A 57,671-nucleotide genomic window follows, 5' to 3' on the forward strand; every position below is an offset into this window, starting at 1 on the left:
AGGATGATATTTTATAGCTAGCCTTTTGTAAGCTTGCTTTATTTCGCGTTCACTGGCAGTGTTAGAAACTTTTAAAATTGTATAGTAATCTTGTTCTGTCATGATTGATTATGATTCCGAATAAAATTTATATAATATGGGTGCAGAGAAAATTTTCTACACCCTTAACATAAAATTAGATATATTTTTAGTATATTTAATATAAATGTAATCAAATTTTGTTAATAAAAATATTTTGTTTTTTTATTTTTTTTCTTTGTCTTTAATTTCTTCAAATTCAGCGTCAACTACATTTTCATTTTTTTGTATATTGTCACTTTTCTCGGAAGGATTATTTGGAGTTGATTCTTTTTTTAACAACTCTGTTAATTTTAAACTTTGTTGTAAAACTGTCTGTATATTTTTATTAATCTCTTCTTTATTTTCTCCTTTTAGAGATAATTCTAATTCTTGAAGAGATTTTTCAATATTCGATTTTGTTTCGGGATTAATTTTTTCTTGACATTCAGATAGTTGTTTTCTTGTGCTATGAGAAATTTGATCACCTTGATTTCTAACTTTTATTAGTTCTTCAAATTGTAAGTCTTTTTCAGAATTTTCTTGTGCATCATTGATCATTTTTTTGATTTCATCTTGATTTAATCCAGATGAAGATTGTATAGTGATTTTTTGTTCTTTTCCTGTTTTTTTATCTTGCGCGGAAACATGTAAAATACCATCTGCATCAATATCAAAAGTTACTTCAATCTGAGGGATTCCTCTAGGAGCCGCTTGAATACCATCTAAGTTAAATTGTCCTAAAGATTTGTTATCCAAAGCACGTTTTCTTTCACCTTGTAATACGTGTATGGTTACTGCAGATTGGTTATCTTCAGCTGTTGAAAAAGTTTGGCTATGTTTAGTTGGTATAGTTGTATTTTTGTTAATTAATGGAGTCATAATACCACCCATTGTTTCAATTCCTAACGATAATGGGGTTACATCAAGTAATAATACATCTTTTACTGCTCCGGATAAAACGCCACCTTGAACAGCAGCACCAATAGCTACAGCTTCATCTGGATTTACATCTTTTCTTGGTTTTTTTCCAAAAAATTCCGCTACTTTTTGTTGTACTAACGGCATACGAGTTTGACCACCAACTAAAATAATGTCATGAATATCTGATATTTTTAATTTAGCATCTTTTAATGCTACTTTTAATGGTTCTATAGATCTAATAATTAAGTCTTCTACTAATGATTCTAATTTTGCTCTAGTAACTTTAATATTTAGGTGTTTAGGTCCAGTAGAATTTGCTGTGATGTATGGTAAATTTACATCTGTTTGTTTAGCAGAAGATAGTTCTATTTTTGCTTTTTCAGCTGCTTCTTTTAATCTCTGCATAGCTAAAGGATCATTACTTAAATCCATTCCATTTTCTTTTTGGAATTCTGATACTAAAAAATGAATTAGTCGATTATCAAAATCTTCTCCACCTAAATGCGTATCTCCGTTAGTTGATAGAACTTCAAATGTTTTTTCTTTGTCAACTTCATCAATTTCAATAATCGAAATATCGAAAGTTCCTCCACCTAAATCATATACCGCAATTGTTTTGTTACCCTTACTTTTATCTAGACCATATGCTAAAGCAGCTGCTGTAGGTTCATTGATTATTCTTCTCACCTCTAATCCAGCTATTTTTCCTGCATCTTTGGTTGCTTGTCTCTGAGCATCATTAAAATATGCTGGCACAGTAATAACTGCTTCAGTAACTGTTCCTCCTAAGTAATCTTCAGCAGTTTTTTTCATTTTTTTTAAAATTTCAGCAGAAATTTGAGGAGGAGCTATGTTTTCTTCTTTTATTTTTATCCATGCATCACCATTTTTTGATTGAACAATATTATATGGCATAATTTTAATATCACGTTGTACTTCTTCATCCTTAAACTTTCTTCCCATTAATCTTTTTATTGCAAATAGTGTATTTTTAGGGTTAGTAATTGATTGTCTTTTCGCAGGTTGACCAACCAAAATTTCTTTTTCGTTAGTATACGCAATTACAGATGGAGTAGTACGTTCTCCCTCAGCATTTTCTAATACTTTCGCTTTGTTGTTATCCATAATAGCTACACAAGAATTAGTAGTACCTAAATCTATTCCGATAATATGTCCCATTATAGTGATCCTTTTAATGTAAATTTTGTTATTTTTCTAAAAATAATTTTACTAATTATAAACTAATAATATTTTTTTAATTATTAAAAATCTTATAAAATAGATAATATTAATTAAATGGGGTCAGTTTGTTCTTCATCAAGGGTAAAAAAAAAATATAATTATATTTATTGTAATAAACGTATAAATAATCGTTATAATTATCTGATTAAGTGTTTTTTAATTAAATTTAATATTATAAAATTATAACTTTTTTTATTTATAAAATGATACAATTGTTTTATTAACTCCTAAATATTAAATATAGAATATAAAATAATGTATGTGTTCTATATTTATAGATAGGTAATTATTATTAATTGAAATTTTTGAGTTTGTAAATATTTATGAATATTAATGATCAATATGTAAGTTTTATATATTTTATAGTATTTGGACTTTTGATGTGTATATCAATGTTATTATTTGGATATATATTAGGAGGTAGATCGTATTTTTATAAAATTCCACATCCATTTGAATCAGGTATTATTTCAGTTGGTAGTGCTCGATTAAGGGTACCTATTAAGTTTTCTTTGCTTGCTATTTTGTTTGTTTTATTTGATGCAGAAATATTATATTTATATACTTGGTCGATTTGTGTACGAGAGTTAGGGTGGATTGGTTTATTGAAGATTTGTTTTTTTATTAATACTTTGTTTATAGCTTTGTTTTATTTAGTAACAAATAATATATTTGAATGGATAGTTTCAAAATAAAGTATATACATTTTTATAGATACACTAAAATTATAAAAATAATATGTTATATAAATATAAATAATTTTTTAACATAAAAATATTAATTAAATATAATATTTTTAATAATTATAAAGGATTTCAATATATGAAATATACTTTAACGCGTGTTAATACAACTAATGATGCATCTAAAAAATATCCATTGAATACAGTAAATACTGTATTTGATCCAATGATACAACAAATAAAGAATAATGTTTTTTTTGGAAAAATTTCTAATTTTTTTCATAATATTGTAAACTGGGGTCGAAAAAATTCTTTATGGCCATATAACTTTGGTTTGTCATGTTGTTATGTGGAAATGGTTACTTCATTTACTTCTATTCACGATGTTTCTCGATTTGGTGCAGAGGTATTACGTACATCACCAAGACAGGCTGATTTTATGGTAATTGCAGGAACGCCGTTTATTAAAATGGCTCCTGTAATACAACGATTGTATGATCAGATGTTAGAACCTAAATGGGTAATTTCTATGGGATCATGTGCAAATTCTGGAGGAATGTATGATGTATATTCTGTAGTACAAGGTGTTGATAAATTTCTTCCGGTAGATATTTATATACCTGGATGTCCTCCTAGACCAGAAGCATATATGCACGCATTAACTTTGCTACAAAAATCTATTTCTAAAGAACGTCGTCCTTTATCATGGATGATTGGCGATCAAGGAATTTATAAGCCTAAAATGGTATCTGAAAAAGAAAGAAAAAACAAAAATAGAATTGCAGTTACTAATATTAAATGCGAAGATGTTGTATAGTAGATTCCAAAATTATGTACATTATTAATTATTTATTGAGCTAAATATATATGTATGTGATTTTATAAACATACTATACAAAAATTAAATGTTTTTATAGAGATTAAATTATGTCTGATGTCTATTTTCAAAAAAATTTTTTTTTTGAATGTCAAAAATAAACAGATCTGTGATACAAATCCTGTCCTTATTTCATTAATTAGCATGTTTGGAGATAAAAATTTTTTCATGCAACATACATGTTTTCCGTGTCCAGTTGTGTGGGTGAATAGTTCAATTTTAATTCAGGTTATTAATTTTTTAAAAAAAAATACTATTTGTTCATATAACATGTTATTTGATTTACACGGTATTGATGAACGTTTAAGAAATAATGTCGATAATATGCCTAATTCTGATTTTACAGTTTTTTATCATTTTTTATCAATTGATGATAATTGTGATATTGTTTTAAAAGTAGCTGTATTAAAAAAAAAATTGCGATTACCTTCTATTACTTCTATTTTTTTAAATGCAAATTGGTATGAACGTGAAACATGGGAAATGTTTGGCATAGAATTCTCAGGGCATCCTTTTCTTACTCGTATTTTAATGCCTCAGAACTGGGTTGGACATCCACTACGAAAAGATTATCCATCACATGCAACAGAATTAGATAGTTTTTTTTTCACGAAACAAAAAGAAGATGTAGCAATGGATGCGTTACTTTTTCGTCCTGAATCATGGGGATTACAATCTAATAAACTAGATGGTTCAGAATATATGTTTTTGAATTTTGGGCCAAATCATCCTTCATCGCATGGTGCTTTTCGTATTATACTTCAATTAAGTGGAGAAAAAATAGTAAATTGTGTTCCGGACATTGGTTATCACCATCGTGGTGCCGAAAAAATTGCTGAAAGACAATCCTGGCATAGTTATATCCCGTACACTGACCGCATAGAATATTTAGGTGGATGTATTAATGAAATGCCATATATCTTAGCTATAGAAAAATTAGCAGGTATTAAAGTATCAGATCGTGTTCAAGTAATTAGAATTTTATTGTCTGAATTATTTAGAATTAATAGTCATTTACTATTTATTTCTACATTTATTCAAGATGTAGGTAGTATGAGTTCTGTTTTTTTAGCTTTTACTGATCGTCAAAAAATTTATGATATAATTGAATCTATAACAGGTGCTCGCATGCATCCTGCTTGGTTTCGTATTGGGGGAGTAGCTAAAGATTTGCCAACTAATTGGCATTATTTATTAAAAGAATTTTTAGAATGGATGCCGAAAAGATTAAATTTTTATATCAAAGTAGCTTTGAAAAATAGCATTTTAATTTCTCGATCTAGTGGTGTAGCATCGTATGGAAAAAAAGAGGCTTTATTATGGGGAATAACGGGTTCTGGTTTAAGAGCGACAGGCGTTGACTTTGATGTTAGAAAAAAAAGACCTTATTCCGGTTATCAAAATTTTGATTTTGAAGTCCCTGTAGGAAATAAAATTAGTGATGCTTATACACGAGTATTACTGAAAGTGGAAGAAATTCGACAAAGTTTAAAAATATTACATCAATGTTTATCTAACATGCCACATGGTTCGTATAAATCTGAACATCCACTTACTACTCCGCCTATTAAAAATAAATCTTTATTTCATATTGAAAGTATGATCACACATTTTTTGCAAATGTCTTGGGGACCTGTATTACCTGTTAATGAAAGTTTTCAGATGGTTGAAGCAACTAAAGGAATTAATAGTTATTACATAATTAGTGATGGTAGTTCAACAAGTTATCGAACTCGTATTCGTACTCCTAGCTTTGCTCACTTACAGCAAATTCCATCAGTTATACGTGGACATTTAATATCTGATTTAATTGTTTATCTTGGAAGCATTGATTTTGTTATGTCTGATGTAGATCGTTAAAATATGTTTAATATATGAAAAACAGGAAAAAAAATGTGTTTTATTTAAGTAAAGTTGAAATTTCTGAGATTTTATCAAAGAAAAAATGTTATATGGATTCACAAGCAGTATGTATTGAGGCTTTAAAAATTGTTCAGAAATATAGAAAATGGATATGTATAGATGCAATTGTAGATATTGCTAAAATTTTATCTATTCCAGTATGTGATGTAGAAGGCGTAGCAACTTTTTATTGCCATATTTTTCGAAAACCAGTAGGTCGTAATGTAATTAGATACTGTGATAGTGTAGTTTGTTTTATTAACGGTTATAGCAATATTGAAAATCAATTAATACGTAGTTTGGGTATTCAACCAGGAGAAACTACTAGTGATTATCAATTTACGGTATTACCTACTTGTTGTTTAGGAGCCTGTGATAAAGGCCCTGTTATGTTGATAAATGAAAATTTATATACTAATCTTACTTCTAAAGTAGTATTGGATTTATTGGATAAATATAAATGAAACATATATTAAAAATACCGGAAACTCATCCGTTAACGTGGCGTTTAAAAGAACCATTTAAAACTATCTATATGGCTGAATATTGTAGTACCGAGGGATACAAATCTTTAAAAATATCTTTAAAAAATTTTAGTTCTGAACAAATAACTATGTTAGTTAAAAAATCTGGATTACAAGGGAGAGGAGGCGCTGGTTTTCCTACTGGTAATAAATGGAGTTTAATGCCAAAAAGTTTAATTGGGGAAAATAGATATTTAATTTGTAATGCTGATGAAATGGAACCTGGAACTTATAAAGACAGATTTTTAATAGAATATTTTCCGCATCAATTAATAGAGGGAATTATCATAAGTGCTTTTGCCTTGCAAGCTACTTGTGGGTATATTTTTTTACGAGGCGATTATTATTTATCAGAGAAAATTTTAAATCAAGCAATTTTAGAAGCATATGAGATGGGATTTTTAGGGAACAATATTTTAAGTAGCGAATTTACGTTTGATTTATTTTTACATACAGGAGCTGGACGTTATATTTGCGGAGAAGAGACTGCTTTAATTAATTCATTAGAAGGTAAGAGAGCTAATCCTAGATATAAGCCACCTTTTCCTTCTGTTCATGGTCTTTGGGGTAAACCTACATGTATAAATAATGTTGAAACATTATCTAATATTCCAGCAATTATTTTACATGGACCAGATTGGTATTCAAATTTATCTCAAGGTATGGATCCTGGTACTAAAATGCTTGGTTTTTCAGGAAGGGTAAAAAAACCTGGTTTGTGGGAGTTGCCTCTTGGTATTTCAGCTAGAGAAGTTTTAGAAAAGTATGCAGGTGGTATGCAAGAAAATTTAATGTTAAAAGCATGGCAACCAGGTGGAGCAGGAACTAGCCTTCTATCTTCTCAAGATATTGATATAAATATGGATTTTACTAGTTTACAAAAAATTGGTAGTCGATTGGGAACGGGTATTTCTATGGCAATAGATCATAAAATAAATATCGTATCTTTGTTAAAGAATATTGAAACATTTTTTTCTAGAGAATCATGTGGATTTTGTACACCATGCAGAGAAGGATTGCCTTGGATAGTTAAAATATTACAAAATTTAGATAAAAAAAAAGGACATAAAGAAGATATTCCTCTTTTAGAGGAATTATGCGGATATTTGGAACCAGGAAAAACCTTTTGTGCTCATGCTCCCGGAGCAATTTCACCACTTAAAAGTGCAATAAAGTTGTTTCGTAATGAATTTGAACAAGGTATTAAAAAAAATAAGATTACTACAAAAGAAAAAAATATAAATATTATATCGTTAATTTAATAAAATATAAAATTAACTATATATTCGTGTATATGTGGTATTTTATTAATTTTATTTAAAATTCAATTATTGTATATAATATTATAGATAATATTTTAAAGTGAGTGTTTATAATGATTAAAATTTATATTGACGAAAAAGTTTTTTTTGTTAAATCATTGGACAATATGCTACAAACATGTTTATCAGTAGGTATTAATCTTCCCTTTTTTTGTTGGCACCCTGCTTTAGGTAGTATTGGTTCTTGTCGACAATGTGCTATAAAAATATACAATAACGATAATGATCAAACAGGATCTATTGTTATGGCATGTATGTTAGAAGTTAAAGATGGTATGAGAATATCAACTATACATCCTGATGTAAAAAAATTTCAAAAAAGTATTACTGAATTTATGATGTTGAATCATCCCCATGATTGTCCAGTTTGTGCAGAAGGAGGTAACTGTCATTTACAAGATATGACCGTATTAAATCAACATCATATTCGACGTTATAAATTTAAAAAACGTATTTTTAAGAATCAGTATTTAGGACCTTTTGTATCTCATTCTATGAATAGATGTATTACATGCTATCGATGTGTTCGCTATTACAAAGATTATTCTGGTGGTAAGGATTTTGGAGTATACGGTGCAAATAATAAAATTTATTTTGGTCGTTTTATAGAGGGTATGTTAGAAAGTGAATATTCTGGAAACTTGATTGATGTATGTCCAACGGGTGTCTTTACAGATAAAAGTAATATTTATAATTTTCATCGTAAATGGGATTTACAATATTCTCCTAGTATATGTCATAATTGTAGTATTGGATGTAATACTAGTGTAGGAGAACGTTTAGGTAAATTATGTCGTATTGATAATCGATATAATATACATATTAATAAATATTTTTTGTGTGATTTAGGTAGATTTGGTTGTAATTATGTAAATTTTAATGCTGTCACGAAACCTTACAGAATTAAAAATGGTAATACTAAATTTTTAAATTATTCTACTGTAATTCAATTAATCAATAATATTTTTAAAAAAAAACCAAATCGAATTTTGGGTATTGGTTCTGCAAGAGCTAGTATTGAAAGTAATATGGCTTTATTTAATTTAGTGGGATATGAAAATTTTTCTAATGGTATGTTACCTGAATTAGATCAATGTGTTAGCTTAATTACAGATATTGTTAAGAAAGGTAACATACATATTCCTTCTATTTCAGAAATTGAAACATATGATACAATTTTAATAATAAGTGAAGATATCACACAAACTGCATCTTTAGCGGCATTGTCAGTAAGACAAGCAATTCAAGGTGTATATTCTTCTATTGCGAAAAATTATAAAATTCCAATATGGCATATTAATGCCATAAAAAATATTGCTCAACGTCAGAAGAATTCATTGTTTATTATTAACGGTAGTGAAACGAAATTAGATGACATTAGTGATATTTGTTATTATGGTTCTGTACAAAAACAGTTACAATTTAGTGCGTTGATATTACAGTATATTAATACTGATATAAATTCTGTAGATATTAATAATGAAAATATAAATATAAAGGCTAGTACAATTGCTAAAGCATTATGTAATTCAAAAAAACCATTGATTATTTCAGGCGCTTCGTACAATAATGTAGATTTTATTAAAATATCATTTAATATTGCTCAAGCATTACAAAAAAAAAGTTTATCGGTTGGTTTAGCTTTATTTCCTCCATCGGCTAATAGTATTGGAGTATCTTTAATTCCAAGCATTTCTTTACAAAAAATATTAAATCAAGTTTATATAGAAAAAATTGATGTTTTAATTGTTTTGGAAAATAATTTATATCGATTATATGAATCAAAATATATTAATAATTTTTTAAAAAAAATTAATACAATTATTGTTATTGATCATCAGCGTACTAAGATGGTGAAAAAATCTAATATTTTTCTTCCATGTACTAATTTTTTTGAAAGTTCAGGAAATATTGTTAATTATGAAGCTCGTGTACAACGATTTTTTCGTACACACGATCCTAATTTTTATAATAATAAAATATGTAAATTAGACAGCTGGAGATGGATATATGCTATTCAAAACAATATCTGTTCATTCTCTTCAATAAATTTATTTACAATTGATAAAATGATACGATTATGTGCTACATGGAATACTATTTTTAAAAGATTATCGCATTCTTCTTTACCTTCCTCATTCAGGTTGCATGGTCAAAAAATTGCGAGATCACCTATACGGTTTAGTGGTCGATCTTCTATTACAGTTGATAAAAATATACATGAACTAAAATCTCCAGAGGATGTAGATAGTATGTTTTCTTTTTCTATGGAAGGAATTCAAAAAACAGAAAATAATTTTTCTCACATTCCTTTTGCATGGTCTCCGAATTGGAATTCTAATCAATCATTATATAAATCATCTGTAGAGTTAAATAGTCAATCTAATTATTCATACGATGGTGTATTATTGTTTAAAAAATATAAAAAAAATTTTTTTTTAAATTTTTTTATTAAAAAATATTCTAAATTAGAACAAGTAAATCCATTACGTTTTAAAATTATTCCATATTATAAATTACTAGGTAGTGAAGAAATGAGTCATAATTATTTTTTAAAAATAATGAAAACAAACTTTACTTATGTTCTTCTTTGTCACAAAGATGCTGATAGAATACAAGTTGATAACGGCGATATATTACAATTTCAAGTCAATGATCTTGTTTTTAAATTTCCTGTACAGTTATCTAAAAAAATTAGCTTATTTCATATAGGTTTACCATTAGGATATAAAAAATTACCAACTATTTTTTTTAAAAAATTTGCTATAAATTTAATAAAATATAATTAATAAAATATTTTTTTTAAATTAGACAGGATATTATGAAAAATAAAATTTTTTTTGTTATTAGCTTTCTTTTATTTAGTGTTTTTGGCGCTAGTTTTTTAAGTTTAATTGAAAGAAAAGTGTTGGGTTTATTGCAAAATCGATACGGTCCTAATCGAGTTGGTTGGGGAGGATGTATGCAAATATGTGCTGATGGTATTAAATTATTGTTTAAAGAAGACTGGGTTCCTCCTTTTAGTGACAAAATATTATTTGTTGTTGCTCCTGTTATTTCTTTTATGTCTTTTTTATGTGTGTTATCGAGTATTCCTATTACTTCGGAGTGTATGATTATTAATTTGGATATTGGTTTATTATTTTTTTTTATGATGTCATCATTATCGGTATATGGTGTTTTATTAGCTGGATGGTCTAGTAATAATAAATATGCTTTATTAGGAGCTATTAGGTCTGTGGCACAAATGTTGAGTTATGAAATATTTCTAGGTATATCTTCTTTAGGAACAGTTATGCAATGTGGATCTTTTAATTTAGTTGATATTGTATATTCACAAAAAAGAATATGGAATATCATTCCTCAATTTTTTGGTTTTATTATGTTTTTTATAGCTTGTGTTGCTGTTTGTCACAGGCATCCTTTTGATCAACCGGAATCTGAACAAGAATTAGCTGATGGATATCATATTGAATATTCAGGAATGAAATTTGGAATGTTTTTTATTGGGGAATATATTTCTATTATGACTGCATCTGCTTTATTGGTATGTTTATTTTTTGGTGGTTGGCTAGGGCCTTTTTTTTCTCCAATAATTTGGTTTTTATTGAAATTTTTGTTTTTTATTTTTTTGTTTATTTTACTGAGAGCATCTTTGCCAAGACCACGATATGATCGTGTTATGATATTTGCATGGAAAATTTGTTTTCCTCTTTCTTTGCTCAACTTAATATACACATCTTTTAAAATTTTATTATAATTATAAGGTTGTCATATTTATGAATGTAAAAAATATTTTTTTTAGTTTTTTTAGCCATATTCGTAGCATGTTTTTAGTTTTTAAGAATATTTTTTCATTGCGTGAAACACGATTATATCCAGAACAACCATTAAATTTATCTTTACGATATCGTGGTCGTATTGTTTTAACTCGTAATCCAGATGGTTCAGAACGATGTGTTGCATGTAATTTATGTTCTGCAGTTTGTCCTGTTAATTGTATTTCTTTAAAAAAATCAGAAAATATAGATGGTCGATGGTATTCTAAATTTTTTCGAATTAATTTATCACGTTGTATTTTTTGTGGGTTATGTGAAGAAGCATGTCCTACAACAGCTATTCAATTGATTCCCGATATAGAATTAAGTGATTTTCAACGAAAAAAATTAATTTATGAAAAAAAAGATTTATTAATTTCAGGTACTGGAAAATTTTCTAAATATAATTTTTATTCTGTTTCAGGTGTTATGAATGAAAAAAAATCACATAATGTTGATTCAAAAAAAATATCAAATTGTGTAGATATAACTTCTTTATTACCGTAGGAATTTTTTATGTCTTTAGTATTTTATTTTTTAAGTTTTTTGTCTGTTTTTTTTTCTTTTTTGATTATGATTAGCATTCATCCGATTTATTCATTATTATATTTAATTCTTTTAATATGTTCTATTGCAGGTATTTTTTTTACTTTGGGGGCTAATTTTATAGGATCTTTGTCAGTGGTGATGTATGCTGGAGCTATAATGGTATTATTTGTTTTTGTAATAATGATGATAAAAGATCATATTCAAAATATATATATAAAATTAAATTGGTCAATGTATTTTTATGAAATTTTATCTTTTTTATGTACTATGATAATTTTTTTTATTTTATGGGTTCAAATTATTAAAGAAAAAAATAAGATTTTATCTTTTAATACAGTATTTATGAAAAATATAGGTATTTGTTTATTCAATAAATATTTTTTTTTAGTAGAATTTGTATCTTTATTTTTGTTGGCTTCACTGTTAGTGATATGTTTGTGTTTAAAATAATTAAATTTGTGATATTTTTATGGTAAAGGAAATATATAAAACTATGTTTTTATTACATCACGGAATAATTGTTTCTATATTAATTTTTGTACTTGGAATTATATCTTTATTAAAAAACAAGAATTTAATATTTATATTAATTGGTTTAGAATTACTTACTAATTCTACATCGCTAGCAATAATGTTAGCAGGACATTATTGGAACCAAATAGATGGTCAAATTATGTATATATTTATTATCACTGCGGCAGCTGCTGAGGTGAGCATTATATTAGCATGTTATTTAACAATATACAAAAAATATAATACATTAGATATACTCAAGTTAAGTGAGATCAATAAATGAATTTAATTTATTACGTACTCTTATTTCCTCTGATTAATTGTTTGATTTTAATATTTCTACAAAAATTTTTTTTAAAAAATTATGTTTCGATAATTAGTTTAGTTTCAATTTTTTTATCTTTATTATTTTTGGTATATATAGTATATAGTTACTGTAATTTATTTAATCAATCAAGAATTTTTTTTATTCCTTTAATACGATGGATGACAATAAATCAATATAATATTGATTTAAATCTTTTGATAGATGTATTTTCTTTGTCTATGTTAGCTGTTGTATTAATTGTTGGTTTATGTGTGTGTAGTTTTTCCTGCTGGTATATGCAGAATTCTTCTATGTATGTAAAATATTTTATATATATGAATTTATTTATTTTATTTATGTTGGTATTTTCGTTAACTACTAACTTAGTAACTATGTTTTGTGCTTGGGAATTAGTTAGTGTATGTTCATATTTATTGATTGGTTTTTATTCTCATCATAAAAAAAATCGATATTTTGCTATTAAATCTTTTTTAATGACTCGTTTCAGCGATATATTTTTTTTGATTTCTATTTTTTTGATTTTTTTAAAGTTCAAAACGTTAGATTTCATAGTATTAAAATACTATATTGATGAAATTATTTTTTTGAATAACCATACAAATTATTTATTTTTAATCACATTTTTTTTAACTATTGCAGCAATAGGAAAGTCTGCTCAAGTACCACTGCATACGTGGTTAATAGGAGCTATGGTTGGTCCTACTCCAGCTTCTGCTTTAATTCACGCAGCTACTATGATTGTTATGGGTGTTTATTTAATTATACGTGTGTATATTTTATTTATATGTAATTCTCATATAATGTTTTTTTTGTCTTTAATTGGTTGTTTAACTATTATAATGTCTAGTATTTCTGCTATTTTTGAAAATAATATCAAACGTATTTTAGCGTATTCTACTATGAGTCAAATTGGTTATATGTTTATAGCTTTGGGATCTAATAATATACATGGAGCTTTTATTCACTTGATTTGTCACGCATTCTTTAAATCTCTTTTGTTTTTGTCTGCAGGCTCTATTATTAAATGTATCAATGGTGAGCAAAATATTATTAAAATGGGTGGTTTATATCAAAAACTACCTTTAACATATATAACTTTTTTGATAGGAATTTCATCATTAATATCGTTACCATTTATAACTTCTAGCTCTTATAGTAAGAGTAGTATTTTATTACATTTAATTTTTCGTAAAAATCATTTTTTATTTTTATGTAGTTTAATGGGAATATTTTTGACTGCCGTTTATTCATGTAGAATGGTTTTTTTTATTTTTCATGGTATTGAAAAATCTAAATTTAAATATTTAAAAAAAAATTTTTTGCATAATTTTTCATTGTTATTATTAAGTATAGGATGTACTTCTTTAACATGGTATATAATTTCGCATTTTTTCAATAAGACATACAATTTATCATGTATTGAGGGTTTAAATTTTTTTTATATAGAGTTTATATCTTTTATTTTTTCTGGACTGGGTTTATTAGTATCGTATATATTTTGTATACGAAAAAATTTTTATTTTACAAATTATTACTTATGTAAGATATTTTATCCTTTCTATATATTAATTGTTAATTATTGGTTTTTTGATATTTTTTATTTTTATATATTTATACAGTCGTACTGCAATGTTTCAAATTATTTAAATAAAGTAGACTTACTATGTGTAGAAAAATTGTTTTTTAATTATATTTTTTTAATAAAAAAAAGAGTATTTAATATTCCTTTTATGAATATTATTTACCATATTAGATGGTATATTTTTTGTTTAACTATAGTTCTATCTATGATTTTTATAATTAATAATAATTATATATAATTTAAATATTTTTTTATTTTTTATGTGTTTATTGTATCAATTATAGTAAAGGTAATATCATTTTATGATACTTTTGATTTTTTTATTAGTGCCACTTTTAGGCGCCGCGCTCACTTTGGTAACAAGTTTTATAGATAATCGAATTCCTCGTTATGTAGCTATTTCTTCTGCATTTATTTGTTTATTAACGTCTTTGTTTTGTTACTATAATTACAATGTATTTCAAGGAAATTTTTCTACAAATACATTTATGGTTATATTTTATAGATCTTGGTTTCAACAATATGGAATTTCTATTTATTTAGCTTTAGATAAGTTATCATTATTGATGGTTTTTTTAACTTCTCTGATGGGTGTATGTTCTATATACTGTGAATGGAATACTTTTGAAAAAAAAGGAGTATGTTATTTTTTCTTATTATTAATTTTGTTAGGAATGTTCGGTGTTTTTTTATCTGTAGATATGTTTTTGTTTTTTATATTTTGGGAAATTATGTTAATTCCCATGTATTTTTTGATTATTTCTAGAAATGATTCAGTAGTTAAGCATCATGATGTCATTCGAGCTGCTCGAAAATTTTTTATATATTCGCAAATTTCGGGTATGTGTTTTTTATGGTTTATTTTAAATATAGTTTGCATATATCACAGTCATTATGGTATTTGGACGTTTAATTATTTTATTTTAAAAAAATTACATATGTCTTTTTACATTGAATTTTTTTTAGTATGTAGTTTGTTGTTATCTTTGATTATAAAAATACCACTTTTTCCTTTTCATAGTTGGTTACCTGATACTCAGGAATTTATTTCTACTTCAGGATCTGTAGATTTAGTAGGAATTTTATTGAAACCAGCTATATATGGATTATTGCGATTTTATTTAGTTTTTTTTCCACATACATCTTGTGTTTTTTCTTTTTTTTGTGTAGTTGTTGGTTTGTTTTCTATGTTTTATGGTGCTATTATGGCTTTTTCTCAAACGAATATAAAGCGATTGCTAGCGTATTCTTCTATTTCTAGTATGGGAGTTATTTTTGCAGCTTTAAATAGTAATACTGCTTTTTTACAGAATGGTGTTATTTTATATTTGTTTTCTTATGTGATTTCAATGGCTGCCTTGTTAATTATTACTGGAAAAATATTTGCCCATATTAAGACTCAAAATATTTTAAATATGCAAAGAATATGTTCGTGTATGAATTTTATACCTGCATTTTTTTTATTTTTTTCTTTTTCTGTATTAAATATACCTCTTACAGGAAATTTTAGCGGTGAATTTTTAATGTTATTGAGTATCTTTACATTCAATCCTTTTTTAGGCTGTTTTTTTATTTTTGGTTTGTTTTTTTCATCTGTTTATTCGCTAAGGATGATGCAGTATATATGTTATGGTTCTAAAAAATTCTTTATAGTACCAAATGAATTAAATATTTTTGATTTTATCATATTAATATTGTATACATTTTTGGTGATCTTTACAGGTTTGTTTCCTACACTTTTTTTAAAATTTGTATATTTTATTTCATAGTATAGTGATTTTGATAGTGCACATTATATTAATAATTAGGTAATAAAATTATGATTAAATTATTTGATACCATTATTCCAATAATACCAATTTTATTATTAATTTTTTCTACTATAGTAGTATTTTATGTTTCTTTTTATAGAAAAAGTATATATTTAGGATGTATAATTTCTGTAATTAGTATTTTTTGTAGTATGTTGATCATTTTATATTCAAGAATATTTATGATAGAATATGTTTCTGAATTAATTAAAATTGATAAATATTCGTATTTTTTTATTTTTATGATATTGTTATCAAGTTTATATACTTGTATTTTTGTATATCCTTGGTTATTAAATAAAAATTTTTATAAGATAGAATTTTATTTATTTATTTTATTATCTTCTTTAGGAGGTATTTTAGTATCTATTTCATGTCATTTTGCTACTTTGTTTGTAGGAATAGAATTGTTGTTTTTTCCTATTCTTGGTATTTTGATGTTTTTTTCAAAAAATAAAAATAATTTTTTCTCTATTTTAGTATACTTAATTTTGTCAATTTTTTCGTCTACAATATTATTATTAGGATGTTCGTTTATATACTTAATTTCAGGTAGATTATGTTTTTCTTTTTTTAAATATATGTTTATGTATTATCCTTCTATTATGTATAGTAGTATGATGTTGTATGGAATTAGTATGATTATGTTATCTATTTTTTTTAAATTATCTTTATTTCCTTTACATACTTGGTCTCCTGATATATATCAATATACTAATTCATGTTCATTACTGTATTTTTCTACTGTCACTAAGATTTCTATTCTGTCTTGTTTATTGCGTCTTTTTTATTATATTCCTTATATAGTAAAGATACAGTCACTATATTTAGCTTTATATTGTATAGCTATTTTTTCTATTCTATTAGGAAATATAGCATCTATTTTTCAAAAACAAGTACAGAGATTAATTGGATATTTGTCTATTTCTAATTTTGGTTTAATGTTAATGTTAATGTTGACTTATCCTTATCCTGAATATACATATATGATAAAACATATTTGTATATATATTTTTGGTTATTTGTTAGGACTGATTGGTTTCTTTAGTATTAAAAGTATTATAGATTTTAATATTGTTAGTAATGATATTAATAATATTAAAAATATTTCTTTAACAGGATTATCTTTACATAATCCTCTTTTAGGAAGTGTAATGACAGTAATTTTTTTATCTTTATCCGGATTTCCTTTAACTCTAGGATTTTGGGGAAAATTTTTTGTTTTAAAACATTTATTATATAAACGTTTCTTTATAACAACTATTTTAATAATGTTAAGTAGTATAATGGGGATATATAGTTATTTAACTATAATTCATAGTTTATATTGCCAACCTGTTTTTGTATCTAAAAAAGTTTTTTTGGTTCATATAAATATGACTATAATTCAAAAATTTTTAATTATATTGATTGGAATAACTTTAATAGTTTTCGGATTGTTTCCACAGATATTTTTTAAAATATTTTAATATTATATATAGAAAAATTTTCTATTATTTTTTATTAAAAATTTTTTAAATAAATTGAAAAACATATGAAATATTTCCATGCAGATAAATTTTTATTTCAAAAAAAATACTTATATAAAATTGATTTATTTTATTAATAGAGTTTATGTATAAATTTGTTTTCTAAAATAATATAATGTTGGAATTTTTCCAACATTTTATTATCATAAATAATGTAATTTACTTTAAATTTTTAAAAAAAATGTTGATATTAATAGTTAGGTACGTTTTATAAAATACTAAAAAATCATTTTTTAATGAATAAACATTTCTGAAATTGATTCTTCTTTATTAATTCGCTGAATAGCTTCTGCTAGTATTGCAGATACTGTTATTATTTTTGTTTTTCTTAAATTTTTAATTTTTTTAGATATTGGAATAGTATCACATATTATAATTTTATCTATATATGAATCTATTATATTTTGAGTAGCTAATCCCGAAAAAATAGGATGCGTAGCGTATGCATAAATATTACGCGCGCCATTTTTTTTAAGTGCTTGCGCAGCTTTACATAAAGTAACACCTGTATCTATTATATCATCAATTAAGATGCAATCTCTATTTTTTATCTGTCCAATGATATTCATTACTTGAGAAACATTTGCGTTCGGTCGACGTTTGTCGATAATTGCCATGTCAGAATCATTCAATAATTTTGCAATAGTACGTGTTCTAATAATTCCACCAATATCTGGAGATACAAATACTGGATTTAAAAAATTAATTTTTGATAATTCTTTTAATAACAACATACTGCTTAAAATATTATCTATTGGAATATCAAAAAATCCTTGAATTTGTTCAGAATGTAAATCAATAGTAAGAATGCGATCTACTCCGACATTTGATAAAAAATCAGCAATTACTTTAGCTGTAATAGGTACTCTAGATGATCGAATTCTTCTGTCTTGTCGAGCATATCCAAAGTATGGAATTACGGCAGTTATACGTCCAGCAGATGCTCGTCTTAATGCATCTATCATGATAATTAATTCCATTACATTATCATTTGTAGGTGAACATGTTGATTGTATTAAAAAAACATCAGATCCTCTAATATTTTCGTGAATTTGTATACTTATTTCTCCATCACTAAATTTACTTACTGTAGCTTTTCCTATTGTAGTATTTAAATTATTAGCAATTTTTTTTGCTAAATATGGAACTGAATTTCCAGAAAATAATTTAATTTTTTCCATGTAATCCTCTAGCATATTATATAATGAATTTTTCTTTAATATGTACAGTACATATATACATTGTATATTACAGAACATTTTAAATATTAATTTAAAAATAATTTGTTCTATTGAATGAATTGTTCTTACAATATATCTTTAGTCATATTATAATATAATATATACATATGTTTTATATTATTTCTATATTTTTATTATGGCGTATAAAATAGGTTTATTATCATGAAAAAATCAATAATTTTAAAATTAAAAAACGTAATAAAAAGATATTCTGAATTAGAATCTTTGTTATCTTCTAATTACTCAGTATTTGATAAACAAAAATTTTCTATTTTATCAAAAGAACGAGCAGAATTATTTGAATTACGTGAATCATTTTTGTCATGGTTAAATATAAAATCGGATATAAAAAGTAATAAAGCATTATTACAAGATTCTGTTATTGGTAAATTAGCAGAAGAGGAATTATATGTTTTATTAAAAAAAAAAAAGGAAATTGAAAAAAAAATAAAAAAATTATTAATTCCTGCTGATCCATTTGATCAAAATAGTTGTTTTATTGAAATTAGAGCTGCTACAGGAGGATCAGAAGCTGCTATTTTTTCTGGAGAATTATGTAAAATGTATATGAGATATGCTGATTTAAAAGCTTGGAAGGTAAGTATTATTAACATGCATGCAGGAGAACAAGGTGGTTATAAAGTAATTATTTTAAAAGTTATAGGAAATAGTGCTTGTAAATATTTAAAATTTGAATCTGGAGGTCATAGAGTGCAGAGAGTTCCACAAACAGAATCACAAGGTCGTATACATACTTCAACATGCACAGTAGCAATTATGCCTGAAGTTCCTAAATCAAAAGAAATTATATTAAATATTGCTGATTTAAAAATTGATACATTTCGTTCTTCAGGAGCAGGAGGGCAACATGTTAACACAACAGATTCTGCGGTTCGTATTACACATATTCCAACTGGTAATGTAGTTGAATGTCAAGATGAACGTTCTCAACATAAAAATAAAGAAAAGGCATTGTCAGTTTTATCTGCTAAAATTTATTCCGAAAGTAATGCAAAAAAAGCATTAGAAAATTCATTAATGAGAAAAAATTTATTAGGTACTGGCTCTAGATCGGACAGAAATAGAACATATAATTTTCCTCAAAATCGAGTAACTGATCATCGTATTAATTTAACATTATATCGTTTGAGTGAAATTTTATTAGGTAAATTAGATTTATTAATAGAACCTTTATTACAAGAATATCAAGCAGATTTATTATTAATGATGGAAGAGAATTAAATTGGTATATATTATAATGAATATTAAAACGTGGTTATGTAGTTCTAAGAAAAAATTAATTAATAGTTTAACGCCTCAATTAGATTCAGAAATATTAATATGTTATGTATTAAAATATTCAAAAAAAACACTATTTTTAAATTATAGTGCAATTATTAATTGCAATGATTTGTTAATATTAAACCGTTTATTATATAGAAGAATATTAGGAGAACCTATTGCGTATATCATTAATAAAAAAGAATTTTGGTCATTATCTTTATTCGTGTCTCCTGCAGTATTAATTCCTAGACCTGATACAGAATTGTTAATTGAATTAGTTATGTCACATACTCACTTAAGAAACGAATTTATTTTAGATTTAGGAACAGGTAGTGGATCTATTGCTTTATCTTTAGCTTATGAATATCCTTTGTGTAAAATTATAGGTATTGATAATAACTTAAGCGCCTTATCTATAGCAAAATATAACGCGCGAAAATTAAATATTAAGAACGTTTTTTTTATGTATAGTAACTGGTTTTCATGTATTCCCCTTAGAAAGTTTTATATAATTGTTTGTAATCCTCCTTATTTATCTAGACAAGATTTTTGTAAATCTACAGAAAATTTGGTATTTGAACCGTACAATTCTTTAGTTTCTGGAAAATATGGAATAGAATGTATACATCATATCATAACTAATGCATATCGACATCTTACTTCTATGGGTTGGTTGTATATCGAACATTGTTATAGACAAACTAATATAGTCAAAAAAATTTTTAAAAATAATTTTTTTATAAAAATATCTTCTGTAAAAGATTATTCTAATCGTAATAGAGTTACCTTCGGTTGTTTACTTAAATAGTAGTAGTTTTTATAAAAATTTTATATGTGTATTTTAATTTTAGTGATAATTATTTAGGATAATATATGATAGATTTGTATGATATTGATTTTTCTCAAATGTCTTTATGTGAACTTATGATTAAAATTATGGCAGATATTCGCGATGATTTTTCCGAAGAAGAAACTATGAATGTTTGTAAAAAAAAAATTCAAGAAGCTATATTATTTGTTTCTAATAAATTGACAGAAAAAAAAAAGATAGAAAAATTACTATTTTTATTTTATAAAATTTGGAAATTTGGTAGTTCTGTTGCAGCATATAAATTATCTGATATGATATGGTTAGATAAAGTAATATTATCCAATCAAGGTAGTTCTTTTTCTTTAGGAATAATATTGATATATCTTGCTAGTCATTTGAATATATTAATAACTCCTGTAATTTTTCCAACACAGTTAATTTTAAAATTTAAAAATCCAGAAAAAAATTTTTTTTATATTGATCCTATTAATGGAGAAATAATAAATAAACATACTTTGAAAATATGGTTAAAAGGTAATATTAGTCCTTCTGCAGAATTAACAAATAATCATTTACAAGATTCTCAGCCATTAGTAGTAACTCAAAAAATTTTAGATATTTTAAAAGTTGCTTTACTAGAAGAAAAAAGTATTGAATTAGCTCTAAATGTAAGTAATATTTTATTAAAATTAAAACCTAAGGATCCATATGAAATTCGAGATAGAGGATTGATTTTTTCTCAACTAAATTGTTATCATATAGCTATTTCAGATTTATTATATTTTATTGAAAAATGTCCCGAGGATCCGATTAGTGATATAATAAAAATGCAAATTCATTCTATTGAACAAAAAAAAATTACTTTTCATTAGATATAATTTTATTGTGTCATTGAAATGTATTGTACATTGTATTTTTTAAAGAAAAATGTATTAAAGAAAGAGATATGGCATGAAAAAAAAATTAATTTTAGTATTAAATTGCGGCAGTTCTTCTATCAAATTTTCAGTTATTGATCCGATTCTAGAAATAACTTATCTAGATGGAATAGTAGATATTATAAATTCTAAAATATCTTTAATGATTAAAAATTTAATTAAAAAAACGATATTACGTAAAGAATTTGAAAAAATGGATTCATATAAAAAATTAATTAAATTAATTTTTACTACATTATTATGTAAATATAAAAATTATTTAGATGATATAGTAGGCATTGGACATCGAGTGGTACATGGGGGACCTTGTTTAAAAAAATCTATGATTATTAACCCTAATGTTTTATTAAAAATTAAACAATCATCTATTTTTGCTCCTTTACACAATCCTTTTCATGTAGTTGCTATTAAAGTAGCTCTAAAGATGATGTCAGCATTACAACACAATAATGTAGTAGTATTTGATACTGCTTTTCATCATACTATACCAAAGAAAGCATTTTTATACGCTATTCCTTATAAATTTTACAAAAATTATTCTATTCGTCGATATGGTGCGCATGGAATTAATCATTTTTATGTATTAAAAAAAAGTTCTTTTGTATTAAAAAAACCTATAAATTGTTTAAATATTATTAGTTGTCATTTAGGAAGTGGATCTTCAATTACAGCTATAGTTGATGGTCAGTCAGTAGATACTTCCATGGGCTTGACTCCTTTAGAAGGAGTAGCTATGGGAACTCGTTGTGGAGATATTGATCCATACATAATTTTTTATATGGTTAATGAATTAAATATTCCTATTAACGAAGTACAAAAAATACTAACTAAAGAATCTGGAGTGCTAGGAATTAGTTCTATAACTAGTGATTTTAGACAATTAGAAGAAAAATATTCTACACATAAATCAGCAAAATTATCTATTGATATTTTTTGCTATCGCGTTTCTAAATATATTAGCGGATATTCTTCTTTAATGCAAGGAAGGCTGGATGCAATTATTTTTACTGGAGGTATTGGAGAAAATTCTAGTTTTATTCGTCAAAAAATTATACACAAACTATCTTTATTAAGTTTATTTATTGATGTAAGGAAAAATGAAAGAAATTATAAAAAAAATATATTTATAAATTCTACAAATAGTATACCTATACTGGTTATACCAGCAAACGAGAATCAAATTATTGCTCAAGAAACGTATAATTTAGTTGTATAGATATTACATATGTATTTTTGACATTACATATAATGTATTAATTTAAAAAATATATATATGTTATTTAAAATAGTATTTTTTATATAGATTATTTAGAATACTACTAAATTATTTTTTTAATTTTATTTATTATGTTGATTAATATATTTATGAAAAATTATATAGAGAAATTTAAATTATTTTTACAAAAAAAAGCTAGTTCTAAGGTTAAAAAAATTGTTTTTCCTGAAGGAAATGATATAAAAATTATTGAAGCAGCTTCTATGTGCAGTCAATTAAATATTTCAAAATGTATTTTATTAGGAAATTATGACTATATTAATGATTGTGCTATAAAAAGCAATTTTTTTTTAAATAAAAATATTACAATTATTGATCCTGATAAAATTCGGAAAGATTATGTACAAAATTTATTTCTATTAAGAAAAAACAAAGATATATGTAATATAGAACAAGCTTCAAATTTATTATGTAACAATATAATATTATCATTAATGATGTTACATAATAACGATGTAGATGGTGTTGTCGCAGGAATAACACATTCTACGGCTGATATTGTACGACCAACATTTCAGTTAATACAAAATAATCATAAAAATTCATTTGTATCATCAGTTTTTTTGATGCTTTTTCCAAATAAAGTTTTAGTATATGGAGATTGTGCTATTAATAAATATCCAGATGAAAATATATTAGCAAAAATAGCGATTCAATCTGCTAATACAGCACAATCTATTGGAATATTTCCAAAAATAGCAATGTTATCATATTCTACTGATACTTCAGGATCAGGGAAATCTGTAGATAGGATTAGACAAGCAATCAGTATAGTAAAGAACATTCAACCAGATTTATTAATTGATGGACCTATGCAATATGACACTGCTGTTTCATCTGAAATAGCACAGAAAAAATTTCCTAGTTCTTCAGTAGCAGGTCAAGCTACCGTTTTAATATTTCCTGATTTAAATTCTGGAAATATTACATATAAAGCTGTTCAACAATCTTCTGGAATTATATCAATTGGACCAATTTTACAAGGTTTACGAAAACCAGTAAATGATTTATCGCGAGGAGCAACTGTTCAGGATATTATATATACTACTGCTATGACTGTTATTCAGTCTTTTGATATTGTCAAAACATAAAAGTATATTTATATACTTAATTCGTAAAATTACTATAATTATTTTTCTTTTAAGTAGTAATTTTATGATATTAAAGGAGTATAGGATAGTTTTTGTAATCCTACTACTTTTTCTTTTTTTGTAGTTCTGATCAAAATAACTCCCTGGGTGTTTCTTTGTAAAGTTGCAATTTCAGATACTCTAGTTCTGACAAGAGTTCCAGCATTTGTAATCATCATGATTTGATTGTAATTATCAACTTGTATAGCTCCTATAACAACTCCGTTTTTTGGGGTTACACGAATAGAAATAACACCTTTAGTAGCCCTTGATTTAACAGGAAAGTGATTAATTTTAGTTCTTTTTCCATATCCATTTTCCGTTACAATTAGGATATCATCTTTTGTTTTAGGAACTAGTAACGATACAACTCGATCGTTATTAACAATTTTTATACCTTTGATACCTGCAGCAGTACGGCCCATTTTTCTAATTTTTGTTTCAGAAAAACGCACGACTTTTCCTTTAGAAGTGAATAGTAGTATGTTATTTTTACCATTCGTTAAAGAAACACCAATTAATTCATCATTTTTTCGTAAATTAATTGCTATAATTCCAGAGTTTCTGGGTTTTTTAAATTGATCTAATGATGTTTTTTTTACAAAACCTAGAGCAGTAGCCATAAAAATATTTATTGATGATTTATATTCTGAAATAGGTAAAATTGTTGTTATTCTTTCTTTTTGTGTTAATGGTAGTAAATTAATAATAGGTCTTCCTCGTGCATGTCTACTGGTTTCAGGTAATTGATATACTTTCATCCAATATAGTAGTCCTCGACTAGAAAAGCACAAGATAGTATCGTGAGAATTAGCTACTAATAAATTCTCTATATAGTCTTCATCGGTAGTTTTTGCAGCAGATTTTCCTTTTCCTCCTCTTTTTTGGGCATTGTAATCTGAAATTGGTTGATATTTTACATATCCAGAATGTGATAATGTCACTACAACACTTTCTTGTATTATCATATCTTCCATGTTTATTTCAGATGTTTTTTTTATAATTTTTGTTCTACGTACATCAGAAAACTGATTTTTTATTGCTAACAGTTCTTGTGTGATTATTTTTTTTAATTGATTAGAACTAGATAGGATTTTTTTTAATACTGATTTTTTTTTTAATAGACTTTTATATTTTTGATAAATATTATTTATTTCCAATGTAGTAAGCTTGTTTAACTTAATATTTAAAATAGCTTGTGTTTGTTTTTTGCTAAAATTAAAAGTTATTGCTTTATTGCATATATTACGATGTATATGTATAGTAGTATTTTTTTTCCATTTTATTTTTTCTAGATTTTTGCTAGCAGCTTTACTATTACTAGCTAGTTTTATTACTTCAATAATTTTATCGATATTATTCAAAGCAATGTAAAATCCTTCTAATACATGGATTTTTTTTGTGTATTTATTTAATTTAAACAAGCATTTTCTAGTAATAATTTTTTTTCTATGTTTTATAAACTCTTTCAGTATTTTTTTTAGTCCCATTGTTTTAGGTTGACCAGAAGATAAAGCAACCATATTTATTCCAAAAGATGTTTGTAATGATGTCAATGTATATAATTGATGTAGAACTACTTTAGTAATAAAATCTTTTTTAATTTCTATTACAATTCTCATTCCATCTTTGTCCGATTCATCCCGAATAGCAGAAATTCCAAGAATTTTTTTTTCTTTTACTAATAAAGCAATTTTTTCAATTAATTTAGATTTATTAACTTGATATGGTAATTCGTAAATTATTAAAGACTCTTTTTTGTTTTTTTCACTATATTCTATAGAATATTTTGATCGAATAGATATTTTTCCTTTTCCTGTACGATAAGCTTCTTGAATACCATTTTTTCCGTAAATAATTCCAGCTGTTGGAAAATCGGGACCAGGAATGTATTTCATTAATTTTTTTAAAGAAATTAATGGATTTTTGAGATATGCAATGCAACCATTAATTATTTCTTGAAGGTTATGTGGAGGAATGTTAGTGGCCATACCTACAGCAATACCTGAAGATCCATTAATTAATAAATTAGGAATTTTAGTTGGTAAAATTTCTGGTATTTTTTCTGTTCCGTCGTAATTTAAAACGAAATTAACTGTATTTTTTTCTAAATCATTTAACATCTCATGAGCAATTTTAGACATGCGGATTTCTGTATATCTCATGGCTGCTGCAGAATCACCATCAATGGATCCAAAATTTCCTTGTCCATCTATTAGTGGATATCTTAAAGAAAATTGTTGAGCCATACGTACAATTGCATCGTATACTGCAGAATCTCCGTGTGGATGATATTTACCTATCACATCACCTACTATTCTTGCTGATTTTTTATAAGGTTTATTCCATTTATTATGCAATATATTCATGGCAAATAATATTCTTCTATGTACGGGTTTTAGTCCATCTCGTACATCTGGTAAAGCTCGCCCAATAATTACAGACATAGCATAATCAAGATAAGATTTTTGTAACTCTTCTTCAATATTGACCTTTTTGATTTCTTTTGCAATATTATTCATGTTCTCATCTCTATGATATAATTTATTTTTAATATATTTTAACTAAAATTATTATTTTTTTTTGGTTTATTAAACGAATACAAAAAATGGAATAAGAATATTATTTTATAAATTGAATATATTATTAAAAATATTTTTATTAGTATAAAAATACTGTAATTTTAAAATGGTATTATGTAGTAATATTTATTTATGTAACAATAATTTTAATGTAGATGTGTATTAATTTATATTAATTCTATCAATATTTTTATAAAAATTGATAGAAATATATTATTTTTATGGAATTAATTATATTTTTTTAAAATTTTTTGATAGATATTTTTTTATTCCCTTTGGAGTTGCTTGAATAGCTTCTTTTTCTTTGCTCCAATTAGCTGGACATACTTTTCCATATTTTTTATAAAATATGAAAGCATCAATTATTCTAATAATTTCTAGTATATTTCTACCTATTGGTAAATCATTAATAGATTGATGACGAATAATACCATCTTGATCGATTATAAATGAAGCTCGTAAAGCAACTGTTAATTCTGGATGTTCAATTCCATAAGATTTTTGTATATTTTTAGTAATATCGGATATCATAGGAAATTGTACTGCTCCAATACCTCCGTTTTTAGGTTTTACGTTTCTCCATGCATTATGTACATATACTGAATCTATAGACACTCCTATAATATGTACATCTCTATTATTAAACTCAGAATATAAATTATTAAATGCTATTAACTCTGAAGGACAAACAAATGTAAAATCCATAGGCCAAAAGAATAATACTGTTATTTTTCCAGAACTATATTCATATAAATTGAAATCATTTACGATTTTACCGTTAGGTAATACTGCTGATGCAATAAAATTAGGAGCTTTTTTAGATACTAAAATCATTTTTATTCCCTCTGATATAAATATGTGTATATGATGCAGTGTATACAATGAAATTATGATATACTATATCATAATTTTTATTTTTTCATATTATTTTAAAAAATTATTTTTAATAAATGATATTATTTATAATATTGGTATGTTTCATGGTGATTTCATCTAATTGTTCATGGTCAAATTTTTTTTTTAGAGAAAAAAAAAAAAAATATTTTGTACATCTGTGGAATACTTTAAAAAATATACAAAAGAATATTAGAGTTTATCCTCCTAAAAAAAATATTTTTAATGCTTTTTTATTAACACCAGTATCGGAAGTTAAAGTCGTAATTATAGGTCAAGATCCATACTGTCGATTTGGACAAGCAAACGGCTTATCTTTTTCGGTTTCTAAATATACATCACTTCCCTCTTCATTAAAAAATATATTTATAGAATTACAGAATAATTTTCCACAATTTAAAATGCGTACAAATGGATGTTTAAAATCTTGGTCACGACAAGGTGTGTTTTTATTAAATTCAATTTTAACTGTTTCAGATAGATTTCCAGGATCTCATAAAGGATTAGGTTGGGAAATTTTTACTGATCATGTTATTAAATTTATTAGTGATATTCATACAGGTATAATATTTGTACTATGGGGTTCTTTATCAAGTCAAAAATATCATTTAATAAATAAAGATGTACATTTTATATTACGATCGTCGCATCCATCTCCTCTGTCATGTCATCGAGGTTTTTTTGGATGCAAACACTTTTTAAAAATAAATACAATTTTAATACAACAAAATAAAACACCAATTAATTGGTTTAGAGATACATAATTTTAAATTATATTAATATAAATTAATATTTATACATTAAATTGTATATTTTAAATTATATAACAACTGTAGCTTTTTTGATTATATAATTTTTAAATTTATATCCATTTTTTTTTATTTTTTTAATTTTTATATTATCAGTATTTGTATCTTTTTTTTTGTTGTTTTCTAAAATATGTATATTTGAATTGAATGGTACATTAACTTGATTAATTTTTTTTATATGCCATATTTTTAAATTTTTTTCTAATATATTATGCGTTAATTGTATTCCTTCAACTACTGTTTTTGGTATAGAGATAGATTTTTTGGATATTTTTACTAAGTTATCAATTTGGTTGATAATAGATGATATATTTTTTACGAAACCTTTAAACTGATTTTTTTTAATTAATTTTACTTCTTGTATGGTTTTTTTTGTCGCATTATCTATGTTGGCGAAGTGTCTTAACTTTGCATTTTTTTTTTCTTGTTTTATGCAAAAAATTTTTTGTTCAATTTTATATAGCTCATCTATTTTATTTGTTTTTTCTTTTTTTTGCGGAGAAATGTTATTTTTAATTTTTTTTTCTTCTTTCATAATTTTTCGACTATATCTATAGTAATTAATATGTTTATTGAAATTATTTAGTAAATGAAGTTATGTAAATAATTTTCAGTGTAAATAATTGAAACACATTTTTGAGATTTTATAATATATTTTTATATATATAATTTATATTAAATTTTTTATCAATAAAAACGTGTATATTATTTTAATATAGTAAAGATGTACTTTTTAGATTATATTTATCTATTATTATAGTTTATATATCAGTATTTTATACTAATTATTTTTATAGCAAAACATTTTAAAATTTAAAATAAACGAAATATTTTTATATTAGTGTAAATTTATATATTTTATTTTTAATAAAAAATATAACTATTATTTTGATCATAGTTACACATTTGCATTTTATATGAAAAATTATTATTTTATTAATTTTTTTTATAAATTATTTAATTAGATGTTTATCTGAAATGTTTAAAAATTTTTGGAGCTGGCGGGATTTGAACCCGCGTCCAAAATAACTAATATTGTTGTTCTACATGTTTAGTTTATTTGATCTTTTAAAATAAAACTTAATAAACAAAGTGTTATTTTTTATCTTAATAAAATACAATCTTATTGTTTTAAGATTAACAATATAAGAATGTCTCTTTTTATATAACCTTTCTAATATATAACTTATCTAGTAAAGAGAAGAAAAATAGATCAGCGAGAAAGGGCTTTATCTAGTTTTTTAAGCTGCTAAAGCGTAGTTTTTTTGTTTTGCATTTAATAAAATTGGTTTTTTAACGAGGCAAACCAATCCTCGACATGCTGCAACAATTTTTGTATATTCTGTCAAATCCATAACAGCCCCATACACAAATTATATTATAATAGATCTATTGGATTTAGACAATATTTATATATATAAATATTATTATTTATTTTTTTAAAATTGTTCGAAAAGCATTCTTTTATACTGATCTTTATAGTACCATGAGTTTAGTTTTTATTAAAAATACAATAATTTTTTATTATTGTATTTATTAAATAAAAATTTTATAAATTATATATTATTTTATTAAATTTATGAGTGATATTAATATGACAGATGTTATTAGAAAAATAAAAAAGCAATTAAAAAAAAATATTATTGTTCTTTATATGAAAGGTTCTCCTAAACATCCTAGTTGTGGTTTTTCTGCTCGAGCTGTTCAAGCTTTATCTTCTTGTACTTCAAATTTTTTTTATGTTGATGTTCTAAAAGATACAGATATTCGTTTAGCTTTGCCAAAATATTCAAAATGGCCAACTTTTCCTCAATTATGGATTAAAGAATGTTTGATAGGTGGATGTGATATTATCCTAGAATTATTAAATAACGGAGAATTATTGAATTTAATTAAAAATTGTCAAAATAATACTAAATTGAATAAATCACAACCGTAGATTTAGAATTATATAAATTATGTATTGAACATCTCATCTTGTTTTTTTCGATGAGATGTATTTGGAGGCCAACCTCCAAGTCTTTTCCATCGATTTACTAATTCACAAAATAAGTGCGCTGTTTGTACGGTATCGTATAAAGCAGAATGTGCTTGAGTTGTATCAAAAGGAATACCAGCCATTTGACAAGCTTTTGCTAATACTGTTTGTCCAAAAATTAAACCACTAAGTGCTGCTGTATCAAATGTAGTAAATGGATGAAAAGGATTTTTGACAACTCCTATTCTTTTTGCTGCCGCCATTAAAAAGTTATGGTCAAAATTGGCATTGTGAGCAACTAGTATTCCTTTCTTACAATGATTCACATTTATTTTCTTTTTTACTAGTTTAAAAATACTTTTTAACGCGCTTTGTTCACTAACAGCCCCTCTAAGAGGATTAAAAGGATCTATTTTATTAAAGGCGACTGATTCTGCTTGTATAATCGATCCTTTAAAGGGTTTAATGTGAAAATGTAAAGTATCATCTATTTGTAGCCATCCCAGTGTATTCATTTTTAAAGTTACAATTGCAATTTCTAACAAGGCATCTGTTTTTGCATGAAATCCTGCACTTTCTATATCTATAACAACGGGATAGAATCCTCTAAATCGATTTTTTATCATAAATCGTAAATTTTGTTTTATAGACATATGTATCTCATTTTCATTATTTAGTATAATTTTAAATTTATTTATATTTATTTTATGATATAAAATTATAATCATCTTGTTCAAATAACTCAATATATTTAAATAAAAATAATGATTGTTTTTTCATTGTGCTATTTTTAAAAAATTATTTTTAATAAACATATTTGTTTAAAATATTGTTGTTATTAATAGTTATTAGTACGTATGATAATACGATTGTTTAAAAAAAATTTTTATATTAGGATATATTATTAAATTCATTATTAATGAGTATTTAATAAATATATTGATTTTTAAAATAAAAAGAAATCTTTATTTTAAATATATACAAAAATTTATTTTTTTGAGAATGTTTTTTTTTAAAAATATTTTTAAAGATATATATTTTTTATAATTTACAAAAAATATTATGTATATGTAGTGTAATCGTTTAATAATATTTATGTATAGTTTTTTTATAAAAAATCTAATATAGAATATACGAATATATAAAGTATACCTCTATAATATATAGGTATAAAATATATATATAATATATAGGTATATGAGACACAAGAATAAGATAGTTTCATTAGTAATTTTGTAAAATATATATCATGATTTAATTATATTTAATTTAAAAGAAGGTATTTTGAAAACAATAAAAATGATTGTTGGTCTTGGAAATCCGTTAAATCAATATTATAATACACGACATAATGTAGGTTATTGGTTTATTAATATGTTGTCTGATTTTCATAAAATTTTATTTAAATTTAAAAAAAGTTTTTTAGGATATATTGCGAATGTTACAATAAATAATCATATAATTTATTTATTGCGACCCCATGTATTTATGAATGTTTCAGGTATTTCGGTTTATTCTGTTTCATCTTTTTATAAAATTGATTTATCTGATATTTTAATAGTGCGAGATGAATTAGATTTATTTCCTGGAACAGTAAAAATAAAGTTTGGAAAAGGTCATAATGGTCATAATGGTGTTAAAAGTATTATCAATCATTTTTCCATTAAAAATGATTTTATACAATTATGTATTGGGATTGGTCGTCCGATACAAAAAAAAAATGTATCGACATTTGTATTAAAAGCGCCTGAAAAATTAGAAGGTAATATAATTAAAAAAGCAATATTAGAATTTATTTTATTAACTAAAGATAATATACATAAAAAAAATTTTTTGAAAAATAAAAAAATTATCATTAATCAATAATTTTTTGTCGTGATTATTGATTATTTTGTCTATAAATTCGATGTTCAACTGAACAGGTATAAATTATTGTGGTATATAAATGTGGTATTGTAGGATTACCTAATGTAGGAAAATCTGCTTTATTTAATACGATAACAAGATTAAATATTCCATCAAAAAATTTCCCTTTTTGCACTATTGAACCTAACATTGGGATAGTTTCTGTTCCCGATAATAGATTAAAAAAAATAGCTGTTTGTGTATCAACTAAAAATATTGTACATAGCTGCATTACTTTAATTGACATTGCTGGATTAGTAAAAGGTGCTTCTAAAGGAGAAGGTTTAGGAAATAAATTTTTAAAAAAAATTAGAGAATGCAATGCCATCCTACACGTTGTTCGTTGTTTTATAAACAATAAAATAACTCATGTATATAATAACGTAAATCCATTACGTGATATTGATATCATTAATACGGAGTTATTGTTATCTGATCTTGATTTATGTGAAAAAATTTTTAAAAAAAAATCTATTCAAAAAAATATGAGTGATGTACATTATTCTATTTTTCTTAATTTAATGAAACGATGTATACATCAATTACAATCTGGTCTTTTTTTAAAAGATTTAGATTTTTTAGAAGAAGAATTAAAAATCTTACAGCAATATCAATTTTTAACGTTAAAACCTATGATTTACATTTTTAACATGACAAAAGATATGTGTTGTAACATTGATATCAATGAATTAAATAAAGATAAAAATGTTAATTTATCTACTTCTATTCCTGTAGTACTACATTACAAATATAGTATAAATAATAATTATGTTAATGTTTTATCTACTCAAAAAAATTGTTTATTTTTTTTTGATGTAGATTTTAATAAGTTTATTAGGCATTTATGTAATTCTTTATTTTTAAAGACTTTTTTTACTGCTGGACCAAAAGAAGTGAAATCATGGATATTTAAAGCAGAAAAAACAGCTGTTCAAGCTGCTAAGTTAATTCATACTGATTTTTCTAAAGGTTTTATTAGAGCTCAAGTTATTTCATATGTTGATTTTATTAAGTATCGTAACTTAATTAAAATTAAGCAATTAGGTAAAATGCGTAGTGAAGGAAAACAATATATAGTTCAAGATGGAGATATTATAAATTTTTTATTCAATATATAAATTATGTGATGTAGACAGTGATAAATATTAATTTTAAATAAATTACAATTTAGAGAGGGATTCTAGTTTTCCTCTCTAAATTATAAGATTTATTAAATTTTTTTTAGTAAAAAATTCTTTAATTTCAAAAAATCCGGTTTCATGTGATGTGAAAAATTTTTTAAATTTACTCGAGATTGTAAAGAATAGGGTAGTTTTAATTTAATATTTAATATGGATTCAACTGTATCTTGAAATTTAGATGGATGAGCAGTTCCTAAAAACAATCCAAAATCTGTTTTTTTCATATTTTTGATTAGTACTTTGTATGCTATAGCTGCATGAGGTTCAGATACATATCCTATTTTATATAGTTCTTGAAGAGTTTTTATAGTTTTTTTATCAGATATACTTTCAGATTTTAGAGTATGTAAATTCCAATTTTTTCTTCTAAACAATTCTTCTACTCTTGGCCAGTTATTAGGTTCGCTGATATCCATAGCATTAGAAATTGTAGATATAGTGTTATTAGGTTTCCATACACCATTATTTAAAAAACGAGGCACTGTATCATTTGCATTAGTAGCAGCAATAAAGGATTTTATAGGTAATCCTAATGATTTTGCAATTAATCCAGCAGTTAAATTACCAAAATTACCGCATGGTACAGATATTACAACATTATTATGATGTTTGGATGGTATTAATGCAAAAGCTTCAAAATAATAACAAATTTGAGCCAGTAATCTACTAATATTAATAGAATTAGCGGAATTTAAACCAATTTTTTCTTTCAATTTTTTATCGTTAAATGATTGTTTTACTAAATATTGACAATCATCAAAACTTCCATCAATTGCAATAGTGTGTATATTTTTTCCTAATGTACAAAATAGTTTTTCTTGTAGTATACTAATTCTTCCTTTAGGATATAATATTACAACACGAATATTATTCATACAGTAAAAAGCATGTGCAACTGCAGCTCCTGTATCACCTGAGGTTGCGGTTAGTATAGTCATACTAGAATTTTTATTTTTCCAATATGATAACATATTTGCCATAAACCTTGCCCCAAAATCTTTAAACGCTAAAGTTGGTCCATGAAACAATTCTAGACAAGAGATATTTTTGGTAACTGGTACAATAATCGGTGGAGTGAAAGAAAAAGCATATTTAATTTGTTTTTTTAAATCAGGCAATGATATTTCATCAGATATAAAGTGAGATAGTATATGCGTACTGCGCGTAATAAAATCCATTTTTATTAACTTCTTTAAATCGTGAGAATTAAATTTTGGTAAATATTTTGGAAAAAATAATCCTTGTTTTTTTCCTAAACCAGATTGAATAGCGTTTAAAAAATTTACCTCTTCTGTATGATCTTTCAAATTATATAGTTTCATTATTTCAATCTCATTTTTCTTGCACCTAATTGATCAATTTTACAAATATAAACGAATCCTTTATTATTCGTGATAAAGTTTTTTTCTAACCATTTTTTTACTTTAGTTGCAATAGAAATATTTAAACATATTGAAAATAATGTAGGTCCAGAACCTGAAATGTTGCAAGTTAATGCTCCTAATTTCATTATGGATCTTTTTATATGTAAAAATTTTGGTATTAATGGAATTCTATAGGGTTCTGCTAAAGTATCTTTCATAAAACGAATAGCTAGTTCAGATTGTTTTGTGTGTAATGCATGTATAAACGTTGATAAATTTCGACTATTTTGTATACATATATCTTTTTTATAATGTAACGGAAGAATATTTCTAGCGACTGAAGTAGATAATGTTATACCAGGCCATGCAATTATCCATAACCAATTCTTAAAAATAGGAAGTTTTTGTGTAATATAATTTTTATCGTCTGTAATTAATTGTAATCCTCCTAAATAACATGGAGCAACGTTGTCATAGTGAACACCTCCAGAAATATCTCCTTCTAAAGAACCCATTAATTTTATTAGTTCTATTTTTGTGAGTTGTGTTTTATAAAATTGGTTAAACGCAAGAACACTAGCCACTATAGACGAAGCGCTAGAACCTAGTCCAGATCCTACAGGCATGTTTTTTTCTAATTTAATTGATATTGGTATTTTTTTATTGGTATATTTATTAAACCAACGCCATGCTTTCCAAGTAATATTTTTTTTTATATCCGTAGGTAAATTATCGGAAAAAGATCCGTGACATTTTAATTTAAATGTATCTGATGATTGTATTGATATACAATCCCCTAACAAAGTTCCATCTATGGGTGTAATAGCTGCTCCTAAAATATCAAAACCAACACCAACATTACCAATGGAAGCAGGAGCATAAATTTTTATCATTATCGTAAACTCGTAATGTTATAATATAACACGTAATAAATCAGAAAAAATACCTGATGCCGTTACTTTATTTCCAGCTCCGTAACCGCGTAGTATTAAAGGAATGGGTTTATAATATTTTGTATGAAAAACAAATATATTTTCTCCATTTTTAACATAATACAATGGATTTTTATTATCTACAGATTTAATTTTTATATTACATGATCCGTTTTTTTTTATTGTACCTATAAAACGTAATACTTTTTTTTTGCTTTTTGCTTTATTAACTTTTTGAATAAATATATTATTTAATTTTTTTATTTCTGAAAAAAATTCTTTTTTGTTTTTTATTTTGTTAAAAGAATCAGGTAATATTTTTTCTATAGTAATATCAGATAATTCTAACTGATATCCAAATTCTCTTGCTATAATTAATAATTTTCTAGCTACATCTATTCCGGAAAGATCGTCTTGGGGATTTGGTTCTGTGAATCCTAATTTTTGTGCTTTTTTAATAGCATCTGATAAGGTGCTATTATCATCTAATTTTCCAAATATATATGACATAGAACCTGATAAAATACCTTGAAATTTAATTAATTGATCTCCAGATTGTACTAAGTTTTTTAAATTATTGAGTATAGGTAATCCAGCGCCTACGTGTGTTTCATAAAAAAATTTTTTGTCATATGTATGAGCTATTTTACGAATTGATTTGTAATCAGAAAAGAGTGATGAATTAGATTTTTTATTAGCTGTAATTATGTGAAATCCTTTTTTCATGATTGTATTATATTTTTCTGCAATATCTTGACTAGCAGTACAATCTATTAAAATTGGATATAAATATCCATTTTTTTTTGCTAAATTTAAAATTTTTTCCAAGGAAAATAATTTTTTAGATTTTTTAAATTTTTTCTTCCATTTATTTAAACTAATTTTTGTTTTATTTTTTATATAGGTAGTAGAATTTGCAATTACATTAACATTTAATTGAATAAAAATTTTTTTTAATTTTTTTTCTTGCATTAAAATAATATCTAATAATTTTAGTCCAACTCCGCCTATACCAATTAAAAAAATATTTAGAGGAATAGTTTTATAAAGAATTAAATCATGAATTTTTTTTGTGATATTAATGATATGTTTGTCATATAAAACAATAGATAATGATATATTAGAAGTATTATGTGATATTTCTAGTATTTTATTTTTAAAACTATTAACTACTAAACATATTTTTTTTAAAATATCAATATTATATTTTTTTACATTATAGCCAATAATAGAAATGATACTAAGTTTTTTGATGTATAATATTTTTTTTAGCAATTTATTTTGTATTTTTGTATCAAGCATTTCTTTTAACTTTAGCTTTATATTTAATAATGGATGATCTTGTATATAAAAACTAACTGTATTATTTGATAATGATTGGTTTAATAAATATATAGCAATATTTTTCTTAGATAGATATTCGAGTATTTTTTTTAAAAATTTTTCTTGATATAATGTTTTTATGTTTATTATTTTAATTAAAACTATTTTTTTTAAATATGTAATTCCTTTAATTATATCAATAGTTTTATTATTTTTTGTTGTTAATAAAGTACCGGGATAATTAGGTTTATTGGTATTTTTAATAATGCATGGAATATTATAAGTCTGTAATGGTTTTACTGAAGCCGGATGAATAATTTTAGCGCCAAAATAAGATAATTCTAATGCTTCTTGATATGTTATTTCTGATATCAATTTAGCTGTAGATATAATATTAGGATCGCTCGTATATATTCCGTTTACATCTGTCCAAATTTCACAAGTATGAGAATTAGTACATATAGATAATATAGTAGCGGAATAATCAGATCCGTTTCTTCCTAGAATTACTAATTCTTGGAATTTATTACCAGCAATAAAACCTGGCATAAGAATAATTTTTTTTTTATTTATATTTAAATTTTTGAAATTTTTTTTAGATTCATGTATGTTAACAATAGCACCAAGATAATTAGATGTAGCTAATATTAGTTTTATAGGATTAATTATTAAAACTTCATATCCATATGAAACTAGTAATTCTTTCATTATTTTTACGGACAATATTTCGCCCATACTTATTATTTGAGCATAAATTTTATCTGGACATTTTTTAAGTAGTTTTATTGAGTGTAATAATGCTTGTAGTTTTTGGCATTGCATTTCTATTTTTTTTTGAATGTGACTTTTAGGATATTTTTTATTAATTATATATATTTTTTTTGTTAAGTTTAAAAAAAATTTTTTTAAAGTAACTATTTCTTTAATAGGAATATTATTGTTGCGAACACATTGTAGAATGATTTTTTCTAGATGATTAGTTATAGTAGCTGGTGCGGATAATACAACTGATATTTGATTGTTTTTTGTTTGATTAACAATAATTGAAGATACTTGTATGAATTTTTTTGCATTTGCAAGAGATGTACCCCCAAATTTTAACGTTTTCATAAATATAATCTCGTGTTAAAATCATTATTTAAGTTTGATTTATTTAAAATAGTGTTTTACTATATGTACAGATTTTAATTGTAATAAATATTATTGTATTAATAGTAGTATTTTGATTGTATTATTATGAATGATATGAACAATTTAGAATATAAATATTTTTATTACTTTTATATATACTGTTAATAGTCAAATAAAATTTATTATGAGGTAATTAATAAATTGTATCATATTTTTTGTTTTTTTTCTTTTTAAAAATTAATTTATTAAAAATATTGCAAACGAAATAATTTTTATATTAAATATTTTGTTGATTATGTTAAAAATATGATAATTTTTCTATTTTAGAATTTTATATTTATAAATTAAAGTATGTAAAATTAAATCGATTAATTTAATAGAATTTTTTTTAATAAACATTTATATATATTATATTTTTGTTAATTGTGTTGAATAGTTTTTTTTATATAATATGTGATGTACATTAATATTTTTTTTTAAAAAAAACGTTTTTTTTATTCCATAGAAATAAAATTTTTTTTAATTCTATTTTGTTTTCTATTCTGGAACGGAGTGAAATAAGTTCTAGAGCTTGAAAAAAAATATTGTTTTTTTTGGTTTCTTTTGTTTCATGGTTTTTTTTTTTTTCTATTTCTGTTTGCAAATTCCATATTTTTTCAATATTTATCAGAATGTTTTTTGGAATTCCTAATAACAATGAATATTTTTTTAAAATATAATGGACAGAAATAGAATATGCTTTTAAATATTTTATTTTTTTTTTAATTAATAGTATTTGTATTTTTTCTTTTAATGGATACCATAGTAGTGATGCAAATAAAAAAGAAGGACAGCGCATAGAATGATGTGAAGAATAAGAATCTACTTTTTTTAAACATGCAATAATGATATTTTGTAAAAAATTTGTGTTTTTTTTACTAAATTTGTTTAATAAAAAAGGTAATAATGGATAAATTAAAGAATATTTTTTTAATCGCATGTAGGTTAAATAACCATAACCTAAACAAAATAATTTGATAGATTCATTAAATAAACGAGCTCGAGGAATGTTTTTTAATAGTGCTGATAATTTAACAATAGGTGCTTCAGTTTTTTTATCTATATGCATGTGTAATTGTACAGAAAAACGAATTACTCTCAACATTCTTACCGGATCTTCTCTATAACGAGTTTCAGCATCACCTATAAGTCTGATTATTTTCATTTTTATATCTTTAATTCCACCAACATAATCTCGAATACTAAAATCTTGAATGTTATAATACAATGCATTAATAGTTAAATCTCTTCTATATACATCTTCTTCAATTTTTCCAAAAGTATTGTCGACTAATAACATTCCATTATTAGATTTTTTCATGTTAGGATACGGACTTTTTTTATCAGTATGGTTATTTTTTGTTCTAAATGTTGATACTTCAATAATTTCACTTTTAAATATTAAATGCGCAATAATAAAACGACGTCCTATTAATCGACAATTTTTAAATAGTTTTCTAATTTCATTGGGTTTTGCGTTGGTAGCAATATCAAAATCTTTAGGCTTTTTACCTAATAATAAATCTCGGACTCCACCGCCTACTAAATATGCTTCGTATCCTGATTTACTTAATCTATACAATACTTTTATAGAATTTTTACTAATTTTTCTTTGAGATATATTATTATTCTTTTTTATAATTAGCTTCATATTTTAATATCGACGTTATTTTACGTTTATATATAGTTTTTTAAAATTAATAGTATTAATGATACATTAAAAAAATTTTGTTTTTTTATATTTTATATACTTAAATAAGATTTATATAAAATATATTTTTGTGAAATATAAATTTTTTAATATCATTTAATATATAAAAATTTTATATAGTTAATCTTATTCAATATATACTTAACAAAAATATTTTTATAAAATTAATATTAATAATATACTAACATAGAGTATATTTATACACATAATATTTAATTTATGATTTATAAAATTTTTAGATTTTAAATTTCATCATTAACAAGATTTTTTTTAATTGTGTCATATTTTATGTATAAATATTAGAATTTTATTCACAAATGTATAAATAATCAGTTTTTTATATATAACTATATTGACATTTTATATATATTTAATGTAATTATATTATATTAATAATAGTAATAATTTTATATATAGAATATTTTTATAAATTACATATTTTATTAATATTTATTTTTATTGATACAATAATAAATATTATTTTTTATATATTTTATAGAATATATTTTTATCTATAAAAATTTAATAGAATAAAGTGTTTTATATAGAGTATAATAATTTTATGAATAATATTCTTATAAATTGACATATACAAAATATATCTAGCATGTAATTTTTTTTACTTATCAATAAAAACTAAATGATATGATTAGGAAAAATAAATGAAGTTTGCATTGGGGGTGGAATATGACGGGAGTATGTATTTTGGTTGGCAAAAACAAAGATCAGTATTGACTATACAAGGATGTATAGAACAAGCTTTATCTAAAATAGCTAATTATAAAATAGATGTAGTTTGTGCTGGTAGAACAGATAAAGGAGTACACGCTATGATGCAAATTGTTCATTTTAGTACTCCTGTTATTCGTAGCGCTTCTGTTTGGTTGAAGGGTGTAAATGCATTATTACCACATGATATTACTGTTTTGTGGTTACAAGAAATTCAGTCTGATTTTCATTCTAGATTTTCGGCGTTATCAAGATCATATCGTTATATAATTTTAAATCGTAATATGCGATCAAGTTTTTTAACTAAATATTATTTTTGTGTAAAAAATTTTTTAGATATTAAAAATATGCAGATTAGTTCTAGGTGTTTGCTAGGTTTACATGATTTTACGGCTTTTAAAAGTAGCGGTTGTCAATCTTTTTCTCCATATAAAAATATAATTGCTTTAGTAATATATAGGGTACATGATTTTGTAATTATTGATATTACTGCTAATTCTTTTTTATATCATATGGTTAGAAATATTGTTGGATCTTTAATTGAAGTAGGTTTATCAAAGCGTAATATTCATTGGATAAAAAGGATTTTAACTAATAAAAATATAAATAAAATTTATTCTACTGTTTCTTCTTCTGGTCTATATTTTTTGTCTGCTACGTATTCAGATCATTATTTAATATCCAATAATCTTTATATGTGTAAATATGAAGGTTTATTTCAACATCTGTTAAATAAATGTTATTAATAATATAATATTTTTATTAGTCATAGTATTTTTAATACTTAAATATCACAGTTTATTTTTATTAATAGTATTTAAATTGTATATGCTATTTTAATAAGTTAATTGATTAAAAAATTTATATTTGTAAAAAACTTTTTATTGTTTATATCCATATATTTTATATATATGATATTATGAAAAACATTAAATTTTATTTTTTATTTTTCATAAAAATTTTTATTAATATTTTTTATTTTATCAATAATAATACACATGTAAATTTATAAATATTATTTTTATATGTATTAATACATAATTTTTGTTATTTGAATTAATTTTTTGAATTTATAAAATACTGATAGTACATTGTGTTTAATTATAAATCAAATAATTTTATTTATATAAATAGTGAATTAAATATATTTATTTATGTTTATCAAAATTTAATATAATAAAATATGTTATATAAATAATATTTATATACTATATTTTTTAGTTTTATAATATATTACGAACAATATTTTTATTACATATTTATTAAACTATATAAGATTTTTTTACTTGTAGTTTTAGAGAAAATGAGATTTATGTATGTTAGGTAAAATAATTAATAATTTTTTTTTAAGTCGTAATGAACGTATTTTGAAAAATTTGAATGAACTTGTAGTTAAAATTAATATGCTAGAAAAAGATTTACTACAACTGAAAGATCATGATTTAAGAAAAAAAACAGATGAATTTAAATTACGATTAAAATATGGTGATACTCTTGATTCTTTACTTCCAGAAGCTTTTTCTGTGATTCGTGAAGCTAGTAAACGAGTTTTTGGAATGCGTCATTTTGATGTACAGATTTTGGGAGGAATTATTTTACACAGAAAAAGTATTGCTGAAATGCGTACGGGTGAAGGAAAAACATTAACTGCTACTTTACCAGCATATTTAAATGCTTTATTAGGGCGCGGTGTTCATATTGTCACGATGAATGATTATCTTGCGAATAGAGATGCAAATAAAAATCGTGTTTTATTTGAGTTTTTAGGGTTAAGTGTTGGAATTAATGTATCTGGTATGTCACAAGAAGATAAACAAATAGCGTATTTAGCAGATATTACATATGGTACTAACCATGAATATGGTTTTGATTATTTGCGAGATAATATGGTTTTTTGCAATAAACAAAAAGTACAAAGAAAATTGTATTTTGCTTTAGTTGATGAAGTTGATTCTATTTTAATTGATGAAGCTCGCACACCTCTTGTAATTTCTGGTCCTATAGAGAACAGTGATTTTTTATATAAAAAAATAAATTCTTTAGTTCCTTTTTTAATTCCTAAAAATAAAAAAAATTACAATGAAATTTGCAAAGTAGGTGATTTTTATATAGATTATAAACAACGTCAAATTCATTTAACTGAAATAGGATTAATTAAAATTGAAAAGTTATTAGTAAAATATAATCTTTTACCTGAATTGGAATCATTATACTTATCTAAAAATATTTTTTTTATCCATCATATTCTTCTAGCTTTAAAAGCACATTATATTTTTTTAAAAAATGTAGATTATCTTGTACAAAATAATAAGATAATTATTGTAGATGAACATACAGGAAGAATTATGTCTGGAAGAAGATGGTCTGATGGACTACACCAGGCAGTAGAAGCAAAAGAAAAAGTAGCAATACATCATGATAATCAAACTCTAGCATCTATTACATTACAGAATTATTTTCGGTTATATTCCAAGTTATCAGGTATGACAGGTACTGCCGCAACAGAAGCGTGTGAATTTAATTCAATTTATAGCTTAGACACTGTCGTTATTCCTACTAACAAACCTATGATTCGTAATGATATGTCTGATTTAATATACCTATCTGAATTTGATAAAATTAATGCAATTATATCTGATATACAGGACTGTGTAAAACGTAAACAACCTGTTTTAGTAGGTACTGTCTCCATCGAAAAATCTGAAAAAATTTCTAAAATATTAAAAAAAATTAATATTCAACATAATGTTTTAAATGCTAAAATGCATTCTAAAGAAGCAATAATTATATCTCGCGCTGGAGAACCAAAAGCTGTTACTATTGCAACTAATATGGCTGGTCGAGGTACTGATATTGTTTTAGGAGGAATACAATCTGAGATAAGAAAAAAAAACTTTATTATAAATAAAAATAATGTATTGAAGGAGTCTTGGAAAAAAAAAAATAATCTAGTTCTTAAATCTGGAGGTTTACATATTATTGGTACTGAAAGACATGATTCGAGAAGGATAGATAACCAATTAAGAGGACGATCTGGTAGACAAGGAGATCCAGGTTCATCAAGATTTTATTTATCACTAGATGATAGTTTGATTCGTTTATTCGCTTCTGATAATATTATTAGTTTTATTAAAACTATTGGTATGAAAAAAGGACAATCTATTGAACATCCTTGGTTAAATTCTGCAATTGAAAGAGCTCAGAAAAAAGTAGAAAATCAAAATTTTGATACAAGAAAACAATTATTAGAGTATGACAACGTTATTAATGAACAACGTGAAGTTATATATCAAGAAAGAAATAAATTAATTAATATATCTAATATTCACGATCATATTTTGAATATCTTAAAAGATAGAATTAAATTTTGTATTAAACAATATATTTCTGGAAATACGGTTAATCAAGATAGTTTCATAGCTTTAGAAAAGGAGTTAAAAAATAATTTTTATTTTATTAAATCAATTAATAAATTTTTAGAACATGATACTACATTATATGATAATGTAGATAAATTAATTGATTTAATTGTAACCACAATACAGTTTAGTTATAGTAAAAATACTTCTTTAGTATCTAAAAAATGTTCTAACATGATTGAAAAATCAGTGATGCTACAAATATTAGATATTTTTTGGGTAGAACATTTAAATTCAGTAGATTTTTTAAGACAAAGCATTCATTTACGAGGGTATGCACAACAAGATCCTCAACAAGAATATAAAAGAGAATCATTTTTTATGTTTCAGTCAATGTTAGAATCAATAAAAAATAATGTAATAAAAAGTTTAGTGAATATTTTTTATGTAGATTTTGAACAAAAAAAAAATATATATATGCATGTAATTGATTGTAAAGATTACAATGAATTTCATTTATTAATTATGAAATCTATAAAGATAACCTGATTATAAGGTAATTTATACGTTATAATGATTTTATTTATACTGTATATGTGTACATTTTTTTTTTATATTATTTTTGGTTTCGATAATTATCTTGATAATATATACATAAAAGTATTTAATATATTAAAGTAAACACATAATTTATAGATAAAATGAAAATTTTTATTTTTTAAATTTAAATATTTTTGTTTTTTAAAATATTTTATATTTAATTATTTGTATATTTTATGTTTATGGTTGTATATATTGTGAATATACATATTTATATGAATATATAAACTACAATATAATTGTATATAATAAATATTTTTAATATAGAAATATATTTTTATATAAATAAAATTCTTATTTAAATAAAATACATTGTATGATAAATAAAATTTATATTATTTTAAATATAAATATTATTGAATATATACTATATTATATTTTATATTATAACAAATAAAATAAATAAAAAATTATTAAAATTATCTCAATGATTAAATTATTAATATGTAGTTATTTTAAAGGTTTGTAAAAGTATGTCAAAAAATATTCTTAAAGATATCGATCCTGTTGAAACATCTGAATGGATAGATTCTATTGAATCTGTATGTACAAGATATGGTATAAAGAGAGTTCATTTTTTAGTAAATAAAATTTTGAATTCACGAATGTTACAAAATACTAATATTCATAAAAATATTTTTTCTGATTTCATAAATACTATTGATGTTAATCAAGAACCAAAATATCCTGGAAATATTAAAATAGAAAAAAAAATTTGTTCAGTAGTACGATGGAATGCAATTATGATGGTTTTGCGTGCTTCTAAGAAAAATTTAGATTTAGGAGGACATATTTCTTCTTTTCAATCATCTGCTATGATTTATGAAGTTTGTTTTAATCATTTTTTTCGTGCTTATAATGATTATGATAGTGGTGATTTAATTTATTTTCAAGGACATATATCTCCAGGTATTTATTCGCGGGCATTTTTGGAAAACCGAATAACAGAAGAACAATTAGATAATTTCAGACAAGAAACGGATGGAAAGGGATTGTCTTCGTATCCACATCCTAAATTAATGCCTGATTTTTGGCAATTTCCGACAGTTTCAATGGGTTTAAGTGCTGTTTCGTCTATTTATCAAGCAAAATTTTTAAAATATTTATATAACAGAAATTTAAAAGATACTTCAAAACAAACTGTGTATGTTTTTTTAGGAGATGGTGAAATGGATGAGCCTGAATCTAAAGGAGCTATTACAATTGCTGCTCGAGAAAAATTAGATAATTTAATATTTATTATTAATTGCAATTTACAACGATTAGACGGACCTGTTTACGGTAATGGAAAAATTATTAATGAACTAAGTAATTTTTTTGTAGGTGCTGGTTGGCATGTTATTAAAGTACTTTGGGGAAGTGGATGGGATAATTTATTAAAACAAGATGTATCAGGATGTTTAAAACAATTAATGAATGAAACGATAGATGGTGATTATCAAACTTTTAGATCTAAAGATGGTGCTTATATTCGAAAATATTTTTTTGGTAAATACGCAGAAACAAAAAAACTAGTTGATAATATGACTGATGATGATATTTGGAAATTAACGCTAGGCGGTCATGATTTTAAAAAATTATATTCTGCTTTTCATGAGGCTAAATTAATAAAAGACAAACCGATAGTTATATTAATTCATACAATTAAAGGTTATAGTTTAGGAAATATTGCTGAAGGAAAAAATATTGCTCATCAAGTTAAAAGTTTAAATATTCAAGATATTCAATATCTAAAAAAACAATTAAAAATAAAAATAAATTCACAAGATCTGCAAAAATTACCATATGTAAAATTTTCTTCAGATTCTTTAGAATATCGATATTTGCATGATCAAAGGAAAAAATTACACGGCTATGTTCCTTTTCGGTTAAATAATTTTTCTAGAGATTTAATAATACCTTCATTAGAAGATTTTCGTTGTTTGTTAAATGAACAAGTCAGACCTATATCTACCACTGTTGCTTTTGTACGAATTTTAAATATACTTTTAAAAAATGTTCATGTAAAAAATAGAATTGTACCTATTATAGCTGATGAAGCGCGTACTTTTGGTATGGAAGGTTTATTTCGTCAGATTGGTATTTATAATTGTCAAGGACAAAAATATACACCTGCAGATAAAGATCAAATTTTTTATTATAGAGAAGACACTAAGGGTCAAATTTTACAAGAAGGTATTAATGAATTAGGAGCAGGTTCCTCATGGCTAGCTGCAGCAACTTCATACAGTACTAATAATTTTCCTATGATACCATTTTATATTTATTACTCTATGTTTGGTTTTCAAAGAATTGGAGACTTTTTGTGGTCATGCGGAGATCAACAGGCAAGAGGTTTTTTGATTGGTGCAACATCTGGAAAAAGTACATTAAATGGAGAAGGTTTACAACATGCAGATGGACATAGTCATGTTTTATCTTCAACTATACCTAATTGTATTTCTTATGATCCTACTTATAGTTATGAATTAGCCGTTATTATACAATCTGGTTTAGAACGAATGTATGGACAAAAACAAGAGAATATTTTTTATTATATTACTACTATAAATGAAAATTATGCTATGCCTAACATGTCCTATGATATGATAGAAGGGATTTGTAAAGGTATTTATAAGCTGAAAACGTATTCTGGAAATGCGGGTCATATACAATTATTAGGTTCTGGAGCTATTTTACGATGCATTGAAAAAGCTGCTAAATTTTTATTATCTGAATATCAAATTGGTTCTGATATTTACAGTGTAACATCTTTTACAGAATTAGCGCGTGACGGTCAAGATTGTGTAAGATGGAATATGTTAAATCCTTTAAAGAAAAAAAAAATACCATATATTACTTCAATAATGAATCAAGAACCTGTTGTCGCAGCTACTGATTATATGAAAATTTTTGCAGAACAAGTTCGAGCATATGTACCGTCAAATATCTTTCACGTATTAGGATCAGATGGATATGGTAGATCTGATAGTCGAAAAAAATTACGTGATTTTTTTGAAATTAGTACATCTTATATTATAAGTGCAGCTTTAGATGCATTAATTCAACAAGGAAAAATGGATACAGTAATATTAGTTGATGCTTTAAAGAAATTAAATATTGTTTCCGATAAACCAAATCCTAGGCTCACATAAGAGGTGATATAGTGGACATAGAAGTATGTATGCCAGATATTGGAATGAAGTGTGCAGAAGTAATTGAAGTTTTAGTACAAGTGGGGGATAAAGTTATTAAAGAAGATGGGCTAGTTTCTATTGAAAGTCATAAATCTGTTTTAGAAATACCTTCCCCTGTTTCAGGAATTATCAAAAATATCTATGTTAAAATAGGAGATACGATATCTGTAAATAAATTAATGATGATTATTGCAGAAAGTTGTGATAAAAATAATTTAATTAAAACAAATAAAATCAATAATAATTGTATTGTTAATTCTGCTGATCAATTAAATATTAATAATAGTATTAATTCTGATAATAATTATCAGGATAAGGAAATTTATGCATCTCCTATAGTTCGTCGTATGGCTAGGAAATTAAATATTAACTTGTTAGATATTGCAGGAAGTGGAAGAAAAGGATGTGTAACTAAAGAAGATATAACGAAATACAATACTATTCATAATGATATCAATATATATAATACTAAAGATATTTTAGTAAAACAAGATAACTTAAAGAATAAAAATGATGATCCAGAATATCAATTATTAACTGGAATTCAGAAAATTTCTGGAAGTAGGTTGTTAAATAATTGGAAAAATATTCCGCATGTTACTCAATTTGATGAAACAGACATCACTGAGTTAGAAGATTTTAGGAAATTATATAACTCTCGTAATTTAGCAAATAAAAATTTTCAAAAAATTTCACTGTTATCGTTTATAGTAAAATCTGTTGTGCATGTTTTATTAAAATATCCTAGATTTAATAGTGTCTTAGATGTTAATAAAAATAGTATTATTTTAAATAAAAATATTAATATTGGTATAGCTGTAGATACACAAGACGGTTTATTAGTCCCTGTTTTAAAAAATTTAAAATATAAAAATGTTAGTGAAATATCATATGAAATATTTGATTTAGCTAACAAAGCAAAAAATAATCAGTTAAGCGTTTTGGAAATGCAAGGTGGTAGTTTTACTATTTCTAGTTTGGGAGGAATTGGTGGAACTGGTTTTACTCCTATTATTAATGCACCTGAATCTTGCATTCTCGGTATATCAAAAGCAACAATAAAACCTATTTGGATTAATAACAAATTTCGTCCTCGTTTGATGCTTCCTTTTTCTTTATCATATGATCATCGCGTAATTGATGGGGCTGATGGAGCACGTTTTACAAATTTTTTAGGTCTTTTATTATCTGATATTAGAACTTTATTGGTATAGTTATCAATAAATATGTAATAAATTTTTAGTTATTAATTGTATTAATTTGAATTAATCTAAAATAATATTTATCAGTATTAACAAGAAGAGTATTTTATGAAAAATCATATTAATGTTAATGTAGCAGTCATTGGTGGTGGACCAGCAGGATATTCTGCTGCTTTTAGATGTTCTGATTTAGGTTTATCTACTATAATTATAGAAAAATATGGAGTTTTAGGCGGAACATGTTTAAATGTTGGTTGTATACCATCTAAATCATTGCTATATCTAGCTAATTTAATAAGAGAAATTCAAGAATTTTCTAAATATAATATAAATATTGGTAATTGTGATAACTTAAATATTTCTCAGATTATGGATTGGAAAAATAATATTATAACTAAGTTAAATAATGGTTTATATAATTTAGCTAAATATAGAAAAGTTAAGATATTAAAAGGATTAGCTACTTTTTCAAATAAAAATACATTACAGGTAGTAAATAATGATATTGTGTATGATGTTCATTTTGAACATGCTATTATTGCTTCTGGATCTACTCCAAAAAAATTATCTAATATATCTAGTATAGATAGTCGTATTTGGTATTCTACTCAAGCATTAAGTTGTGTGTCTATTCCTAAAAAATTACTAATTGTTGGAGCTGGCATTATTGGCCTGGAAATGGCGACTATATATAGTGCTTTAGGATCGCACGTAGATATTATGGATAGCTCTGAAAAATTTTTTCCATCTATTGATAAAGATATGAGTGATTTTTTTATTCAAAATACTAAAAAATATTTTAGTATATATTTAAATACTTCAATTGATAATTTAGTATATACTCCTCAAGGAGTTACAATAAAAACTAAATCATCTAGTGATGTTTTATATAATAGTTTGTACGATAATATATTAATCTCTGTTGGTAGAGTTGCTAATATTCATGATTTAAATGTGTCTTCTGTAGATATTCAGTTAAATTCTTCAGGCTTTATTCAAGTAGATAATCAAATGAGAACTAATGTATCAAATATTTTTGCTATCGGTGATGTAATTGGTATACCGATGTTAGCGCATAAAGGAATACATGAAGCACATATAGCTGCAGAAGTAATTTATGGAAAAAAACATTTTTTTGAACCTAGAACTATCCCTTGTGTTGCATACTGTAATCCGGAAATTGCATGGACAGGTATTATGGAAGAACAAGCAAAATTAAAAGGTATTAAATGTCGAGCAGTTACTGTTCCTTGGAAATTTTCTGGAAAAGCAATCAGTTCTAATTGTGCAGATAGTGGTATTACAAGATTAATTGTTGATACAGATAATAATAGAGTTATTGGAGGTATAATTATTGGTAAAAATGCTGGAGAATTATTATCAGAAATTAATTTATCTATTGAAATGGGATGTGATATAGAAGATTTATCTCTTACAATTCACTCCCACCCCACTTTATCAGAATCAATAAATATATCAGCACAACTATTTCTTGGTACAGCTACAGATATGATTAATAAAATATAAGTATTTGTATACTATTACATTAGAAAATTTATATATAATTATATATATTGATGGTTAAAAAATTTATACCTGTAAAATGAATGAAATGTTAATTTATTTCAACAAAAACGTATTAATATTTTATATAAATATTTTTTGTAAAGATGCTGTATTAGTTGCTTTTTGTATTATCATTAACTCAATATTTAGATTAATACAAAATATTATAATTATTATATATAAAATATATTTTATGTTAATTGAAGATTTTTTATATATTTTGAATATAATTAATGAATATTTATATATAATTAAAATATTATACAGAGCAGGTTACTCCCTGCTCTAAATAACTATATAGTTTATATATAACAAAAATGATAGAATTATTAAATATACAAACTATATGTTTTTTGTATTATTTATATTGCAGTATATTTTTTGTATACAGTATTATTTTATATATGATTATTTATATACTAAATGATAATCCACATCCACATGTTGTTTGAGCGTTAGGATTACTAATGATAAATTTTGATCCTTCTAAATTTTCTATATAATCTATTTTTCCTCCGATTAAGTATTGAAAACTAATAGGGTCAATAATAATTGTTATACCGGATTTTTTTATATGAATATCATCTTTATTCATGATATTATCTAATTTAAATCCATACTGAAAGCCACCACAACCACCTCCTGTTATATATACACGTAATTTTAATTGTAAATTTTTTTTTATAAGTAAAAGTTTTTTTATCCTATTAACTGCTGTTATTGTAATTTTAAATGAATATATTGATGATGTCATATAAACTCTATCTTTTAACAGTGTGATTATTTGTATTAGTTTAAAGAAAAATTTGATTTATATTAAAATTAACAATATAGATATATAAAAATATTTTTATAAATTATTTTTGTGTATGGTATTTTAATGGAGTTTTTACATGTAAATTATTAAATTAGTATAAAATAATTAATATATATATTGTGTATCTAATAAAGTAATAATTGTTAATTACTATTTTTTCTTAAAAAAGCTGGAATATCTAAAAAATTTTTTTCATATTTTTGCGTGTTTTTAAAATTGTTATTAGTAGTTTTTTTAACGTTATTTAAATTATTTACTACTCTATGTCTTCTTAATGATTGGTTTCTATAATCCACTAATAATTCTTTAGACGATTGATTTCTCATAAAAGAAATCTCAGATCTTTTTTCCATACCAATTCCTGTTGCTACTACTGTTACTCTTAAAGAATGATCCATTTGTGGATCTAGTGAAGTACCAATTACTACGGTTGCATTATCAGATGAAAATGCCCGGATAGTGTTTCCTACAGTTTCAAATTCATCTAGTCTTAAATCAAAACCAGCAGTTATATTTACTAACACTCCTCTAGCTCCTGAAAGATCAATATCTTCTAATAAAGGGCTAGAGATAGCAATTTCAGAGGCTTCTTCTGCTCTATTTTCTCCTGAAGCTGATCCTGTACCCATCATAGCATAACCCATTTCTGACATTACAGTTCTTACATCTGCAAAATCAACGTTCATTAGCCCTGGTCGAGTAATTAGTTCCGCAATTCCTTGCACAGCTCCCTTAAGCACATCATTTGCAGCTCCAAATGCATCAAGTAATGATATTCCACGTGTTAAAACTTTTAATAACTTATCATTAGGTATTGTTATGAGAGAATCAACATATTTAGATAATTCATTTAATCCTTGTTCAGCAAAATTCATTCTTTTTTTTCCCTCAAAACTAAAGGGTTTAGTTACTACAGCTACTGTTAGTATTCCAAGTTCTTTTGCAACTTCTGCTACTACAGGAGCGGCTCCCGTACCAGTTCCTCCCCCCATTCCTGCCGCTATAAAAACCATATCTGCACCATCCAATGCTGATTTTAATGTTTCTTTATCTTCTTCGGCAGAATTTTTTCCTACATCAGGATTTGCTCCAGCTCCTAGACCTTTTGTAATGTTATTTCCTATCTGTATAGTTTGTCCTACAGCTATTTTCCTCAATGCTTGAGCATCTGTATTTATAGCAAAAAATTCCACACCTTCTATTTTTTCACGAACCATATGTTCAACAGCATTACTTCCACCTCCACCAACACCAATAACTTTAATGACTGCATCATTACTTAATTCAGAAGGTTCAAACATAAAATATACTCCATAACATTAGAATAATTAAAATTATTATACTTTTGGACTTTAATTAATGTATTAACAAGTATTTTATTTGAGTAAATAAATATTTAAAAAATCCACTATTTTTTTTTTTTATTAAAATTGATTGTTTATAATTTTTTCCATATTGCAATAATCCAATAATGGTAGCATACTTAGGATGTGCAAGATATTCAGGTATGTCTGGAATATTGCAAGGTTTTTTTATGATAATATTAGTTTGAAACACTTTATTTGCACATTTTAATAAATTTTTTATTTTAGAGGATCCTCCTGTCAATACTATATTAGAAATTTTAGGATATTTATTAGGATTAATATTACGACAATGGGTATATGAGTATAAAATTTCTTTATTTACTAATTGTAATAATTCTGTATATCTTGGCTCAATAACTTCTACCAAAGATTGATAATGACAATTAACTATTTTTTCCCCTTTTTTGGTCATAATTTCTAAATTTTTACATGTAACTGAGATATCTTCTATAGCATATCCGTATTTTTTTTTTATGAATTCTGCATCGGAATAAGATAAAGAAAAAGCATATGCAATATCGCGTGTTACAGTATTTCCTGCATACGGTATAACTGCATTATGGTATAATGATCCATTTATATAAATACTAATATTCATTGTTTCTCCTCCCATATCTACTAAACATGCTCCTAAATCTTTTTCTTCTTCTGTTAATACAGAAAGGCTAGATGCTAACCCAATAAATATGTTTTTTTTTACATGTACTCCACATTTTTGAATAGCTTTTATGATATTTTTATGAATATTTATATTTCCGGTAATTAAGTGTACATTAGCTTGTACCCGCATACCTGAAAGTCCTATAGGATTTTTTATGCCAGATTGATTATCAACTAAAAATTCTTGAGGGATGATATGTAAGATTTTATGATTATATTTTATTTTAACAGACGTAGCTGTTTTAATAACCGTGTCTATTTCTTTTTGAGTTACTTCTTTGTTCTTAATAGGAGTAATTCCAATTTCATTTTGGCAGCTAATTTCATTATGCGATATTGAGAGATATACAGAATAGATTTTACACTGAGCCATTTTTTCTGCTTTTTGAATAGACGTATTTATACAATGTATTAATAGTTCTAAATTATTGATTTTGCCTTTTTCTATCCCTTGAACTTTCTGTTTACTAAAACCTATTATATTAATCATCCCGCATTGAAGAATTTCTCCTATTAACACAGTGATTTTTGTTGCTCCTATCTCTAGACCGGTAATAATATTTTTTTTTATTAAATAGTTCATATTTTTAATTAAATTAGATGATTGGTTTAATTTTTTATAAATTTAGTACATGATGTATATTTCATGTAAATATATAATAATAAATATTATATAAATATTTACACGTAAAATGCATTTTATAATTATTTTTAATAATAGTATTTATAATAATATTTTAATATTATATTTTTTTTATTACATATTTATAAAAATCAAATATATAAGTTTTTAGTAATAATATGTATTGTAGTATAAATACCATAACAATGGTATTGTTATACTTTTATTGAATTTCAATAAATCATATATTTTATGAATATTAAATAATTTTTATGAATTTTAAAGATGATAATATTATTGCTGATATATAAATTTTAAATTTTTTAATAAATCATAATGTTGTTAATTTTATTTTTTGTTAAAATATACAATATATTTTTTTTTGAAATAAAATTTATATACATTTAATTTTTGTAATTAAATAATAATGTTTTATGCTTATTTTAAATAACACTATATGTCAATATTTTTAGTATAGAAGGAGTAATAATCTCATTTTTTAGAAATAGTGAATAATGCGGTTTATTTTGATATGTAAATAAATATTTTATATTGTATTTTTACAATCTAGAATATAATCTAAAATAATTTTATTATATTAATAATTAATTTTATTTTTTTACAAATTTTCCTATACTTTATTATTTATATATTTATGCTACTATTTTTTGATATAATATTTATATATTTAATGATTTTTTTTACCTTTTTTTCTTTTTCTGACACTAATATTATATCATATTTATTAGTTTGAGAAAAAACAAATTGTATAGCCTGCTTTATATTATAAAATATAAAAAATTTGTTTTTTTTATTACATTCATTTAATATATCGTGTAGAATTAATTTTTCTTGCTTATTGTGAGGATGAGTATTTATAAAAACAATAAAATCAGAAAATTTTTCTATAATATTTCCTATAATTTTTCTAGTACTAATGTTTGTTATTTCCTCATACCCTAAAATACACCAAATTTTTTTACAGTTATAATACTTCAAAGAATACAGTGCACGATATAATATTTGTGGTAAATGAACGTTATTTATTACAAATAAAGGACTTTGATTAATTTGAATTTTTTCCATTTTTCTTCGTATAGGTTGTAAAAATCTACTACTTTGAATAAGTATATTTATTGAATATTTCAATAATAACATAGATGTCATAGCTAATAAAATATTGGTAATATTAAAATTGCCTAATAATAGGCTATATAATTTTCCTGAACCCCACGATGAGTTAAAGAAAATTTTTGTGCGTGAAGTACTATAAATGATATTTATTACATTGATCCAAAATTTTGTATGAAAAACATTATTTTTTTTAAATATAGTAACAGAAATAACGTTTTTATTTTTAAATTTGTGTATCCAATTACTTGCAATATTTTCATCTCCATTTAAGATAATATTTTTAATTGCATTATTTTTTAAAAAAGAAAATTTTATTTTTTCTTGTTGAAACATGTTTTTTTGGCCATCTATTAGATTATTAGTTAGATTTGTACATATTATTGATTCAAATCTTAAATTAGACATTTGTTTTTGCATTAAAACATGATAAGACATTTCTATTATTGTAATATCTATTTTTTTTTTTACTAAATTGTATAATTTTTTTTGAATGGAGTTTTTGTAATTAATATTGTCATAATTAGATTGTGTATATGTATCAATAGTATTTTCTAAATTTTTTATTATACTAATTTTTTTGTTAATAAGTTTTTCCCATTGTGCAATTAAATTAGCTACAGTAGTTTTTCCGTATGTTCCTATTACTCCGATTAATTTTATTTTTTTTTGTGGTTTATTAAAAAATCTTTCATATATTTGATGAATATAGTAACTTAATTTTTTAAAATAAATAATTAATGTATTAAATTGTGTAGATATACATAATCCGTGTTTTTTTTTTTTTGTTTCATATAAAACAACGTTAGCTTTATTTTTTAAAGCTTTTAAAATGTGATTTTTTTTTGTATTTTTTTTTTTATGTAATAAAATAAATAAATCACCACTTTTAATTTTGGCGCTGTATTGAGTAATATTACAAATTTTTTTTTGAGGAATATTATTAATCCATGGATTTAGTAATATTTGAATATTATTTATTTTTTTTATCATAATTTAAATATTATTTAATCATTGTGAATAGAATTTATATATATTTCTATTTTAACATATGTATTTACATGTTATTTAACATAATGTGTAATGTATGTATGTTGTTATGTATTTTTTTTTTTATGTATAAAAAATATAATTATATATTTGTATAGACGTATTAATAACAAAATATTTTTTGTTTTTATAGTGATACATCATTTTTTTAAATTATTAAATTTTATATAAACATATAAAAAAAGTGATACAGTGATTTTCCTTGAAATAAAAAAATATAGATTTTTTTAAAATATACTTATTTTTTGTATATCTAATTTTTATATATAGATACTATATATGTTTTTTTTAATGTTATTAAATTTATAGTATTTCTGCAATTCTTAATAGTGCGCTGCGTGCGCGTGGGTTTTTTTTGATTTCATCAATATTAGGTTTTATTTTCTTGATAATTTTCATTTTTTTAAATGTACGTTGTTTAATTTGCTTCTCAGTTATAGGTAAACCTTTAGGAATTGTTTGACATTGACTGTATTTTTTAAAAAATTTTTTTACAATTCTACTTTCAATAGAATGGAAGCTAATAATTGCTATTCTTGCTCGAGTTTTTAGAATTTTTATTAAAATGTTTAATGTTTTTTTTAATGATTCTATTTCTTGATTAATATAAATACGTATAGCTTGAAAAGTTCGAGTAGCAGGATGTTTAAATGTATTTTTTTTAGGAATAACTTTTTTAATAATTTCTACTAAATCTAGTGTTTGTAATATAGGTTTTTTTTTATTTCTTTCGATAATACAATGAGAAATTTTTTTTGCATATCGTTCTTCTCCTAAATTTTTTAAAACATTTTCTATTTTTTTTTGGTTGGTTTTTTGTAACCATTGCCATGCAGGTATTCCGGTTGTATTATTCATACGCATATCTAAAGGTCCATTTTTCATAAATGAAAAACCTCTATTTGCTGTATCTATTTGTGTTGATGAAACACCTAAATCTAATAAGATTCCATCAATTTGTACATTATCAAGATAATGTAAATCTTTTATTACTTTAGAAAAATTTCCTTGTTTGATATAAAATCTATTATCTTTTATTTTCTTTCCAAGAAGTACAGATTGTGGATCTTGATCTATTGCATATAATTTTCCTGATTTTCCTATTTTTTTTAATATTTCTAACGAATGTCCGCCTGAACCGAATGTTCCGTCAACGTATACTCCATCAGGTTTAATATTTAAAGCATTGATTGATTCTTTTA

43 protein-coding genes and 1 other RNA gene (2 of these 44 running past the window's edge) are annotated in these 57,671 nt (G+C 24.2%); 27 read left to right on the forward strand and 17 right to left on the reverse strand.

Translation table 11 applies throughout. The annotated features are described in order from the left end of the window. On the reverse strand, positions 1-102 hold the 5' end (the start) of the coding sequence (gene dnaJ, locus BUCISPPA3004_RS00510) for a molecular chaperone DnaJ (protein ID WP_154048800.1). It extends 1,038 nt beyond the left edge of the window; the window shows 102 of its 1,140 coding nt (coding positions 1-102); the start codon lies at positions 100-102; its stop codon lies off the left edge, out of view. A 141-nt stretch (positions 103-243) separates the two neighbouring features. Further along, a complete protein-coding gene (gene dnaK / locus BUCISPPA3004_RS00515) occupies positions 244-2,160 on the reverse strand; it encodes a molecular chaperone DnaK (RefSeq protein ID WP_154048801.1) in 1,917 nt (638 codons plus the stop codon). Between the two features lie 443 nt (positions 2,161-2,603). Here dnaK and ndhC point away from each other — a divergent pair, with 443 nt between their 5' ends. From ndhC to BUCISPPA3004_RS00580, 13 genes are all read left to right on the forward strand, one after another. Continuing rightward, positions 2,604-2,918, forward strand: coding sequence for an NADH-quinone oxidoreductase subunit A (gene ndhC / locus BUCISPPA3004_RS00520; protein ID WP_232036868.1), 315 nt, complete (start codon positions 2,604-2,606; stop codon positions 2,916-2,918). 127 nt (positions 2,919-3,045) lie between these two features. After that, positions 3,046-3,723 carry a NuoB/complex I 20 kDa subunit family protein gene (locus BUCISPPA3004_RS00525; RefSeq protein WP_154048803.1) on the forward strand — a complete coding sequence of 226 codons (678 nt, stop codon included), beginning with the start codon at positions 3,046-3,048 and terminating at the stop codon, positions 3,721-3,723. 117 nt (positions 3,724-3,840) lie between these two features. Continuing rightward, positions 3,841-5,643, forward strand: coding sequence for an NADH-quinone oxidoreductase subunit C/D (nuoC, locus tag BUCISPPA3004_RS00530; protein WP_154048804.1), 1,803 nt, complete (start codon positions 3,841-3,843; stop codon positions 5,641-5,643). Positions 5,644-5,657: 14 nt separating this feature from the next. Then, complete coding sequence (gene nuoE, locus BUCISPPA3004_RS00535) at positions 5,658-6,149, forward strand: NADH-quinone oxidoreductase subunit NuoE (RefSeq protein WP_154048805.1); 492 nt, start codon at positions 5,658-5,660, stop codon at positions 6,147-6,149. Then, positions 6,146-7,471, forward strand: a complete 1,326-nt coding sequence (gene nuoF / locus BUCISPPA3004_RS00540; protein WP_154048806.1) for an NADH-quinone oxidoreductase subunit NuoF — start codon at positions 6,146-6,148, stop codon at positions 7,469-7,471. The genes nuoE and nuoF overlap by 4 nt, the downstream gene beginning before the upstream one ends. A 113-nt stretch (positions 7,472-7,584) precedes the next feature. Continuing rightward, positions 7,585-10,320: an NADH-quinone oxidoreductase subunit NuoG gene (gene nuoG / locus BUCISPPA3004_RS00545; protein WP_154048807.1), complete on the forward strand. Its 2,736-nt coding sequence runs from the start codon at positions 7,585-7,587 to the stop codon at positions 10,318-10,320. A 32-nt stretch (positions 10,321-10,352) separates the two neighbouring features. Beyond that, positions 10,353-11,291, forward strand: coding sequence for an NADH-quinone oxidoreductase subunit NuoH (gene nuoH, locus BUCISPPA3004_RS00550; RefSeq protein ID WP_154048808.1), 939 nt, complete (start codon positions 10,353-10,355; stop codon positions 11,289-11,291). A gap of 19 nt (positions 11,292-11,310) precedes the next feature. Continuing rightward, the gene (gene nuoI / locus BUCISPPA3004_RS00555) at positions 11,311-11,856 is read left to right on the forward strand and encodes an NADH-quinone oxidoreductase subunit NuoI (RefSeq protein ID WP_154048809.1); all 546 of its coding nucleotides are present in this window, start codon (positions 11,311-11,313) and stop codon (positions 11,854-11,856) included. Between the two features lie 9 nt (positions 11,857-11,865). Continuing rightward, entirely contained in the window at positions 11,866-12,348 is a 483-nt protein-coding gene (locus BUCISPPA3004_RS00560; protein ID WP_154048810.1) for an NADH-quinone oxidoreductase subunit J, read from the forward strand. A gap of 43 nt (positions 12,349-12,391) precedes the next feature. Then, positions 12,392-12,694 carry an NADH-quinone oxidoreductase subunit NuoK gene (nuoK, locus tag BUCISPPA3004_RS00565; RefSeq protein WP_154049068.1) on the forward strand — a complete coding sequence of 101 codons (303 nt, stop codon included), beginning with the start codon at positions 12,392-12,394 and terminating at the stop codon, positions 12,692-12,694. After that, entirely contained in the window at positions 12,691-14,559 is a 1,869-nt protein-coding gene (locus tag BUCISPPA3004_RS00570; RefSeq protein ID WP_154048811.1) for an NADH-quinone oxidoreductase subunit L, read from the forward strand. Before nuoK ends, BUCISPPA3004_RS00570 begins: the two co-directional genes overlap by 4 nt. A gap of 64 nt (positions 14,560-14,623) precedes the next feature. Then, positions 14,624-16,090, forward strand: coding sequence for a complex I subunit 4 family protein (locus BUCISPPA3004_RS00575; RefSeq protein WP_154048812.1), 1,467 nt, complete (start codon positions 14,624-14,626; stop codon positions 16,088-16,090). A gap of 50 nt (positions 16,091-16,140) precedes the next feature. After that, on the forward strand, positions 16,141-17,601 hold the full coding sequence (locus BUCISPPA3004_RS00580) for an NADH-quinone oxidoreductase subunit N (protein ID WP_154048813.1): 1,461 nt from the start codon (positions 16,141-16,143) through the stop codon (positions 17,599-17,601). Between the two features lie 293 nt (positions 17,602-17,894). On the opposite strand, the gene BUCISPPA3004_RS00585 is transcribed toward BUCISPPA3004_RS00580, so the two are convergent. Then, positions 17,895-18,842: a ribose-phosphate pyrophosphokinase gene (locus BUCISPPA3004_RS00585; RefSeq protein ID WP_154048814.1), complete on the reverse strand. Its 948-nt coding sequence runs from the start codon at positions 18,840-18,842 to the stop codon at positions 17,895-17,897. A gap of 222 nt (positions 18,843-19,064) precedes the next feature. Between BUCISPPA3004_RS00585 and prfA the strand changes: the two genes are divergently transcribed. The 5 genes from prfA to pta all read left to right on the forward strand — a co-directional run bounded on the left by prfA (position 19,065) and on the right by pta (position 24,302). After that, positions 19,065-20,144, forward strand: coding sequence for a peptide chain release factor 1 (gene prfA, locus BUCISPPA3004_RS00590; protein ID WP_154048815.1), 1,080 nt, complete (start codon positions 19,065-19,067; stop codon positions 20,142-20,144). Positions 20,145-20,160: 16 nt separating this feature from the next. Further along, positions 20,161-20,994, forward strand: coding sequence for a peptide chain release factor N(5)-glutamine methyltransferase (gene prmC, locus BUCISPPA3004_RS00595; RefSeq protein WP_154048816.1), 834 nt, complete (start codon positions 20,161-20,163; stop codon positions 20,992-20,994). 65 nt (positions 20,995-21,059) lie between these two features. Then, the gene (locus BUCISPPA3004_RS00600) at positions 21,060-21,869 is read left to right on the forward strand and encodes a tetratricopeptide repeat protein (protein ID WP_154048817.1); all 810 of its coding nucleotides are present in this window, start codon (positions 21,060-21,062) and stop codon (positions 21,867-21,869) included. Between the two features lie 79 nt (positions 21,870-21,948). Then, positions 21,949-23,151, forward strand: a complete 1,203-nt coding sequence (locus BUCISPPA3004_RS00605) for an acetate/propionate family kinase (protein WP_154048818.1) — start codon at positions 21,949-21,951, stop codon at positions 23,149-23,151. Between the two features lie 149 nt (positions 23,152-23,300). Further along, a complete protein-coding gene (pta, locus tag BUCISPPA3004_RS00610) occupies positions 23,301-24,302 on the forward strand; it encodes a phosphate acetyltransferase (protein ID WP_154048819.1) in 1,002 nt (333 codons plus the stop codon). 62 nt (positions 24,303-24,364) lie between these two features. Here pta and gyrA read toward each other — a convergent pair whose 3' ends face one another. Both gyrA and BUCISPPA3004_RS00620 read right to left on the reverse strand, forming a co-directional pair. Then, positions 24,365-26,863, reverse strand: coding sequence for a DNA gyrase subunit A (gene gyrA, locus BUCISPPA3004_RS00615; RefSeq protein ID WP_154048820.1), 2,499 nt, complete (start codon positions 26,861-26,863; stop codon positions 24,365-24,367). 291 nt (positions 26,864-27,154) lie between these two features. Beyond that, entirely contained in the window at positions 27,155-27,757 is a 603-nt protein-coding gene (locus BUCISPPA3004_RS00620; RefSeq protein ID WP_154048821.1) for a peroxiredoxin, read from the reverse strand. Positions 27,758-27,903: 146 nt separating this feature from the next. Between BUCISPPA3004_RS00620 and ung the strand changes: the two genes are divergently transcribed. Beyond that, positions 27,904-28,581 carry a uracil-DNA glycosylase gene (gene ung / locus BUCISPPA3004_RS00625; protein WP_154048822.1) on the forward strand — a complete coding sequence of 226 codons (678 nt, stop codon included), beginning with the start codon at positions 27,904-27,906 and terminating at the stop codon, positions 28,579-28,581. A 55-nt stretch (positions 28,582-28,636) separates the two neighbouring features. On the opposite strand, the gene grpE is transcribed toward ung, so the two are convergent. Next, a complete protein-coding gene (gene grpE / locus BUCISPPA3004_RS00630) occupies positions 28,637-29,161 on the reverse strand; it encodes a nucleotide exchange factor GrpE (protein ID WP_154048823.1) in 525 nt (174 codons plus the stop codon). Between the two features lie 457 nt (positions 29,162-29,618). Then, positions 29,619-29,990: a transfer-messenger RNA gene (gene ssrA / locus BUCISPPA3004_RS00635) on the reverse strand. 230 nt (positions 29,991-30,220) lie between these two features. On the opposite strand from ssrA, the gene grxD reads away from it, so the two are divergent. After that, complete coding sequence (gene grxD / locus BUCISPPA3004_RS00640; protein WP_154048824.1) at positions 30,221-30,565, forward strand: Grx4 family monothiol glutaredoxin; 345 nt, start codon at positions 30,221-30,223, stop codon at positions 30,563-30,565. A gap of 17 nt (positions 30,566-30,582) precedes the next feature. Here grxD and rnt read toward each other — a convergent pair whose 3' ends face one another. Beyond that, positions 30,583-31,257, reverse strand: a complete 675-nt coding sequence (rnt, locus tag BUCISPPA3004_RS00645) for a ribonuclease T (RefSeq protein ID WP_154048825.1) — start codon at positions 31,255-31,257, stop codon at positions 30,583-30,585. A 631-nt stretch (positions 31,258-31,888) separates the two neighbouring features. On the opposite strand from rnt, the gene pth reads away from it, so the two are divergent. Beyond that, entirely contained in the window at positions 31,889-32,470 is a 582-nt protein-coding gene (pth, locus tag BUCISPPA3004_RS00650) for an aminoacyl-tRNA hydrolase (RefSeq protein WP_154048826.1), read from the forward strand. Positions 32,471-32,538: 68 nt separating this feature from the next. Then, positions 32,539-33,627, forward strand: a complete 1,089-nt coding sequence (ychF, locus tag BUCISPPA3004_RS00655; RefSeq protein ID WP_154048827.1) for a redox-regulated ATPase YchF — start codon at positions 32,539-32,541, stop codon at positions 33,625-33,627. 92 nt (positions 33,628-33,719) lie between these two features. On the opposite strand, the gene thrC is transcribed toward ychF, so the two are convergent. The 4 genes from thrC to pcnB all read right to left on the reverse strand — a co-directional run bounded on the left by thrC (position 33,720) and on the right by pcnB (position 40,130). Next, on the reverse strand, positions 33,720-35,012 hold the full coding sequence (gene thrC, locus BUCISPPA3004_RS00660) for a threonine synthase (protein WP_154048828.1): 1,293 nt from the start codon (positions 35,010-35,012) through the stop codon (positions 33,720-33,722). Then, positions 35,012-35,947 (reverse strand): homoserine kinase, encoded by a 936-nt coding sequence (thrB, locus tag BUCISPPA3004_RS00665; protein ID WP_154048829.1) that lies wholly within the window; start codon positions 35,945-35,947, stop codon positions 35,012-35,014. Before thrB ends, thrC begins: the two co-directional genes overlap by 1 nt. A gap of 18 nt (positions 35,948-35,965) precedes the next feature. Beyond that, positions 35,966-38,419 carry a bifunctional aspartate kinase/homoserine dehydrogenase I gene (gene thrA, locus BUCISPPA3004_RS00670; RefSeq protein WP_154048830.1) on the reverse strand — a complete coding sequence of 818 codons (2,454 nt, stop codon included), beginning with the start codon at positions 38,417-38,419 and terminating at the stop codon, positions 35,966-35,968. Positions 38,420-38,903: 484 nt separating this feature from the next. Then, entirely contained in the window at positions 38,904-40,130 is a 1,227-nt protein-coding gene (pcnB, locus tag BUCISPPA3004_RS00675) for a polynucleotide adenylyltransferase PcnB (RefSeq protein ID WP_154048831.1), read from the reverse strand. Between the two features lie 722 nt (positions 40,131-40,852). Between pcnB and truA the strand changes: the two genes are divergently transcribed. The 5 genes from truA to lpdA all read left to right on the forward strand — a co-directional run bounded on the left by truA (position 40,853) and on the right by lpdA (position 50,783). Continuing rightward, a complete protein-coding gene (gene truA / locus BUCISPPA3004_RS00680; RefSeq protein WP_154048832.1) occupies positions 40,853-41,665 on the forward strand; it encodes a tRNA pseudouridine(38-40) synthase TruA in 813 nt (270 codons plus the stop codon). A gap of 570 nt (positions 41,666-42,235) precedes the next feature. Then, entirely contained in the window at positions 42,236-44,827 is a 2,592-nt protein-coding gene (secA, locus tag BUCISPPA3004_RS00685) for a preprotein translocase subunit SecA (protein WP_154048833.1), read from the forward strand. A gap of 524 nt (positions 44,828-45,351) precedes the next feature. Beyond that, positions 45,352-48,012, forward strand: coding sequence for a pyruvate dehydrogenase (acetyl-transferring), homodimeric type (gene aceE / locus BUCISPPA3004_RS00690; RefSeq protein WP_154048834.1), 2,661 nt, complete (start codon positions 45,352-45,354; stop codon positions 48,010-48,012). Positions 48,013-48,023: 11 nt separating this feature from the next. After that, positions 48,024-49,268 (forward strand): 2-oxo acid dehydrogenase subunit E2, encoded by a 1,245-nt coding sequence (locus BUCISPPA3004_RS00695; RefSeq protein ID WP_197730337.1) that lies wholly within the window; start codon positions 48,024-48,026, stop codon positions 49,266-49,268. 96 nt (positions 49,269-49,364) lie between these two features. Then, positions 49,365-50,783 (forward strand): dihydrolipoyl dehydrogenase, encoded by a 1,419-nt coding sequence (gene lpdA / locus BUCISPPA3004_RS00700; protein ID WP_154048835.1) that lies wholly within the window; start codon positions 49,365-49,367, stop codon positions 50,781-50,783. Between the two features lie 451 nt (positions 50,784-51,234). Here lpdA and erpA read toward each other — a convergent pair whose 3' ends face one another. The 5 genes from erpA to rsmH all read right to left on the reverse strand — a co-directional run. Next, positions 51,235-51,576, reverse strand: coding sequence for an iron-sulfur cluster insertion protein ErpA (gene erpA / locus BUCISPPA3004_RS00705; protein ID WP_154048836.1), 342 nt, complete (start codon positions 51,574-51,576; stop codon positions 51,235-51,237). A 206-nt stretch (positions 51,577-51,782) separates the two neighbouring features. Then, positions 51,783-52,940: a cell division protein FtsZ gene (ftsZ, locus tag BUCISPPA3004_RS00710; RefSeq protein ID WP_154048837.1), complete on the reverse strand. Its 1,158-nt coding sequence runs from the start codon at positions 52,938-52,940 to the stop codon at positions 51,783-51,785. Positions 52,941-52,995: 55 nt separating this feature from the next. Beyond that, positions 52,996-54,249: a cell division protein FtsA gene (gene ftsA, locus BUCISPPA3004_RS00715; protein ID WP_154048838.1), complete on the reverse strand. Its 1,254-nt coding sequence runs from the start codon at positions 54,247-54,249 to the stop codon at positions 52,996-52,998. Between the two features lie 684 nt (positions 54,250-54,933). Then, on the reverse strand, positions 54,934-56,412 hold the full coding sequence (locus BUCISPPA3004_RS00720) for a Mur ligase family protein (protein WP_154048839.1): 1,479 nt from the start codon (positions 56,410-56,412) through the stop codon (positions 54,934-54,936). Positions 56,413-56,772: 360 nt separating this feature from the next. Then, on the reverse strand, positions 56,773-57,671 hold the 3' portion of the coding sequence (rsmH, locus tag BUCISPPA3004_RS00725) for a 16S rRNA (cytosine(1402)-N(4))-methyltransferase RsmH (RefSeq protein WP_154048840.1). It continues 22 nt past the right edge of the window; only the last 899 of its 921 coding nucleotides appear in the window; its start codon lies beyond the right edge, outside the window; it ends in the stop codon at positions 56,773-56,775.

Origin of the sequence: Buchnera aphidicola (Cinara splendens) (assembly GCF_900698975.1) — a bacterium.
Lineage (GTDB): Bacteria > Pseudomonadota > Gammaproteobacteria > Enterobacterales > Enterobacteriaceae > Buchnera_F > Buchnera_F aphidicola_AI.

Coding starts and splice junctions, on each gene's coding strand:
- dnaK (WP_154048801.1), bottom strand. CDS start 2,160: ATGGGACATATTATCGGAATAGATTTAGGTACTACTAATTCTTGTGTA.
- ndhC (WP_232036868.1), top strand. CDS start 2,604: ATGTGTATATCAATGTTATTATTTGGATATATATTAGGAGGTAGATCG.
- BUCISPPA3004_RS00525 (WP_154048803.1), top strand. CDS start 3,046: ATGAAATATACTTTAACGCGTGTTAATACAACTAATGATGCATCTAAA.
- nuoC (WP_154048804.1), top strand. CDS start 3,841: ATGTCTATTTTCAAAAAAATTTTTTTTTTGAATGTCAAAAATAAACAG.
- nuoE (WP_154048805.1), top strand. CDS start 5,658: ATGAAAAACAGGAAAAAAAATGTGTTTTATTTAAGTAAAGTTGAAATT.
- nuoF (WP_154048806.1), top strand. CDS start 6,146: ATGAAACATATATTAAAAATACCGGAAACTCATCCGTTAACGTGGCGT.
- nuoG (WP_154048807.1), top strand. CDS start 7,585: ATGATTAAAATTTATATTGACGAAAAAGTTTTTTTTGTTAAATCATTG.
- nuoH (WP_154048808.1), top strand. CDS start 10,353: ATGAAAAATAAAATTTTTTTTGTTATTAGCTTTCTTTTATTTAGTGTT.
- nuoI (WP_154048809.1), top strand. CDS start 11,311: ATGAATGTAAAAAATATTTTTTTTAGTTTTTTTAGCCATATTCGTAGC.
- BUCISPPA3004_RS00560 (WP_154048810.1), top strand. CDS start 11,866: ATGTCTTTAGTATTTTATTTTTTAAGTTTTTTGTCTGTTTTTTTTTCT.
- nuoK (WP_154049068.1), top strand. CDS start 12,392: ATGTTTTTATTACATCACGGAATAATTGTTTCTATATTAATTTTTGTA.
- BUCISPPA3004_RS00570 (WP_154048811.1), top strand. CDS start 12,691: ATGAATTTAATTTATTACGTACTCTTATTTCCTCTGATTAATTGTTTG.
- BUCISPPA3004_RS00575 (WP_154048812.1), top strand. CDS start 14,624: ATGATACTTTTGATTTTTTTATTAGTGCCACTTTTAGGCGCCGCGCTC.
- BUCISPPA3004_RS00580 (WP_154048813.1), top strand. CDS start 16,141: ATGATTAAATTATTTGATACCATTATTCCAATAATACCAATTTTATTA.
- BUCISPPA3004_RS00585 (WP_154048814.1), bottom strand. CDS start 18,842: ATGGAAAAAATTAAATTATTTTCTGGAAATTCAGTTCCATATTTAGCA.
- prfA (WP_154048815.1), top strand. CDS start 19,065: ATGAAAAAATCAATAATTTTAAAATTAAAAAACGTAATAAAAAGATAT.
- prmC (WP_154048816.1), top strand. CDS start 20,161: ATGAATATTAAAACGTGGTTATGTAGTTCTAAGAAAAAATTAATTAAT.
- BUCISPPA3004_RS00600 (WP_154048817.1), top strand. CDS start 21,060: ATGATAGATTTGTATGATATTGATTTTTCTCAAATGTCTTTATGTGAA.
- BUCISPPA3004_RS00605 (WP_154048818.1), top strand. CDS start 21,949: ATGAAAAAAAAATTAATTTTAGTATTAAATTGCGGCAGTTCTTCTATC.
- pta (WP_154048819.1), top strand. CDS start 23,301: ATGAAAAATTATATAGAGAAATTTAAATTATTTTTACAAAAAAAAGCT.
- gyrA (WP_154048820.1), bottom strand. CDS start 26,863: ATGAATAATATTGCAAAAGAAATCAAAAAGGTCAATATTGAAGAAGAG.
- BUCISPPA3004_RS00620 (WP_154048821.1), bottom strand. CDS start 27,757: ATGATTTTAGTATCTAAAAAAGCTCCTAATTTTATTGCATCAGCAGTA.
- ung (WP_154048822.1), top strand. CDS start 27,904: ATGGTGATTTCATCTAATTGTTCATGGTCAAATTTTTTTTTTAGAGAA.
- grpE (WP_154048823.1), bottom strand. CDS start 29,161: ATGAAAGAAGAAAAAAAAATTAAAAATAACATTTCTCCGCAAAAAAAA.
- grxD (WP_154048824.1), top strand. CDS start 30,221: ATGACAGATGTTATTAGAAAAATAAAAAAGCAATTAAAAAAAAATATT.
- rnt (WP_154048825.1), bottom strand. CDS start 31,257: ATGTCTATAAAACAAAATTTACGATTTATGATAAAAAATCGATTTAGA.
- thrC (WP_154048828.1), bottom strand. CDS start 35,012: ATGAAACTATATAATTTGAAAGATCATACAGAAGAGGTAAATTTTTTA.
- thrB (WP_154048829.1), bottom strand. CDS start 35,947: ATGATAAAAATTTATGCTCCTGCTTCCATTGGTAATGTTGGTGTTGGT.
- thrA (WP_154048830.1), bottom strand. CDS start 38,419: ATGAAAACGTTAAAATTTGGGGGTACATCTCTTGCAAATGCAAAAAAA.
- pcnB (WP_154048831.1), bottom strand. CDS start 40,130: ATGAAGCTAATTATAAAAAAGAATAATAATATATCTCAAAGAAAAATT.
- truA (WP_154048832.1), top strand. CDS start 40,853: ATGAAGTTTGCATTGGGGGTGGAATATGACGGGAGTATGTATTTTGGT.
- secA (WP_154048833.1), top strand. CDS start 42,236: ATGTTAGGTAAAATAATTAATAATTTTTTTTTAAGTCGTAATGAACGT.
- aceE (WP_154048834.1), top strand. CDS start 45,352: ATGTCAAAAAATATTCTTAAAGATATCGATCCTGTTGAAACATCTGAA.
- lpdA (WP_154048835.1), top strand. CDS start 49,365: ATGAAAAATCATATTAATGTTAATGTAGCAGTCATTGGTGGTGGACCA.
- erpA (WP_154048836.1), bottom strand. CDS start 51,576: ATGACATCATCAATATATTCATTTAAAATTACAATAACAGCAGTTAAT.
- ftsZ (WP_154048837.1), bottom strand. CDS start 52,940: ATGTTTGAACCTTCTGAATTAAGTAATGATGCAGTCATTAAAGTTATT.
- ftsA (WP_154048838.1), bottom strand. CDS start 54,249: ATGAACTATTTAATAAAAAAAAATATTATTACCGGTCTAGAGATAGGA.
- BUCISPPA3004_RS00720 (WP_154048839.1), bottom strand. CDS start 56,412: ATGATAAAAAAAATAAATAATATTCAAATATTACTAAATCCATGGATT.